This is a genomic window from Pantoea sp. X-Soil-YNGN-844, assembly GCF_059730595.1.
Genome location: NZ_AP036009.1, coordinates 57672 through 115342, shown reverse-complemented (window position 1 = coordinate 115342; position 57671 = coordinate 57672). Strand labels below are relative to the sequence as shown.

Here is a 57671-nt window from a genome sequence, read left to right as displayed (position 1 = left end):
GACAGCATTTGAACGGCCAACGACCGTCGGCCCTTTTGCGCAGATTATGCACGCCGCTATCGATCAGGGAATTGCACGCGCCGCATTTAACGACATGCTCGACTTTCTGCGCCAGCGTGCCCGGCCCTGGCCCGACAGCGGGGTAACGCGTGCCACTGATGACCCCTTAACGCTCGATCGCATCGGACGTCTGGCGGCGCGACTGAGCGCCGGTGACGCCCTGTTAGCCGAGGCAGGCGCAGTCATTGACGCCGCGCAACAACAGTCTGACGCCGCAACGGTGGCGCTGGCCTCGGTGGAGGTGGCCAGAGCGCGTGCCTGGACCACAGAAGTCTCACTGGAAGCGGCTAATTTGCTGTTTGAACTGGGCGGTTCACGCGCCAGCTTGCGTGAATATAACCTTGATCGCCACTGGCGTAACGCGCGCACCCATACCCTGCACGATCCGGTACGCTGGAAATATCCCGCGATAGGGAATTACCTGCTCAATGGCGTGCTGCCACCGCGCCGGGGCACGCTATGACTCAGAAACAGGTTCTGCTCAACGCGTTTAACATGAATTGTGTCGGCCATATTCATCACGGCATGTGAACGCACCCGGAAGACCGTTCAACCGAGTTCAATACGCTGGCCTACTGGACTGATCTGGCACGCCTGCTGGAACGCGGACTGTTCGATGGACTCTTTATTGCGGATATTCTGGGCGTCTATGACGTTTATCAGCAGGGTATTACGCTAACGGCACGCGAGTCGATTCAGTTACCGGTCAACGATCCGCTGATGCTGGTTTCGGCTATGGCGGGCGTCACGCAGCATCTTGGCTTCGCCGTGACCGCGAATCTCAGTTATGAAGCACCGTTTCCTTTTGCCCGCCGTCTTTCCACACTCGACCATCTGACTCAGGGACGGATAGGCTGGAACATCGTCACCGGCTACCTGGACAGCGCCGCCCGTGCCATGGGAAACAAACAGCTGCTGGCACACGATGAGCGCTATGCACAGGCAGATGAGTTTCTCGATGTCAGTTATCAGCTTTGGGAAGGAAGCTGGCAGGATGATGCGCTGGTTGTCGATCGCCCGAATCGTCTTTACGCAGACGCCACGAAAATTCATCCGGTCAGGCATCAGGGTGAATTTTATCAGGTTGAAGGCTATCACCTCAGCAGTCCGTCACCCCAGCGTACGCCGTTACTGTTTCAGGCCGGCACCTCTGCACGCGGGATTCAGTTTGCTGCGCGTCATGCCGAGTGCACTTTTGTTAATGCAGCGACACCCACAGCAATGCGAGAGCAGACACAGCGGCTGCGACAGGCCGCAGTTGAAGCAGGTCGACGTGCAGATGATTTGCGCATTTTTATGGGGGTCGGGGTCATCGTCGCCCCGACAGAGCGTGAAGCACAGGAGAAACACCGCAGTTATCTTGAATATGCCAGCCCGGAAGCGGGGATTGCCCATTTCTCCAGTTCCATTGGGCTCGATCTGGCCGCCTTTAAGCTCGACGAGCCCATTATCAGCGGGGAGACCCGGGCTATTGAATCGGTCAGTAAAGCCTACAGCGGCTGGACTCGTCGCCGCCTGCTGGAGCAGCATGCGATGGGCAGTCGCTATCCACTCATAATTGGTAATCCCGCGCAGGTCGCGGACGCGCTGCTGCACTGGATGGATGAAGGCGACATTGACGGCTTTAATCTGACCCGCATTCTGAACCCGCAGAGCTACCGCGACTTTATCGATTTAGTTGTACCTGAACTCCAGCAGCGCGGGCGCTATAAAACGGCTTATCAGCCCGGTTCACTACGCCACAAAATTTTCCAGCAGGATCGCCTGCCCGAACGTCACCCGGCGGCTCGCTGGCGTCATCCCAACTGACCTCATTGATCTATTTAACCTCAAGGAATCATCATGACACGCTCAAAAACACTACGCGCCGCCCTGGGCGGCCTGCTGCTGACTCTCAGCGCCGCTGCGACCGCAGCAACCTATTCCGGACCGCTCAAAGTGGGTACCACCGCCGCGTTTGCCCCGCCGCTGGAGACCGCCGTTGCCGAAGCAAAAAAGCAGGGCCTGGATGTTGAACTGGTCGAATTTACCGACTGGACTGCGCCGAATGTCAGCGTAGAAAATGGCGATATCGACGTCAATCTGTTCCAGCACAAGCCTTTTCTGGAGAATGCTAATCAGTCCGGCGGCTTCCACCTGGTCGCTTATGCGCCAGCCATCATCAATAACATTGGTCTTTATTCCAAAAAACACAGCGCGATTGATCAGGTTCCCGAAGGCGGCACCGTTGCTATCGCCAACGATCCAATTAATGGCGCACGCGGATTATTGCTGCTGCAGAAGGCGGGGCTGATTACGCTCAAACCGGGTGTGGGACTGAAAGCAACCATTAATGACATCGTCAGTAACCCTAAAAAGCTGAAAATTATCGAAGTGGAAGCGGTACAGCTCTCGCGCTCGCTTGAAGAAGTCGACCTGGCGCAGGGCTATCCACACTATCTGCGTCTGGCAAAAACGATTGATCCCAATAAGGCACTGCTGTTCGACGGGCTGGAGCACCCGGAATATGTCATTCAGTTCGTAATCCGTCAGGGTCATCAGGACGATCCGCGACTGGCGAAGTTTGTTGATATCTATCAGCACTCTCCGGTAGTCCGTGCCAGCCTCGACAGTTTCTATGGCAAACTCTATCAGCCAGGCTGGAGCCAGTAATCATGGTCAGTCTGAGCATCCCTGAGACGTCGGCATTGTCCGATGCCGCTACGCGCCATACCAGCGGTGCCTCACACGTCATCATTGAAGCATTAAGTAAACGCTATCCCGGCCAGTCTGTGGATGCACTGCGCAATATTAATCTCGGGATCCATCGCGGAGAAATATTCGGCATCATTGGCCGCAGCGGCGCGGGAAAATCTACGCTCATCCGCTGCCTTAATCGTCTGGAAGAACCGACTGCCGGACGCATCGTGATCGATGGCATCGATATCAGCGCGCTTAACGCGCGGCAGCTGGTCGAATGGCGGCGCAGCACCGGCATGATTTTCCAGCACTTCAATCTGCTGTCGGCCAAAACCGTACGGCAGAATATTGAGCTACCGCTAAAAGTGGCAGGCGTGCCTGCTGCCGTGCGGGCGCGCAAAGTGGATGAGCTGCTGGCGCTGGTCGGGCTGGAGGCGCGGCAACACGCCTGGCCCGCACAGCTTTCCGGTGGACAGAAACAGCGCGTCGGTATTGCACGTGCGCTGGTCCACGATCCGGAACTGCTGCTGTGCGATGAAGCGACATCAGCACTCGACCCCGAGACGACACGCTCAATTCTGGCGCTGCTTAAAAAGATCAATCAGCAACGCCATATTACCATTGTGCTGATCACCCATGAGATGGACGTCGTTCATGACCTCTGCCACAACGTTGCGGTAATCGATCAGGGTGAAATTATTGAGCGCGGCCCGGTCTGGCAGGTTTATAGCGACCCGCAGCAGGAGACGACGCGCCAGCTGCTGAACCCGAATCACCAGGCTCTGCCAGAGTCGGTCGGCACACGCCTGACTGTCCACCGGCAACATCATCAATCCCGTCTGTTGGTGCGGTTACGCTACACCGGGCAGGGTGCACAACCTGATATCGGTGCGCTGAGTGCAGAGATCGCGGGCGAAATCACCCTGATTTACAGCGCTATCGAGTGGGTTGACAGCAAACCCACCGGCCAGTTGTTGCTCCTGCTGGATGCCCGACACGAGGCGCAATCCGTGACAACTCAGCTGGCGCACATCGCCGATCGACTGGAGGTATTAGGTTATGTCACCGGCTATTGAACGTTTATGGGTCGCCTTTCTGGATACGCTGCTGATGGTAGGCGTCTCCTCTGCGCTCGCGCTCGCGCTGGGCTTACCAATGGCGGTAATTCTGGTGGTCAGCGGACGCGGCGCTCTTTTTCCCAGCCCGCTACTTAATCGGGTGCTGGGCTGGGCGGTTAACCTCTTTCGATCCATCCCATTTCTGATCCTGATGGTGGCGTTAATTCCCTTTACCCGCTGGATTGTGGGAACCACCTATGGCGTCTGGGCAGCCGTCGTACCGCTCACCCTGGCGGCTACCCCGTTTTTTGCCCGTATTGCGGAGGTCAGCCTGCGTGAAGTTGATAAAGGGCTGACCGAAGCGGCGCAGGCCATGGGATTTCATCGCTGGCATATTATCTGGCATGTGCTGCTGCCGGAAGCGCGGCCAGGCATCGTCAGCGGTTTTACCATCACGCTGGTGACGATGATTAACGCGTCAGCGATGGCCGGTGCCATCGGTGCAGGAGGATTGGGGGATCTGGCGTATCGTTATGGTTATCAGCGGTTTGATATGCAGGTGATGGTGACAGTGATTGTGGTGCTGGTCGCGCTGGTGACGTTGCTTCAGTTGTGCGGTGACCGGCTGTCGCGACGGCTGAACCACCGCTAAACGTATAAGGCCGGGATCACCCGGCCTTACTGTTTTATGACGCTTCGCCGTTACCGATCTGCCAGATAAACGTCGGATCGTTGCCGTTTACCTCCCAGTCACCCACATTGCGGATTTTGTAGATCACCGGGTTATGCGATGACACGGTCCGCGCGTTGCGCCAGTGCCGATCCAGCGCCTTGCTGACGCGGGTATCTGACGCGCCCAGCGCATTAAAGAACTCCGTGGCGGCTCGGGTCACTAACTCCACCGCGACCACCTGCGCCCGGGCGGATTCCACCTCTGCCTGAACGTTCGCCGCGTGAAGATCTGCTTCATTGGCACCGCTCAGTTGCAGTTCAAATGCCCGTTGCAGTGAGTGAGTCGCCCGATCAACGGCGGCTTCAGCGGCCCAGGTCCAGCTGCTGATCTGACCGACCACCTGCAGCACCTGCACATCCTGCTTAACCTGAGGCGCATTGCCGTGGCTGTAAATCCGTTTACGCTGCGCAACCCCCTGTGACGCATCGCGCACTACGGCCCGGCCTATACCCGCCAGCGTGGCTAATAACACATGCTGATAAAACGCCGTCTGATAGCGAAAGCGTTCACTGAAATCATAAACGTGTGGCTGCTCCACACGGGCATGATGAAAGCGTGTGGTGCCACTGCCGGTCAGCCGCTGCCCGAAACCATCCCAGTCGTCATCACGTTCCACCTCATTCTGATGCGTGTTCACCAGCGCAATGACGTCGCGGCCGTTGTCCGTGCGCTGCGCATAGACATCAATCCAGTCCGCATAGAGCGTGCCGGTGCTGTAAAACTTCTCACCGCTGATCCGCCATTCTCCCGCATCGGGTGAGACCTGGGTGTTGACCTCACCCAGCTTAACCGCCCCGATTTCACTCCAGCCACTGCCCACCAGCTCGCCATCCACAAAACAGCGGAACCAGCGCCGCCGATCCTCACTCTCCGGCTGGTTCAGACGATCTTCGATAAAGGCAAAGTGCGCGCGCAGTGCCTGCGGCAGATTCGAATCCGCTTCGGCCAGCGCGGTCAGCAGGGAAAAGAGCTGCGGCAGCGAGACGCCGAAGCCGCCTTCTTCTTTGGGGATACGCAGGGTGCCAAACCGCGCCTCTTTCAGCCAGCGGATCGGCTCATGCAGCAGAGTGCGGTTGATTTCACGCGCGGCGGCCCCTTCAGCAATGCGGTTAAAGAGTGGCCGGAACTGTTCGGTCAGCGCGGCAAATTCAGTACGGGTTAATTCAGACATGATCTTCTCCTGTTGCAGGTTGTTCATCAATGTCCTGTCGGGTCGGTTCAAACCGGATAATCAACAGGAAAATAATCGGAATAAGGGCGGCGAGAGAGACGATCCAGAACATGTTGGTGCCATAACGGGCCTGCAGAATGGGCAGGATAAATAGCGCCAGTGCACTGCCAATGCCAGAGAGCGAGCGACTGAAGCCAACACCGGTTGCGCGAATGTGGGTCGGATAAGAGAGCGCCGGATAGATCATCAACTGCGCGCCGGGACCGAACCCTTCGGCAAACAGCCAGAGTCCCAGCATCAGCACGGCAAACACCACGCCAGCAGTGGCCTGTGGATGACCGATCAACGCCAGCGAGATCAGCGCGATAAACTGCAGGGCAAAACCCGCAATCGCCACATGCCTGGAAGGGAATTTCCATGCCAGTCGCATCCCCAGCAGGCCGCCGGTAAAGGCGAACAGCGCGTTCAGCCCCAGTGAGGCGGAGATGGTTTCAAACACGCCCGCGCCCAGGAACTGCGCCAGGATTGAGGGCAGGAAGAAAGCAATGGCGGTGTACTCAAATGCGATACAGACATTCATCACTGCGCTGACGATCGTGCGTTCGAGGTAAGGCTTCTGAAACAGCACGCGGAAACTGACTTTCGGGGCCGCTTTCACGGTTTCGTTTTTTTCGGGCTGCTCTTCATGCGCAATAATGCCGTACGAGTCGCGCAGGATACGAACTGCACCGCTCAGGTCTCCCTGATTGGCGGCCCACAGCGGTGACTCATTCATGAACTTGCTGCGCACCGCAATAATGAGCAGAGCCGGTACCGTGCCAAACAGCAGCGAGGCGCGCCATAACCAGTCGATGTGTTCAGCTGGCAATAGGAAATAGAGCGCAAAAATAATAAAGAAGCAGGCAGATGACGCGGCATACCACATCGGGCACCAGGCCGCGAGGCGCGACGCTTTATTGCCTTTGCCGGAAAATTTAGAGAACTCCGCCAGGTAGGCCATGGCAACCGGCAGATCGATCCCGACCCCGACCCCCATCAGAAAACGCGCGCCAATCAATACCCAGACGTTGGGCGCCAGACCGGCAGCTATCGCAGAGACCACGAAGAACAGCATGTCCGCCATAAACACCGAGTAGCGGCCATATTTGTCGGTGAGCCAGCCACCGACCAGATTGCCGACGATGGTGCCGATCATAATTGAAGAGGTGACCAGTCCGGTCAGCACCGGGGTTAAGCCAAACTCTTTCACCACATCGTCAATACCATAGGAGAGCGTGGTGAGATCGTAGGCATCAAGAAATACACCGCCCAGCGCCAGGAACACAATCCAGCGGGCGTAGCTGTTTTTCTCGGTATTACTGTTGATTAGCCGGGCTACGTCACTTACCGAACGAACCGGCGTGGAGTGGGGCGGCGGGGCGGTCAGGGTGTTGTCAATCTCTAATGTACTCATCATATCCTCGTTATTATATTCAGCAGGTAACGAGGTTTTTATAGGCATTCCCGGCTCAGTAAACAACCAACAAATAACGATAACTATTTCAGTATATTCAATAAGTTAATAATTAAAAAACGGCCACGAAAGAAGCCGGATGAATAGCAGGATTCATCCGGTACAAATTAAAGCATTTCTCTTTTCCTGGCCTGAAATCGGCGCGTTGTTTCAGCCGTTAATAAATCTGTTAAGCGATGACTGAGACTATTAACCGGCAGACTTCATCCTGATATTTCAGCGCTATTTACCCGAGTTCCTGTGTCAGCGTGGCGGCGATAACCCGTACCCGGATGTGGCAACGCCAGCCGCGGTCCCTGTCCGAACAATTTTTCACGCAGCGTACCTGGCTGGTAGTCCTGCTTGTAAACGCCGCGCTTTTGCAGTTCCGGCACCAGCAGTTCCACCACGTCAGTGAAGGTTTCATGCGTCACGGCGTAGGCGAGGTTAAACCCGTCAACGTCGGTCTCTTCAACCCAGCTCTGCAGTTCATCCGCTACGGTTTCGGCGCTGCCCACCAGCAACGGGCCAAAACCGCCAATGCCCACCCAGTCAGCCAGACCCTGCACCGTCCACTGACGATTAGGATCGGCGGTGGAGAAGGTCTCAACCGCCGACTGAATCGCGTTGGTATGCAAATGCTTCAGGACCTGATCCGGCTGATACTGCCCGAAATCAATACCTGTCCAGCCCGAGATGAGCGCCAGCGCGCCTTCGTAACTGACATAGCTTTTGTACTCCTGCCATCTGGCCTGTGCCGCCAGGTCAGTTTCACCCACTATCACCGTCTGCAGATTGAAGACCAGTATGGAACGCGGGTCGCGTCCCGCCTCAGCGGCCCTGCGGCGAATATCCGCCACAGTTTTCTTCAGCAGTACTTTTGAGGGTGCTGCCACGAACACGCATTCAGCATGTTCCGCCGCAAAGGCTTTACCGCGGCTGGAGGCACCGGCCTGATATAGCACCGGCGTGCGCTGCGGTGATGGCTCGCAAAGGTGAATGCCCGGCACCTGGAAAAATGTCCCCTGATGGTTAATCGGATGGATCTTGTTCGGATCGCTGAAGATATGGCGTTCGCGGTCACGCAGGACTGCGCCATCTTCCCAGCTTCCCTCCAGCAGCTTATAGATGACCTGCAGATACTCATCGGCGTAGTCGTAGCGCGCATCATGGTCGGTCTGGGTCTGCTGGCCAATATTGCGCGCACCACTTTCCAGGTAGGAGGTGACAATATTCCAGCCAATACGGCCTTTGGTCAGATGATCCAGGGTCGAGATCCGCCGCGCAAACGGGTAGGGGTGTTCAAACGACAGCGAGGCGGTCAGGCCAAAGCCCAGGTGTTCCGTCACCATGGCCATCGGCGTAATTAACGCCAGCGGATCGTTTACCGGCACCTGTGTAGCCTGACGGATGGCGGCATGGTTATTACCGTTGAGCACGTCATAGACACCCAGCACGTCAGCAATAAACAGCCCGTCAAACTTACCGCGCTCCAGCAGGCGCGCTAAATCGGTCCAGTACGCCAGATCTTTATACTGCCATGAGCGGTCGCGGGGATGCGCCCACAAGCCGGGTGACTGATGACCAACACAGTTCATATCGAAAGCATTCAGGCGAATTTCACGTTGCGATGACATAGCGACTCCTGAGCGGATGCGGCAATCGCTTGCCGCCCACCTTTTAATGTGTGTTTTCGAAGGAAGATTCAGTAGGTGAGTGAGCCGGGACATCGCTCGCTGACAGGCAGCGATGGGGCATTCAACAGTTGCCGTGCAACAGACTCAGCATGTTCCGCCACCTGCGGTAATCCCATCAGCTCGCCAAAGCGACCCCGTGCGGCAGGCCCGGCGACATACAGTCCGGGATTCGCTTCATCGTTCACATTCAGCGTCTGAGACAGCGCATTAACCTTGATCCCCAGCGCCAGCGGGTCAGGCTGGATAACGCCATCGCCATGGAGCTGACGCAGCAGCGCATTGCTGTTAAGCAGCGCGTTGTGTGCAGGGCCGGTGGTGACAATGACTTTATCCACCTCCAGCTTGTGCGATTGCGCGCCACGCAGGCGCAGCGTCAGCCGGAGCGTTGCGCCATCTGATTCGGCGGCGATAAGGCGCGCCGCCAGCAGAGTCAGCTGACCGCTGGCCTGCTGCTGGCTGAGAACCTGGCTCACCTGTGGCGCAATCCGGTAGCGGTGAACATCCCACCAGGGGCGCAGATGATGCAGAAAGCGTTGCTGTTCGTGCAGCGAGAGGCTCTGCCAGATGCGCTGACCGTTACGACGAATATCATCCAGCACCAGCTGCCAGGGCAGATTCAGCGCCGCCGCCTGTTTAACTTCCTGACGCACCCGATGTAGCCAGCCGCGCGCGGTGGCGGATTGCGGCTGACCGTAATCCAGCGTGTAGTTCTCAAAACTGCCACTCAGGTTGGCACGCGGCAGCTGGCCACGACGAGAGAAAACGGTAATCTTTCCACGGTGCTGCTGGCGATGCAGCGACGCCACCACATCGGACATCGTCAGGCCAGAACCGATAATCGCGACCCGATCATCAGGGGCGACCTGCGCCAGTGCATCGCGCTGCCAGGGATTAGCAATCAACCCCGGATAGCCCTGAAGCGGCCTCAGCAGAGCAGGCAGATCCGGCGGGGGATGGCTGATCGCCAGCACTACCTGATCGGCATGAATCTGCTGCCCGGAGGCCGTGGTCACCACGCCATTCTTACAGGCAACCGCACTGTCACGCAGATGACTCAGTTTCACCGGTGAGTGCTGCTGCTGATGAACAAACTGCGCATTGACCCAGCGACCAAACTCACCGCGCTGCGGGTAGACGTTGCCGTCATGCCACAGCGCTTCCGGGTCGGCCCTGAAGCCGGCAGAGGCGCGATAGTCGCGATCGAAAACACCCTCTTCATCACCGGCAAGCTGCATTCTGCCGGCCGGCACATTAATGCGGTGGGCCGGATCGGTGGTGCCGTATGCCACACCTTGCGCAAGCTGTGCGCGAGGTTCAATCACCGTCACCTGCAACCCCGCCTGGCCAGCGCGGGCCAGATGGATCGCCAGCGCAGTGCCGGTGAACCCGCCGCCGATAATGACAATCTGCTGTTGTGACATAAGCGAGCCTTTTTCTGTTAACTGACTAGCTGGCGCTGGCCTGTTTAGCCGGGCGACGGTCGCCGCCGATGGTTTCACCAAACGGGCCTGTATTGACGCTGCGCTGTTTCTTTTCGGCGTTGGCGGCCAGCGGCAACAGCGGCATTACCAGCTCTGCAAAGCGGTGTGCCTCTTCAAGATGCGGATAGCCGGAGAAGATAAAGTTCTCAATGCCCAGTGCCTGATACTCCCGGATGCGATCGGCAACCTGCTGCGGATTGCCGACCAGCGCTGTTCCTGCACCGCCGCGCACCAGGCCGACGCCTGCCCAGAGATTGGGGCCAATACGCAGGCTCTCCCGCGACCCCTGATGCAGAGCACTCATCCGCGCCTGACCGGCGGAGTCCATGCGGGCAAAGATTTTCTGCGCGGCAGCGATAGTCTCTTCATCCAGATGAGAAATCAGTCGATCGGCGGCCGCCCAGGCTTCCTCTTCCGTTTCACGTACAATGACATGTAAGCGGATGCCATAAGAGAGCGTACGGCCATTCTCCTGCGCCCGCTGCCGAACCACCGCCAGCTTCTCCGCGACCTGTTCAACCGGCTCGCCCCACGTCAGATAGGTGTCGATCTGATTCGCCGCAACGTTGATAGCGGCCTCAGATGATCCACCGAAATAGAGTGGCGGACCATCTTCCTGCACCGGCGGGAAGAGGATCTCGGCGCCTTCCACACGAATATGTTCGCCTTCAAAGTCTACCTTCTCGCCTTTCAGCAGACGGGAGTAAACCTCAAGAAATTCTTTAGTCACCTGATAGCGCTCTTGATGACTCAGGAAGATGCCATCACCTTTGTTCTCTACCGGATCACCACCCGTGACCACGTTGATCAGCAACCGGCCGCCGGAGAGACGGTCCAGCGTCGCCGCCATCCGCGCCGCCAGGCTGGGCGGTTGCAGGCCGGGACGCACGGCCACTAAATAGCGCAGCTTTTTAGTGATCGGTGCCAGTGCCGAGGCGACCAGCCATGAATCCTCGCAGCTTTTACCGGTCGGGATTAACACACCGTAGTAGCCCAGATTATCTGCCGCCAGCGCAACCTGCTGTAAATAGGGTAAATCGACTGCTCTGCCGCCTTCGGTGGTACCCAGATAGCGCCCGTCGCCGTGAGTAGGCAGAAACCAGAAGAGGTTGAGGTTTTCCTGTGTCGCATGACTCATTAGCAGATTCCTTTATAACGATATTAAAATTTATCACATAGGGTTAATCCCTTTGGTTATATAGCCTCTAGCAGGATGCGTGCCAGTGCGATAAAATATTTTTATTAATAAAATTCAATAATTTATCGTTTTGATGGCAGGCGCTAATCTGCTGCATTCGCAACAGGCATAGTTGCATCCTGCTGCATTGGCAACAATCTGACTCGTTCCGCCTCTCGTTTCGGCGTCAGCGGCGCGGTATGGTCATGGTTTTCCCGTTCACCCGGTAAATGAGATGCAGATATCCAGCCCTGAGTTAATTGACCCCGCATCGCGCGCCTTTAAAAGCGTGCTGGATCAGCTCGCGCCCACCGATGCGACGGTACTGATCATCGGTGAAACCGGCACCGGCAAAGAGGTGATGGCGCGCTATCTGCATCACCACAGCGCCCGCAGCCGGCAGCCTTTTCTGGCGGTTAACTGCGGCGCACTTACCGAGAGCCTGGCGGAGTCGGAGCTGTTTGGTCATGAGAAGGGTGCCTTTACCGGCGCACAGGACAGGCATCGTGGCTGGTTTGAGGCGGCAGAGGGCGGCACGCTACTGCTGGATGAGATTGGTGAGCTAAGCCCGTCGCTGCAGGTGAAGCTGCTACGCGTGCTGCAGGAGCGTGAAATTACCCGCGTCGGATCGTCCAGGCCGGTAAAAGTGAATGTGCGAGTCATTGCCGCGACCAACCGGGATCTGGCGGTGGCTATCCGTGAACGGCGATTCCGGGAAGACCTCTACTACCGGCTGAATGTGGCCAGCGTCACACTGCCGCCGCTGCGCCAGCGCTGCGAAGATATTCCGGTACTGGCCAGTCACTTCCTGCAGCTCTATGCGCGCCGTCTTGGTCGTCCTCAGCTGCGCCTCAGTGATGAAGCCACAACGGTGTTGATGAACTACAGCTGGCCGGGCAACATCCGTGAACTGGAGAACACGCTGCACAACGCCGTGCTGCTCAGCAAAACCTCACTGGTCACGCCACAGCAGCTGCGGCTGAGCCCACTTGTGGGGAGCGATCTGCCGCAGGGAGAGGAGGCATTGGATCAGTTTTTACGCCAGCAGATGCAGCAGAGTGACTCGCCGCTCTATCCCCGGGTCATTGCTGCGCTGGTGAAAAATGCGCTGGAGCTCACGCAGGGTAATCAGTTACAGGCGGCCGCGCTGCTTGGGATTAGCCGACATACATTGCGCACACAGCTGGGACATCTGGGGGTGATTAAACCGCGCCGCGGTTCAGTGCGTCAGCGCGATGCTGCTCCCGGTCAGCAGCCTGAGCGGGAGCGGGAACTGCGTATTGGTTATCAGAAATTTGGCAACCTTGGCATTCTGAAAGCCCGCCAGTCGCTGGAGCAGCAGCTGGCCGGGCAGGGTGTCAGCGTCATGTGGAGTGAATTTCCTGCGGGTCCCCAGCTTCTGCATGCGCTGAGCAATAAGGAGATCGATTTCGGGACCACCGGTGAAGTTCCCCCCTTGTTTGCGCAGGCCAGCAACAGTCCCATGGTCTATGTCGCCTGGGAACCTGCCGCCCCGCAAAGCGTGGCGCTGCTGGTGCCTAACAGCAGCCCGGTTAAGCAGATTGGCGATCTCAGAGGCAAACGTATTGCCGTGAATCGCGGCTCCAACGTTCACTATCTGTTGTTGCAGATTCTGGATGAGGCGGGTTTAGCGCTGGATGATGTGCGCATTGTCTATGCCCCGCCTAAATATCCGCTGACGCCCAGCGACCTCAACGCGGTGGATGCCTGGATGATGTGGGATCCGTTACTCAGTGATGCTGAGAACAGCGGAGAGTTCAGGGTGATTGCGGATGGCACAGGCCGGGTCAATAACCATCAGTTTTACCTGGCTGAGCGCGGATTTGCGACGCACTCTGGCGATCTGTTACATGTTCTGCTTAGTGCGCTGGAGCAGACCGGCCGCTACATCGATGCGCATCGTGCTGAAGCTGCCGGGCTGCTCTCAACGGAACTCGGCATCTCTGCCACCTCACTGATGCACGCCTTAGCCCGACGCAGCCATCAGACCCAGAGAATGAACCTGGCCATCATCCGGGAACAGCAGACCATCGCGGACCGCTTCTATGCGCTGGGTTTATTCAGTCGCGCCATTCGCGTACGCGAGTCGGTCTGGCATCCATAGCGTTTTTTTAGCTAAGCATCGAACATTTCATCGCTAAGCGCTTCAACCTGCGTTTGTTATGTTGCGCAGACAACAACCAGACTCAGGAATGAGAGATGAAAAAAGTTTTACTCAGCACTTTGATTATTGCCGCCCAGGCGGGTTTCGCGTTCAACACCCAGGCAGCAGAGAAACCCGAGACAGTGAACATCGGTTTTCAGAAAGCCAATATCTTTGCGCTGCTGAAGTACCGCGGCACCTTGGATCAGGAGTTTAAGAAGCAGGGTATTGCGGTGCACTGGATTGAGTTCCCGGCCGGACCGCAGATGCTGGAGGGCTTAAACATCGGCAGTATCGATCTGGCCGCTACCGGCGACGCGCCACCGACATTTGCCCAGGCCGCACAGGCCGATCTGGTTTATCTGGGACACTCGCCTGCTAACCCTAAAACCGAAGCGATTGTGGTGCCCGCTGACTCCCCGATTAAAAGTGTGGCGGATCTTAAAGGCAAGCGTGTGGCGCTGAACAAAGGCTCTGACGTTAACTATCTGCTGGTCACCGCGCTGGAGCAGGCCGGGCTGACCTATAAAGACATTACGCCGGTCTATCTGCCCCCTGCTGATGCGCGCGCCGCTTTCCAGCGCGGCGCGGTGGATGCCTGGGTCATCTGGGATCCCTATTACGCCGAAGTGGAAACTAATGCCCACGCGCGGCTGCTTAAAAATGCCGAAGGGCTGGTGCCACACTACACCTTCTATCTTGCCAGTCGTAAGTTCGCAGAGACTTATCCACATATCGCCACTGAGGTGGTAGATGAGCTGGGTTCACTGAGTCAGTGGGCTAATCAAAATCAGGAAGAAGCAGCAAAAATCATGTCCACCTCAACCGGCCTTCCGCAGCCGATCTGGCAGCGCGCGCTGGCAAGGATGCCGTTTGGCGCAGAGCGGATGACGCCAGAAGTCTTCACCCAGCAGCAGGCGCTGGCAGATACCTTTAACCGGATTGGTCTGTTGCCGGTGAAAGTCGATATTCGCAGCGCAACCTGGTCGCAGGATAAGAAATAAAGGAAAGGCGGGCGGATGCAGTAGAAAAGACGGGAGCATCCGCTTAGTTTGTGCTCCGCAACTGATCGGGCTTATAGCGGCTATTCAGCACGCTTAAATCCACTTTTTTTGCTGCGCGATCAAGGTCATAGGCCGCCTGTATGCGTAGCCACATTTCAGGCGTACTGCCGATCACAGCAGATAATCTGATGGCCATTTCTGGGGTGACAGCAGTAGTTCCGGAAACCATTCTGGAAACAGTCGAAGGTGCAATTGCCAAAGCACGAGCCAGTTCCCTGATCCCGATACCGAGGTCTTCCATGATATCGGAAATAACTTCACCAGCGTGCGGGGGGTTATGCATTTTCATCAGTGATAATCCTCATAATTCAGAATCCAGGCATCCCCATCTTTAAACTCAAAAGTAATGCGCCAGTTCCCTGTAACCGTGATCGACCAGATACCTTGTCTGTCACCTTTAAGTGGATGCAGTCTGTAGCCGCTGAGGTTCATATCCTCAATATTTTCAGCAAGGTCGATAACTCTTAAGCGAGTACGTAACCGTTTTTCATGGGCTGCATTAATTTTTCTGGTTGAGCCGGTGGTGTAAAACTCTTCAAGCCCCTTGTGTAGCCAGGTTTTGATCATCCGTGTATCCCAGTGTTGCCTGATGTGGAACATCATAACATGTGTTGCATGCAATGCAACAGAAGGGTTAACAGACAGCATTTTGTTAAAGAGGATGAGTGATACAGATATGACACTGATTTAACAGACTTTACGGGTTGATACTCTCTCTTCAATACTCACATCTACGCATCCGTTCCTCACTGATATTCCGGCCTCAGCAGGCAACGACTGCGGAGCTGGATGGCATAGCCGTAAGAGTGGCCGCCTCACTGATGGATAAAAAACAGTTAAGCGAACTCAAAAAACTTTGCGCGCTTCAGCGCAGGTAAAAGCGTGTGGCAGGACGGCGGAGGCTGGCCTGGCCGGCAGGGAGAAAACCGGACTCTAGCGAAGCGGCGCCGATATTTCAAAGAGTTACACCATATTTATTTCACCGGGCGGCGCCATAAGCTGTTCTACACTTACACCTTCAGTCGCGCCATTTGACTGAAAAAGCAGCATCACGAAGAGGGTGGTGACAGCAATGCATCACGCAGTCACTACCCTCAAAACTGATCATGCATGAGAGGTGAACACTATGAAAGCAGTTGTCTATAACGGACCTTTTGACGTTTCAGTCAAAGACGTGCCGGATCCGAAGATCGTTCGTCCCACCGATGTCATTGTTCGTATCACCACCACCAATATCTGCGGTTCTGACTTACATATGTACGAAGGGCGAACCAGCTTCGAGCAGGGTCGCATCTTCGGCCATGAGAACCTGGGACAGGTTATTGAGGCTGGCAGCGCTGTGGAGCGCGTTAAAGTCGGTGATTATGTCTGTCTGCCCTTTAACGTTGGCTGCGGCTTCTGTGAAAATTGCGAGAAAGGGTTAACCGGTTACTGTCTGACAGCCAACCCGGGTACGGCAGGTGCCGCCTATGGCTTTGCGGAGATGGGCGAATGGGAGGGTGGACAGGCGGAGTTACTTCGTGTTCCTTTTGCTGACTTTAACTGCCTGATACTGCCGCCGGATGCGGTAGAAAAAGAGGAAGATTACGTTCTGCTTTCTGATATCTTCCCCACCGGCTGGCATGCCACTGAACTGGCAGGCTTGCGCCCTGGCGAGAGTGTTGCCATTTACGGCGCTGGCCCGGTCGGCTTAATGGCTGCGCACTCGGCCATGATTAAAGGCGCATCACAGGTCTTTGTGGTCGATACTCATCCGGACAGACTGGCGTTAGCCGAACAGCTTGGCGCAGTGGCGATCAATGGCGTGGGTGATGACGCGGTAAATAAAATCCTCGAACTTACCGATGGGCGCGGCACGGATTGCGGTTGTGAGTGCGTGGGTTATCAGTGCTGCAATAAACATGGCCATGAAGATAACTCCGCCACGCTGAACAGCCTTGTTGCATCCACCAAAGCCACGGGCGGCATTGGTACGGTAGGTGTTTTTGTTCCTCAGGATCCTGGTGGAGCAACTGAGCTGGCTAAAGAGGGAAAAGTGCCGTTCGATTTTGGTACGTTCTGGTTTAAAGGACAGTCGATGAAGACCGGCCAGTGTAATGTGAAAGCCTACAACCGCCAGCTCGCCAGGCTTATCCATCAGGGCAGAGCCAATCCGTCGCAGATCATCTCGCACCGTCTTGCACTGGCAGACGCTCCTGAAGGCTATAAGCATTTTGACGATCGTGATAATGGCTGGACAAAGGTTATCCTTAAACCCTGAATCGTGAGCCATAGTGCATAAGCCACATTCAGGTTGTAATAACAGGGATAACTAACACCGCCTGTCTGTGGTTTGGGGCTTTATATCGTATGACATAACCTTGCCGAAGCTACAGGGTGTCGCGCAAGTCATAATCAGCGGCTTTTTCTTAACTGAGTTCCTACACTTGCTGAACTCAAGCTTAAGGATAATGTTGTTCTGTGTGTGCCAACAAAACCCCGTGACAAATTCTAAACCTCTAAATTTCAAAACATGCATGATTATAGTAATAAGCTGCAAGCAATAGCATCATTGATGTGCAGGTGACTGCATCGCGCAACATAAGGTGCGCGTCCGTGCACTTAATTTAACATAATTAGTATTATGCGCTCTATTTTCAGGCTTGAATTACATCTGGCTTTGCTAATCTACCTTCAACCCTATCGCTGCCTCTACACCTTGAGCAATCTCACTCAATGTCCTACCTTCAATCAGCGCCCAAACGCCTCAAAATCACACTCGTCAGGTCTACCGGAGGCCCCAATGATCAACATTAGCAACCCCAAACCCTGTAGCGGCACCCTGTTTTTCGATGTCAATGAAACCCTTTTGTCCACCACCGAACTGAACCAGGCTGTCGCGCAGCGGCTTGGCAACAGGCCAGAGCGCGCCGAGGCCTGGTTTACCTCGCTGTTGCACCATTCACTGGTCGAGTCAGTGACCGGCAGCTGGCACAGCTTTGGTGATATTGCCGAAGCGGTACTGAAGATGACCGCTGCGCGTTACGGCGTCACTCTGCCAGCTGACGCGACGCCGCTGGCTGACATTATCGCCGCCATGCCCGCCCATCCGGACGTTGCCGCAGGACTGGCTGCCCTGAAGCAGCAGGGTTTTACGCTGGTTGCGCTGACCAACTCCTCTGCCGCGCTGGCAGAAAAACAGCTCAACTCAGCCGGGCTGGCACCGCTGTTCACCCGCATCCTTAGCGTGGAACAGGTTCAGATTTATAAGCCCGATCTCAGAGTCTATCAGTGGGCAATGAAAGAGATGGGCAAGCCCGCCGCAGAGTGCATGATGGTGGCCGCGCATGGCTGGGATGTTGGCGGAGCAAAACAGGCAGGCATGAAAACTGCCTTTGTCAGCCGTCAGGGACAGCTACCTTATCCGCTGGCACCTGCACCTGATTTGATCGTCAGCGATATCGAGGCGCTGGCCGCACAGCTTAAGCCGCTCTGCTGAGCATAGTGCGCAGTGATTGCCGGTGAGACTCAGGCAGTCAGTCTGCCTGGGTCTCAAATGCCGATCTGACCGCTTCCACGATGCGCCCGGACAGTGTCGCATCGTCCAGCAACGGGAACGTTTTTTTAAGCTTGCCGGAAATTTGCCAGCCATTTTCCTTTAGCGAACGAATAATGCGACTCGCATCCTGATCGGGCATTTCAATGACTTCCTTCAGGCGCTGCTGTGCACGCTGAAATATCACCAGTACGCGCGCTTCATCAGCCATCTCTTTTCGGACGGTGTGCTCTATAACTTTGCAGGTATAAAGCACATGCTCGGTTAAGTCGGGATAGCGCCAGGCGAACCGGGCATCCTCATAGTCGCTGAAACTGAAGTTGCTCAGCGTGCCATCTTCATAGGTCTTCAGTTCGCCAAACCGATAGCAGCCCGCATAGCGCCGCATCAGCCGTTTCGAGAACACGTCCAGCGTGCGATCGTAACCGACCCGAAAATCCATCGAACTGGTGATGGTGGCTGAGACCGGCAGGATAACTCCATCCGGTATCGCGCCGTCACGAATCAGCGTGTCATTGATTAAAAATCGATGGATGCGGCCATTGCCATCGCGCATGGGGTGGATATAGACGAAGCCAAACGCAATAACCGCGGCACGGGCCAGTGGCGCGGCATCCCGCGTCGCCAGGTCAAAGGCTTTCAGGCCCTGCATGAAGCGGGGAACATCATCATAGTGTGGCGCAATATAGTGGACGATATCTTCACGCATTGTCGACTGCCCGACAAACACGGGCGAGCGGCGCAGGCCTAGTCCCAGTGCGTCCTGGCCAAGAATGCCCTGCTGTATGGTATGCAGGCTGCTATCACTGAGCGGATCGTCAAGCTGTCCGCAATACTGCGCAATAACGTGAGCAAAACGCTGAATGCGGTCGCCCTGATCCGACTCTTTCTCAATCAGAAAACTTGCGCGCGACTCTTTAAATGTCAGCCAGCTGGCAGTGCGCATCAGGATGTCTGCGCCAAAGGCGTTATCCAGATCGTTTAAGGCATCATGGAGATCGAACGTAAGCGCCTGCTCAACGGCCGCGTTTCTGCGCACCAGCGGGCAGAAATCCACCGATCCTGGCAGGTTATCATTGATGCGCCAGCGTCTGACGCGCTTTACTGTCGTTCGGGTGAGACAGGCTTTGGATGAAATGGCCTCAATATAGCCTCCATTGGTGACATCCGGTACCTGCAGCGTGTTGCCGGTCAGCCATTCATAGAAAAATCCAGCCCGTCGCGCATACTGTCCGAACGGCTCCTGACGGCACCACGCCTCCAGAGGCTCCGGGCCGACAGCGGTAAACAGGCGGGCAAAAAATTCCAGGTGAATCTCTTCGTATTTAAGACCAAAGGCAAAGTGACCGGCAAAGTCATCTTCCGGCTGATAGCCAGGTGGATAATGATTTTCCACCTGCCCCTGACTCTCATGATGAGAGCGTACCGTTCCGATAGCTGACTTAACGCGTAATGGCTGCGCCAGTCTGATAGCATAACGTTCGCGCAGAGCGCTGAAGCCGACCAGCATAGTGAACCCTTTATCCTTTGCCCGAAAACGATAACAAAAAGGATTTTTAACACTAAAACGCTAATATGGCTATCGTGGCAGCATTAATTTCTATCCGAAAAGGGTAATAAACAGGATTTATGATGCGGAAACGCTAACTATGTTATTCAGGTCTTAACCACGATGCACAGTAGCCCGATAACAATAATCGCCACGCCCGCCAGACTATGCCAGCTGAACGCCTCATGAAATACCGGCACGCAGACCGCCACCAGCCAGACCAGCACGTAACTCAGGCTGAGCAGCGGATAGACCCGGTTCAGCGGAAAATAGTGCAGCGCCCGTATCCAGCAAAGCATCGAGACACCATACGCGCCCAGCCCGGCCAGCAGCAGCAAGGCGGGCAGTATGGCAACAGCTGGCAGCGACGTCAGGCTGCTGGCATCGGGCAGCCGCGGCATTGCCCAGCGCATCATCAGCTGTGCTGCTGAGACCAGCAGCACGCTGCATGCGACCCATCCGTATCCTTTCATAGCTGGCTCGCCATCAGCGCCACACCCGTCACCACCAGCAGCGTGCCGGCAATCTGGCGCAGCGTTAACCGCTCACGCCAGAGGATACGGCCGGCCAGCGCAACGAAAATGAAGTTCAGGCTCAGCATGGGATAGGCCTGACTCACCGGCACCCGCTGCAGTACCAGCAGCCAGAGGAGCATCGCAACGCCTAACAGCAGCACGCTCACCCCAATCCAGCTCAGGCGAATCCGGCGTGAAGTCGCGTGGGTCGCCTGTTTCTGGCACAGCTGCGCGCTGCAGCTGAGCAGACTCACCAGCACAATCAGCAGCAGCATTACTTCATCTGACCGTAGTAAAGGCAGACCAGCCTGCCCTGACGATAGACCGCATCGGGCACGGGCACATCCTCCCCGATATCGCTGTGCACCGAGTCGACCAGCAACAGCAGCGACACGCTTCCGGTACGGCGATGGTCGGCAAGCCAGTTGCCGAAGTCGGCCTGAGAGACAAAACGGGACTGCGCATCCGGGTAGCTCAGCCCATATTCCAGCTCGCCTTTGGTGTCGTAGAAGCCAATATCGCTGCGCTGAAGATGCCAGGCGACGGCAGAAGCCACGCCGGGATTGTCCGCCAGGATAAAGCGGCTGGAGGCCAGACGCGCGCTGATCGTGGCAACAAAGTGCTGCGGCTGTTTAGCGTCGCGGATTTTGTCCGGGATAGCAGCGCCAATAAGCAGTGCGACGCCCAGCGGGCAAAGCGCGGCCGCCAGCCAGCGGCGCTGTGAAGATCGGCAGCTGTATGCGCCCACCAGCCCCCAGATGAGAAACGCCAGTGCCCCCAGCGCCAGCTTCAGCATCTCGTGCGTGGCGAACAACGGATGATGCGTCACGCTCCAGGGCGCCAGCACCAGCAGCACCGTTGCCAGGGTAAGAATGCCGAAAATCAGGTTAAGCCAGCCATTAACGGTTAATGCGCGCCCTGCCCGCTGCGCGGCGTTCAGCCCATAGTGCGCCATCAGCAGCGACAGCGGCACAAAACAGGGCAGGATATAGGTCGGCAGCTTGCCCTTTGCCAGGCTGAAAAACAACAGCGGCATAACCGTCCAGCTCAGCAGATAGAGCGCACCGGGATGCTGCTGACGCTCGCGCCAGCCGGTCATTAGCGCGCCCGGTAACAGTGCCAGCCACGGCAGTGTGCCCAGCAGCAGAACCGGCAGGTAATACCAGAAAGGCGCCTTGTGCTGTGCATTCTCTTCCGCAAAGCGCTGGATATGCTCAATCCAGAAGAAGTAGTGCCAGAAATCGGGAGCCTGATGATAGATCGCCAGCGCCCAGGGCGCGCTGATCGCTGCGGCTGAAAGTACCGCCAGCGGCCCGAAGCAGAGCAGCTCCGGAAGTCTCTTGCGCCAGATCGCCCACGGCAGAATCGTCAGCACCGGAACCGCCAGTGCCAGAAAGCCTTTGGTCATAAATCCCATGCCGCAGGCGAGACCCAGCAGCAGATAACCGCCCACACGGCCAGTTCGTCCGGTAGCCTCTGTTGCCAGCCAGAAGCTGCACATCGCCGCCGCCAGCCAGAGCATCAGCATAGGATCGAGCACCGCATAGGTGCCCACGCCATAGACCAGCAGCGAACTGAGGAAAATCAGGGTGCCGACCGCGGCGGTGCGCGCCGAACCAAACAGCCGGCGGCCAAGCCAGAAGATCAGCGCAGCGGTGATCGCCGTGGAGAATATCGAACCCGCCCGCACGCCAAAATTGTTGTGGCCAAACAGCCACTGACCCAGCGAGTTAATCCAGTAACCCGCAATTGGTTTTTCAAAATAGCGCAGGCCAAAGAAGTGCGGTGTGATCCAGTTACCGGTCGCCAGCATCTCCCGGCTGATCTCCGCATAGCGGGTCTCATCCGGTTGCCAGAGATCGCGGAACACTGGCGGGATAAGGTAATAGAGAATAAAGAAGCTGAAAAAAAGCACCCACTTCGTGTTGTTACGTATCCGCACTAGTTCGCCTCTTCAGTCAGTTGCTGGCAACCCAGCCACCCTTCCCGTCCGGGGATTTCGCCTCTGACGACCCTGCCCACCGGTAACGTGCTGAGATCGTCGGGCAGCAACTCGCCTAACGGACAGAACTGAATGCCGTTACGTTCAGCAGCATCCAGCAGCCGGTCAAAGTCCGGGTAGCCGATGATCCCCTCGACTTCGGCATGTATGGTGTAAACCGCGCCCTCATCAGACGCGAGCATCTTCGCCAGAATGTAGTCGTTATACCCTTCTGCGCTGACCTCGCGGCCAACCACTTCATCCCATGTGGGCAGCGTCACCGGAATCTGTACCGTGCCGATCTGCCCATCAGGCAGCAGGGGCCGGAACGGGCCGCTACCGCGACAGTCGCTGTTGTAGTGAAAGCCGAAGTCCTGCTTGGCGGCGATCACCCGGCCATCGGCGCGCCAGCCTGCAACGGCCGAGCAGCTGACCGGGTGACCGAGGATTTCACTCAGCGTTTCGGTGCCGCGGGCTATCTGTTCTACCAGCTTGTCCTGCGGCCAGACGCCCGCCCAGGTCTGCCAGGCAAAGTGATCCCAGGCGTGCAGGCCGACCTCATGCTGGCGTGTGGCGTCCTGCATGATTTGCCGCAGGCCGCGTCCCATCTGCTTCCCCGGCCAGGCCGTGCCGGCGAGCAGGATGTCCCAGCCATAGAGCGATGTGGCGCGGGAACGCAGCATCTTCATAAGAAACGCCGGTTTCACCAGCCGCCAGAGATGGCGGCCCATGTTGTCCGGCCCCACGCTGAAGAAAAAGCTGCCCCGCACCGCATGACGCCGGAACAGCTCAAGCAGAGCCGGCACCCCCTGCTTCGTGCCGCGCCAGGTATCTACGTCAATCCGCAGACCGATCTTCTTCATCACTTATCAGCCTGTTGCTCGACGGTGCGCAGGAAGAAGTCGAGCGTGTTGTCGATAGTGACATCCATCGTGACGGTCGGTGTCCAGCCCAGCAAACGACGCGCATTGCGGATAGCGGGTTTGCGGTGCTCCACATCCTGATAGCCTTTGCCGTAGTAGCTGCTGCTCTCCACTTCCCGGAAACCGGCAAACGGCGGGAACTGGCTGCGCAGCGGATGGCGTTCGAAGCTTTCCAGCAGCTGCTCGGCCAGCTCTTTAATGCTGGCTTCGTTGTCCGGGTTACCGATATTGATGATCTGACCATCACAATTCTGCTGCCTGTTTTCGATAATGCGGAACAGCGCTTCCACGCCATCCTGAATATCGGTAAAGCAGCGCTTCTGTTTGCCGCCATCGATCAGCTTAATCGGCGAGCCTTCAACCAGATTGAGGATCAGCTGGGTAATTGCACGGGAACTGCCGATCCGTGCCGCATTGAGGTTATCCAGACGCGGTCCCATCCAGTTGAAGGGACGGAACAGGGTAAAACGCAGCCCCTCTTTTTCACCATATGCCCAGATCACGCGGTCCAGCAGCTGTTTCGATACGGAGTAGATCCAGCGCTGTTTGTTGATCGGCCCGACCACCAGATTAGAGGTATCCTCATCGAAGCTGGCATCGGTACACATGCCGTAGACCTCAGAGGTAGACGGGAAAATGATGCGCTTCTGATACTTCACGCAGTCGCGAATGATTTTCAGGTTCTCTTCGAAATCGAGTTCAAACACGCGCAGTGGGTTGCGGGTGTACTCAATCGGCGTCGCAATCGCCACCAGCGGCAGGATGACGTCACATTTTTTGATGTGATACTCAATCCATTCAGAGTGGATCGCGATATCCCCTTCGACAAAATGGAAGCGCGGATGCTCCAGGAAGCGGCTGATAGCGTCTGAACTGATATCCAGGCCGTAGACTTCGAAAAGTTCATCCTGTAGCAACCGCTCGGTGAGATGGTTACCGATAAAGCCGTTAACACCCAGGATCAGCACGCGGGTACGGCGCTGCAGCACCGACTGCGGCTTTGAATAGAGCAATGCGCCAGGCACCATGCCCAGGCTCTGCGCCAGCTGACTGCCGTTCATGTAAACGCCATGCTCAGACTGTCCGGTCTGGATTTCCAGTGCGCCTTCGCCGCAGGCGATCAGGAACGGCTGTTTAGAGATGACCGTACCCGGTTTCGCCTGCTGCTGCTGCGGATGAACCCGGCTCTTCCAGACGATAAACTTAACCGAACCGGCAAAGGCGAATGCGCCAGGCCAGGGATCGGTGACCGCTCTGACCAGATTGTGAATCGTCGCAGCAGGCTGATTCCAGTCAATGCGGCCATCTTCGGCCGTGCGACCGCCCACGCGGGTTGCCTGGCTCTCATCCTGTGGCCACTCACTGACTTCACCCTGACGCAGGCGAGGCAATACGTCGCTCAGCACCTGCTCTGCGGCCAGGGTCAGCTTGCGATGCAGCGTCAGCGCATTGTCCTGATCGTCAATGGTCACTTTCTGCTGCGCCAGAATATTACCGGCATCAGCGCGCTTCACCATGCGATGCAGCGTGACGCCCGTTTCGCGCTCGCCATTGACCAGCGCCCAGTTCAGCGGTGCCCGGCCGCGGTATTTAGGCAGCAGGGAGCCATGCAGGTTAAAGGCCCCCTTCTGAGCGCATTGCAGGATCTCATCGCTCAGCAGATGGCGATAGTAGAAGGAGAAGATCATCTCTGGTGCCATGGTACGGATGCGGTCAAGCCAGATCGGATGATTCGCCTCGTCCGGTGCATAAACCGGAATACCGTGCTCTGCCGCCAGGCGGGCTACCGAGCCGAAAAAGTTATTTTCGGTCGCCACGTCGTTGTGCGTGAAAATGGCGGTGATCTCATAGCCTGCATTCAGCAGGGCATTGATGCCGACACAGCCCATGTCGTGATAGGCGAAAACAACGGTCTTCATGATTGAGTATCCTGTACTGAAGGCTCTTCAGGAGCCTGAACAATGCGTTGAACGAAATAGCGCGGACGCGCGCGAACGTCGTTATAAATGCGCCCGATGTACTCCCCGAGCAGTCCCATACCCACAAACTGGGCGCCGATAAACATGAACAGCACGGCGAACAACACGAAGACGCCGTCACCCGCCCAGGCCGCACCAAAGAAGAGTCGCAGTACAATTAGCACCAGTGAGAAAGCAAAGCCGGAGAGCGCAATCAGGCTGCCGACCACGCTGAGCAGTCGCAGCGGCGTAGTGGTCAGGCAGGTCACCAGGTCGTACATCAGGTTGATCAGGCGCATAAAGCTGTATTTCGAATCGCCAAAAGCCCGTTCGGCGTGGAGCACCGGCAGCTCAATGGTGTTTCGGGCAAAGGTGTTGGCCAGAATCGGAATAAAGGTGCTGCGTTCGTGGCAGTTGAGCATCGCCTCGACGATGTGGCGGCGGTAGGCGCGCAGCATGCAGCCATAATCCCCCATTGCTTTGCCGGTGACCCGCTGAATCAGGTGGTTGAGCGTGCGCGAGGCCTTGCGACGGAACCAGGTGTCCTGGCGCTGCTGCCGGACGGTGCCCACCACGTCATACCCCTGACGTGCAGCCTCGACCAGCCGCGGAATCTCTTCCGGCGGGTTCTGCAGATCGGCATCAAGGGTAATAATCAGATCGCCACGGACCTGGCTGAACCCGGCCATGATGGCAGAGTGCTGACCGTAGTTGCGGTTGAGCAGCACGCCGGTTATCCGGCTGCCGGGAACGGTGGCGGCCTGTTCAATCAGTTCGGCAGAGCGGTCACTGCTGCCGTCATCCACCAGCAGAATTTCATATTCAAGGTTGATGGCGTCGCAGGCGGCGCTGGTGCGCTGCAGCAGCGCCGGCAAACTCTCCTGCTCGTTATAGACCGGGATCACCACGGAGAGCATATTGATCGATTTGATATCGCGCATCTCAGGCTCCGGCAATGTCATGTAAAGCCTGAATCACGCGTTCTACATCCTGATCCGTCATGGATGGAAACAGCGGAATTGAACACATCTGCTGGCTGTTACGGTCACTGGCAGGCAGACGCAGATCGGGATAGCGCTCGCGGTAATATTTGTGGGTATGCGCTGCACGGAAATGCAGGCCGCTGCCGATGTCTCGCGACTTCAGTGCCTGCATAAAGGCATCACGGGACAGCCCGCAGCGTTGTTCATCAATACGGATAATAAACAGGTGCCACGCATGCTGATGTGGCCACTCTGGCCGTGAAAGCGGCGTGAAGGGCAGCGAACGCAGCGCCTCAAGATAGCGTTCGGCAATCTCACGGCGGCGTGCAATAAAGCCCGGCAGTTTCTGTAACTGAACCAGCGCAATCGCTGCGCTGATATCGGGCAGATTGTATTTGAAGCCCGGCATCATCACTTCCGCCTGCGGCAGACGCCCCTGGGTCTGACGATCAAATGCATCCACAGCAAGGCCATGAAACTTCAGGCTGCGGATACGATCGGCGAGAGCGGCGTCATCGGTCACGACCAGGCCGCCTTCCGCGCAGGTGATGTTTTTGATGGCGTGAAACGAGAAGATTGCCGTGCCGCGATGCCCGACCGGCCTGTCGTGATAAGTCGTGCCCACCGCGTGAGCCGCATCTTCAATAATGGCAATGCCATGCTGCTCAGCCAGCTGATAGATCGGTGCGATATCGGCGGGCGCACCGGCGTAATGCACCGGAATAATGGCGCGGGTGCGTGGCGTAATGGCCTGAGCTATCCGTTCCGGCGTCACCATCAGGTTGTCCGGATCGACATCAATCATGACGGGCGTGGCACCCAACAGCGTAATCAGGTTCAGGGTTGAAACCCAGGTCATGGACGGCGTGATCACCTCATCGCCAGGCCCGATCCCCATCGCCATCAGCGTGACATGCATCCCGGCAGTAGCCGAGCTCACTGCAATGGCATGCTGGTTGCCGGTCAGCTGAACAAAGGCCTGCTCCAGTTCGGCGCATTTCGCCCCGGTTGTTATCCATCCGGAGTCGAATACCGCTTTAACAGCAGCCAGCTCCTCATCACCGAATGAAGGGCGGGAAAATGGCAAAAAATCCATGCTAAAACTCCTGCAAATCAAACCCATAAACTGTCGCGCGTTGTTAATCGGATACAACGCCGGAAAAGAACTGGAATAGCGATTTATCAATGTCTGGCAGGCGGATAAGCCATAACAGGTTTCCCGTTATGGAATTAAGGTTACCGGACTGCTAATACAAGCTAACGTATGAAAGTTAACTGAACATTAAATGAATAGGTTTAATTACAATAAAATCAACAGGGATTCAGTTAATGGATTCCTGAAAAGTTCACTATTATTTCAATAATATTTCCCCGGCACTCAACTCTTTTTGATTTATTGATATTTTGTTTATAAAACAGCTCGCCCGGCCTGTTGCCAGCTCAGATATAGCTTGACTGACAACAACCCCCGTTCAGAATAAAAACGCAACTTACTGATTAAAAATGCTAATTTCAGATGATGAATTGCCGCCTCAACGTCATCACCTGACTCCAGTCAGGATTTAAGTAAAATGACAGATTAATAAAGTCGTCTTAATGTATTCTTAATATTTCCTGTTATTAATGTTCCGCCTCCGGAATAATCATTACATTTTGGTGAATCTGATGTGACAGTCAGTTAATATCTTTCAGATTATTTGTGCCTCTGTGGTAAAAGCAGTGCTAATAAGATCGCGGTTTCAGGCATTAACGTTTGGTCTTTCTGAAAGAGAAAAAGTGATGATACGTGTCGCCTGTTTATGCACTCTGTTTGCCCTGATCAGCCCGGTGCTCTGTGCCGCGCCGGTAACCTATGCCATTACCCCCGATAAAACGTCGATTGGGCTTTCGTGGCGTGCCTTTGGACATGACTTTTCGCAGGCCAGACTGCAGGGCGTGACCGGCATGGTTACGCTTAATCCTGATGAAGATCGTGACGATCGTATTGAAGTGAATATTCCGGTGGGAACGCTGGTCGCCTCGAACAGCCTGTTAACCTGGCAACTAAAAAGTGATCTGTTTTTTGATGCAGAGCGCTATCCGCAGATTCATTTCGTCAGCAGTCGCGTGGCTGCGCTGGGTGACGGTAATTACCGGATTTTTGGCACGCTGACGGTTAAAGCTGTCAGCCGGCCGGTGGTGATGCTGGCCTCGCTGGACAGCGGGAAGACGCTCATTCCTGCCTCTCGCTTGCTGGCACTGCATGCTTCCACCGCCATCTCCCGCTCCGCCTTCGGTATGGATCGGCTGGTCGGGGTAGTTGACGATCGGGTAAATATTGCGCTTAAGATTGCAGCGCAGGTCAGAGAGCCGCGCTGACCGTCACCGCGCGTATGCCGCCGGATTAGGTAAGCGCTGCCTGCAATGTTTCAGCGGCAGACGCCAGCTGCGCTGAGGGGTTGCGGCCAATCAGCTCATATTGATAACCGTCGCGCGTCCACCAGGCCAGCTGCATGCCGTGACGCTGTTGGCGGGCAATTGGGTTCGTGTTGTGCGATGCGGGCGAGATACAGAGCGCCATCGGACCATAATCCGCGTGCAGCCAGGCGATCTGCGCAATTGACGTCTGTTCGTAGCGCAGGATACGCAACATTTTCAGTTCAGCACCCGCTATGCGCAGTTGATTAAGCCTGCCAGAGGCACTCCGCCAGCGCGGCGCTATACGGTAAACAGCTCAGCACCGGTTTCTATTCAATAAAAATAAACTTATTTTTTTGTCCGTCTACCATGCCGAATCAGATCAGCACGTTTTCCACCTGACAGAAGCGCCTTTCTGTCAGGGACATCACCGCGGCTTCCGCAATCGCCTGTGCCCTGAGGCCATCCTCCAGACCAGGCAGATCCCCAGCCTGCTCTCCGTTCAGCGTTCGGATAAATGCGTCCAGATGTGCATAATAGGTTGGCTGCACCCGGCTGAACCAGTCTGGCAGCAGGCCAGGCTGCTGAACCTGCGCGCCCTGGTAACAGCTGACGCCGCGCTGCGGCTGAGAGGCCGATTCCAGCATGCCGTCTGACCCCATCACACTGATGCGTTCGTCATAGCCATAGCCGGTGCGGCGGGCATTATCGAGCTGTGCCAGCGCCCCGCTCTGCAGCCGCAATAGCAGCGTGCTGGTATCCACATCGGCGAATTCGCTAATCGAAGGCAGTGCCAGCGCGGCCCCCATCGCCGCCACCTCCGTCACCTCCTCTTCGGTCAGCCAGCGCAGGAGGTCAAAAAAGTGGATAGCCTGATCGCGCATCTGGCCACCGGATGCCTGAAGATAGGCCAGCGGCGGCATGGCCGAAGAGCGGCAGACCATCTGAATCAGTTCCGCCGCGCCAATCCGCCCCTGGCGGAGTTGCTGCTTCAGCTGCTGATGGCTGACATCAAAACGGCGATTAAACCCCACCGTGACCGGCACGTTGTAAGGGAGGACATTAGCCACGGCCTTACGGGCACGCTCAAGAGAGAGATCGACCGGCTTTTCGCAGTAGATTGCTTTACCGCCGCGGGCAGCGGCTTCAAGCAAATCCGCATGGGTTGGCGTCGCACTGGCGATAAGCACCATGTCAATTTGCGGATCGTTTATCGCTTCAGTCACGGACGCGACCCGAGCAACATAGCGGGTCGCAAAGTCGGCAGCGCGCGACGGTTCCGCATCCGCCACCCACACCAGCTCTACTCCGGGATGGGCCTGAAGATTCGCGGCATGAACTTCACCAATAAAGCCACACCCCAGCAGGGCAACACGTTGCTTTTTATTCATTTATTTGAACTCCATCATAGTCCGGCAGAAAGCTGCACCGGCAGGATAACGCGGCGTTTTACACTTACGGCATGATGTTTTGAGGTGTTTACCTCAGAGGAGAGCGGCATGTCGCTGAAAGAGGTCGCCCGACGGGCAGGTGTGGGACTGGCAACCGTGGATCGGGTGCTTAATGAACGTGGCGGCGTCGCGCCGGAGACGGTTCACAGAGTACTGCAGGCAGCACGGGAAATAGGTCTGAAGCGTATCCTCCCTGAAGAGCATCGTCATCCGTGGCAGATAGAACTGCTGCTGAGCAGCAACGATTCGTTTTTCTTTATGCAACTGGCTCAGGATTTTACTGAGATCGCCTCCCATCTGGGCTATCGCCGGTTAACGCTGCATCGCACCTTTGTTCCGGAAGCACAGCCCGGGCGACTGGCCAGGCTTATCAGACAGGGAGCAGAGACACGGGATGGACTGATCGTTTTTGCACATGAGCATCCGGCGATTTATGAGGCGCTGGAACATTGCCAGGTGCGTGGTGTATCTGTGATCTCGCTGGTCACCGATTTGCCTGGTGCTGCCCGGCTCTGTCATGTCGGGATCAACCAGTTGCAGGCAGGACGCACCGCCGCTCAGCTTATGGGTAAAATGCTGCATCAGCCCGGTGAGGTATTGATGGTCAGTGGTCACAGGGATTACAGCGCGCATCGTCAGCGCATTGAAGGATTTTGCACGCTGATGACTGAACGCTATCCCCATCTTGAGCTGCGTGAAGTTCTGGCAGCTCAGGAAAATCGCTACATAATCAGTAAGTTGCTGGAGAAACAGCTGGTTCGGAGCGGAAATCTGTTGGGAATTTACAACACCGGGCTGGGGAATACCGAAATCGGACAGGCGCTGGCACGGCATCGCCAGCTGAATCAGTGCGTCTGGGTCACCCATGAACTTTACGCCACGACACGCAAGCTGATGGCGCAGCAGAGCGTTGCGCTGACGCTGGATCAGAATACCCGGCAGCATGCTCAGTTGGCGGTACAGCTGATGCTGAATTATCTGGAGCAGAAAGTGAAACCCGATGAGTATGCTAGTGGAAAAGTAGACTTCATGATTTATACAGCCGAGAACGCGTTATGAAGCAAACCATCACCTCATACTCTCCACCGGGGGCCGTATTTTCGTTATAGATGCCAGCCGTTGAATCTGTTTAGGCTATTGATAATGGCACAGCGGACAAACCACTTTTAACCTCATGCAGCCTCACTTTTACTCTGCACTTCTGTATCGCAATCGCCTCAGGACGTCAGATAACACCGACATACAGTTTTTAAAACTACTTACCTCCTAAATATTAAAATATAAATCTATATATACTCAATTTGTTATTTTAATATTCCACTCAATTTCAGAGTTGCTATCATCGCCTCGAATCCGACAGAGCATCACCGCATGCAGTGAGAAACTTTCCAGATTAACCATTCTGGGCCCGTGTCGTTGAACAGAAAAAGTAATTCAGGAGCTGGTATGCTAAGGCGCATCACTGATAAAGCACGTTTTGTATAAGGTTTGATAAATATCAAGCCTGCCTGGATTTTTATTGGTAGTTTCCCGTTACGCTTTCACTTTATGACAGTGCGATGCTAAATTCTCATCGGTTTGAGGCAGGAAAACGTCCAGCGCTTTGAATATAAGCAGACTGAGCAGTAGGCCATCCTGAATTTTATCTCCACCGGTAACGGTGTCTGACTGATTAATGAGAGCGTGGTTTGGAACAGTGTTTATCTCCAGTGCGCACCACCACAGAAAGAGTGCTGCACGCTGTTATTTTCGAAGTTGTTGCCAATGTATTGGTTTTCATCATTCTGATTATTTTTGCCTCGGCAGCACCTTCACAGTCGGCACTGTTGACCATAGTTTCATCGACGCTGGCGATGGGATGGAACTATCTGTTCAACCTGATGTTTGACAGCATTCAGCTGCGAACCGGATTTAAAAAAGACTGGCGAATAAGATGTCTCCATGCTGTTTTATTTGAGGCAGGTCTGTTATTCGTATTGATCCCTTTTGCAGCATGGTGGCTGGGCATTACGCTACTCGCAGCGCTGAAACTGGAATGTGGGTTGGTGCTGTTTTTTCTGGTTTATGCTTATCTGTTCAATCTGATATGGGATTACGGCAGGGCTGCACATAAAAAATAATAAAAAAAAACAATAAATTAAAAATACACTAAGGTAAAAACTGATTTTTTAACCTTCCGCTTAGCCAGGTCAGTGAAGCGTCAGAGGCGACACTGCGCATCTGAACGCATCCAGTGCGTAAGGACACACGTATATCTGTTGTCAGGTTCTTATTTATTTTCCTGGCAGCATCGATAGCACAGCGAGTCAGCTTTGATAAAGTTAAGACCGCGCATAAGCTCATTTTTACAGGTTAACTTCAGCAAAAAATTATGAACAAAATCTACTATCTGAATAAGTTAAGAAACTGCCCGTCAACCGATATCCTGGATATTGTGACAAGCTATATGCGGAAAAAACTTCCTTCTGACGATCTCTCTTCTTTTGAGGGCGCATACGATCATCGCAAAGCCGAACTAATAATGAATGAGACTTACAACGAAGTGCCTGCGGAAGTCTGGCGATTAGTTTGCTGACGCTGAAATAAGCAGAAGAAGTTAACATTAATACATTATCCGCTGAAAAATTACTGCACTGCTGATTATCCTTTTTCGTCTTACAGGTACGTCCGCAGACTGATACTTTCCAGCAGGGATAATGTATCGATAAGTCAGAGCATCACCCCTTTATGCAGTGATGCTCTGATATTATTCAGACACGGATATCAGAAGTGATATGACAGGCCGATCATACCACTGTAATCCGTTTTAAATTCACCACCAAAACTGCTCTCTACTTTCGCATTTAGTGAAAGGCCAGGCGCGACAATTCCTTCCAGCCCTACACTGCCACGATAACGGTTATCTGACCAGGCGCTGTATTGCCGGTTTGACTGACGATCGGAGAGCGTGGTCGTGGAACCATTTTTACCAGGTGAATACTGATAGGCCAGACTGGCACTGACGTTAATATTCGGCATTAATGCGGCCAGACCGCGTTTCTGCACCATGAACCCGCTGCTGGTGAAGTAAGGTGTGGATGAACTTAACGAAACTGACGCATCCTTCCTTTTCAGGGTATAGCCGGACATGACACCTGCGGTCACACCAACAAACGGTGAGATAAACAGCGTATCGTCAGCCAGCGCAAACTCATAGCCAGTGCGCAGGCTGCCTGCCAGCATATGGCTGTCCTTTTTCATGCCATTAATATTTAAAGCAGGATCCAGCGTTATCTCCTGATTCAGATACATATAACGACTGGCCGCATCAAAGAACCATCCTCCATCAGCCTGCCAGGAATAAAATGCACCGACAGTAGCCAGTCGATGTTTTTCATGACCCTCCCCTTTTACCTCACCCTGCGTATAACTAGCACTGATACCAGCTGTTTGCGTGTCGCTGCGGGTATCCCAGCCCACATTTAGTGTTTGCTGGTTGACGTCGAGTCCAAGAAAATGCCCTTTTTTCTGCTCTATTGTTGCCCATGATCCGCTGCTTTCTGGCGAGGCGCGCAGACTGTCAGTGCGGTTATGCAACTGGCTGACCGCTTCACTGAAAATGTACTGCCGCGAGGCGATTAAGGCACGCGTGCGCTGGATCAGTGGCAGGTTGTCGTAAACAGAGAACCAATCATCCGGATTGAACGCCGGTTTTTTGGCTTCCTCTTCTGCTTTCGCGGCTTCCTCTTTCTCTTTCGCTTTTTCTTCAGCTTCGGCCTTTGCTTCAGCCTCCGCTTTGGATTTAGCTTCTTCTTCAGCTTTCGCTTTCTCAGCAGCAGATTGTTCGGCAGTCGAGGTATCCTCTGTCGGAGCAGACGGTGCTGGGGTTGGCTCTGGATCAGGCGTTATGTCCGGAACAGGTGTTGGCTCTGGCTCGGGCGTCACGTCCGGAACAGGCGTCGGCTCTGGCTCAGGCGTTACGTCCGGAACAGGCGTCGGCTCTGGCTCGGGCGTCACGTCCGGAACAGGCGTCGGTACTGGCTCAGGCGTTACGTCCGGAACAGGCGTTGGCTCTGGCTCAGGCGTCACGTCCGGGACAGGCGTCGGTTCTGGCTCAGGCGTCACGTCCGGAACAGGCGTTGGCTCTGGATCAGGCGTCACGTCCGGAGCAGGTGTTGGCTCCGGGATGGGGTCAGGTTCAGCCGACTTATTACTCTCCAGCACCCATAAAACCCGATCGTTATCGTCTTTCACCTGATAATTGGGTGTGTAAACGCTGAATCCACTGTAACTGTCGGCGAATGAGAAATAACTGTGTGAGATGCCAGCAGGTGCATCCACCATCACCAGATCCTTGGTCAGCGCAACTTCCTCTTCACTTCCGATTAGCAGACTTACGTCCAGCAGGTTGTCGCCACCACTCACCGAATTTTTTACAATCAGTTTGTCGCTTTCCAGTGTGGAAGGTTTTACGCCTAACATCAGATTCAACCCGGTCGCATCCAGCGTATCGACATTCAGTGTTTTGGCGCTCCAGCTGCCTGAAGGCACCATTGAAAGTGTCGAACCACGTTTCGCCAGAAGTGAACTGACATTACTGTTGCCGGTCATCGTCCAGTTCGCATTGGCATCCAGCGTCATTAGGCTGCTGCCTGTTGATGTCACGGCCCCCTGATAGTTAACCTTACCAAGATAAAGTGAGGCATTGTTAGCCAGCTGTACATCGCCTTCCACTTCACTGGCGGGCAGCAGTGCCAGTGCATCAGCGCTTCGCACTGGCTGACTGCAGGAAACATCATCAGAATAGATGGCAGAAAAGCAACGCCAGCTTTTCTCGCCTGCCACCTCGCTATCGTTATAGCCAAAAGAGAGTGTTGACGAATCCGCAGCAACAATGTTGGCTTTAACACCAGCGTATTCCCCCACCTGGAAATGCGCTCCGGAGCCAACATTGATCTGATCGGCTTTGAACAGTGAAGTGTTCCAGTCGTCATCAACGACAACACCACCCGCATGTGGAACTGGCTGCCCAGAAAGGACCACAGTACCGCTGGCAACATCCAGATTACCGTTCAGATTCATACCACCGGTGAGTGCGGTAATAGCCGTGGCGTTGCGCGGCAAAATATTAACGTTCATGACGCCGTTCAGCGCATTCTCCAGCGTTTCACCCAGAAAACCGCGGAACACCTGAATGTTGAGTTGCGTCAGCCGATGATTAATGGCTTCATCCGCGTCGGTACCAAGATACGTCCAGGTCGCCGTCGAGGATTTATCGGTCGGAAAATACCAGTAAGATGATGTATTTAACTGAAAGTACTCAGTATCTTTAGTGTAAGGATTATTATATACATAGATTGTGCCTGGTGTTCCCTTAGGGTTACTACCCGTAAATTTATAAAAGGGAACGTCAGCGGCGGTGTAGCCCGTAATATTCAGCGTTGCCGCGGTATCACTGTGGTTGACCAGCTTAGCGCCACTGTCGGTATGATTAATTTTCCTGAAGCTGAGTGCATTGCCGTTCAAATCTAAACGACCACCACGATAACCAAAGAAGATCTGATCAGTAGCAACCTGGTTTGCATCATTCAGCACCACGGTTGGCCGGCCACTCACTAAAGTGACTGAAGAAAACGCCTGTTTATTGCCTGAAGCATCAGCCTGTTGATCGAGGATAACCGTACCCTCTCCCACATTCAGTGAACCCGGATTTTTGCCAGTTGCATTGATATGCAGTGTTCCCGCGCCGATTTTATGCATGGCATCGCTGGCCAATCCATTAACCTGCCACAGGACTTCTTTATCTGCGTCAACTTCGATGCCGCCGCCTGCCCAGGTCGCATTGACGCCGTCGGCAGACGCGACAGTGTAATCGCTGGAAAACTGAAGTTTGCCAGCACCCATGTTGATAGGTGTATTCAGGGTAATGAGTCCGCCAGCACCGTTGAAGCGGAGATCTTTGGTGGCATCGAGCTCTTCATTGGTGGCCTGAGAAGGGGAAAGGCTATTATATTTTTCAGCCAGTCCCAGCCACGACCATGAATTCGGCCCCTGAAAGAGTGATGTGCTATCCCAGAAAATAGTTGTGCGGGCATCAGTATCCACAACATCTGGCGAGACATTAGCCTCCTGAATTGAAGAAATAAATTCATCCGGAATATAGACCGCTACTGCGCGTTTCCGGTAAATCCCAGCGTCAGAGTCATAGCCTCCATGCACTGCAACCAACTCCCATTGCTGATTAATATCATCCCAGGCAAATACCGGGCTGCCACTGTCGCCCGAGTTAGCACCGATGGACAATGGAGTCGTATCTGCGTCATCAGGCCCCAGATTGTAATAACGTAAATAAGTGTTGTTAGACATGTCGCGAACGTTGGCTGTACTTATGGTGCCGCCTGACTTCCAGTCGTAAGCTCCGGTAAGTCTGATACGCTCAGTTCCATCATCGCTGACCTGCTCTTGAGTTCCCGTTCCAAGGCGGGTAAACCATGAATAACGTGTCTTATAATCGGCAAGAAAGTCTGACTTCGTTACGTAAGTATAAGGAGAGGCATCCGTGACTACTTTGTTCAGTCGTGGCAGGTGGAAATCCACCGTACTATGCTCATTACGATTAATCAGGTTATAGGTTGCGGCATATTGAGCACCGTTGCCAAATGATACGCTTTTATAACCACTATTATGCTTCACACTGGCGACATAAGAAGGAGATATAAGTGTTGCATATCCCATAGAGGATACACCGCCAAAGTCAGGCATGGCGAAATCAAGATACCCCGATAACGTACCATCTGTCTTATAAACCGGTATATTTGTCAAACCAACCGAATAACTCCCCAGGTTTTCTGCAAAATCGCGATATTCCTGCACATCAATATCGTGTCGCATTATGCCTGCATAAGATTTGGTGCAGATAAAGAAGGTGCAACATAACGCTACGCTTCCAAAGTGTTTCAATGGATTATCCTCATGAGGCTATTATTATTTAAGAAAAATACCTTAATTAATGAAATAGTATCATTATGACAATCGGTAATAGAATCTGAGTTTTATAAAGATATTGATTCAGATCAATCAAAGGAGGCAGGTTAGCGTAAAATATTTGATAACTCATTGTATTAAAAGGCCATAAAAACCCATTGCCAAAATGGATTAAAAATGTCTTATTTAATATAATTCTTAAAAGACATGCCGGGCGAGTGCCAAATGAGATCAAGATAGATATAAAAAAACACTTCATGATAAAAAATAATTTATTATTTCAGAGTCAGTATTTTTATCTATCGTGAGATTAATTTTTATCTTAAAAGCTTATTTTTCTTTGTTGGAATAATGTTCAAAATCATTAATGGGATTAACCAATCCTGTGTATGGTTTACATAAAAAACGCGGCTAACCCATTCCTGGAGTAAGCCCGAAATAAGAAAGGCAGCAGAAATCGGTAGCAGTCCAGAAAAAGGACTGCGACAAATGATCCGGGGTATTGCAAAGATTTAGCCAGCATTGAGCTCAGACAGAGCCTCAGGAGAATTATCATTTATTTCAATAGCTTTTGATAATCCTGCTGGCAGGGAAATTGGAAAGTGATTATTGCGGGTGATCGCGATGATACAACGCCCACTGCTCAATCCTTTCTCCTGAAGGTAACAGACAGTAGAGTGTGCTGGTGTTCGATAATTCATCCTTTACCTGCTGTCCGCCACGCTGAAGGCACCATTGACTTGCAGGATTCCGCATTACCAGGCGCTGTGGCTCGGCATGATGGGGCGTGCAGGCACTAATTTGTAGTGTGGCCAGTATCAGGGAGCCGACTGTTATTCTGTTTATGATTTTCATGTAACCCTCTCTCAGCATCATTTTCAGGTCAGTGAGACTTCGTTTTTCATGCTCACCATGCTATGGCACAAAGCGTAATAGCGATGAGCGCATTAATTAATTCGCTCTTCGTCATGCGTTTTTCATAGACCATCGTTTCAGATTCGTTTCTGGCCAGTTTGTGGAAAAACCGGGTGTTTATCTGAGCATCTAATAATGATAGCACCCACGCGCTAAACCCTCTCTTAACAACACCTATTACTGCCGGCATTCTCATTACTGACCTGCGAAACATAATAAACAAACCCCAAAAGAGAATGACTGTAATAATAATTAACAAGACTTCCCGAGTTATAGTTAACACATAAGCTTAATTTTCAATGAAAATTCTTTTTAGTACCTCGATTCTTTTAACCTGTCGTCAAAAGACGCATACTTTCACTCCCTTTACATAATTAACGCCTCACCTGCATAATCCTGACGCCCTTAGTAAACACGCTGTTATTAATGGATTTAATTAACAAAACGCTTAATTCGTATCGGGCCAAAGAAGCGTATGAAGTGCGAAATGGCATGCCTGTTTGACACCTTTCAGAGCCCCTTAGCCCTTTAATAAAACCTTAAGGAAGAGTTACAGATATGAATAATAATACTGACCTGAATAAACGCGTAAAAGCGATAGTGCTGGCCGGAGGAATGGGTATGTTGCCCCTTGTTAGTTCGGCGGCTATTGTCGGAAGCCTGAGAGGCGGAGATATTACGTTGGCAGATGGTACCACATTAATCGCCGATCAGTCATCTGGCGATGGTTATTATGGCATTCTTGTAACAGGTGCAACCGCTGCTGAAGTAACAGCCGGTTCGGGCAGCACAGTCACGGTGAAAGACCCAGAGCATTACGCTAAGGGAATTTTCATCCAGGCTGCGAACAGTCACTTTACTGCTGATAAATTAATTCTCAATGCTTCAGGCATATCCGCAGTGGCGATGGAGCTCAGTGGAAAACAGGTTACTGCCAATCTGGGATCCGGTAGCTCCGTCACATCGATTGGATCAGGTATTGCTTACGCAGAGGGAGTGGTTGTAAGCAATCAATCCTCGTTGCAGGCCGAAGCATCGAGTATCAGTACCCAGGGCACCAACGGTATTGCACTGCGCGTCAGCGGTTACGGCTCAAACGTTGATTTAGGCAGTGACAGTAGTATACAGACCAACGGAACCAACAGTCATGGTGTACAGGTGGATACACTGACCGGTGATGCGATTAATGGTGCCGCAACGCTTAAAGCGGAAGCGCTGACCATTAATACTCTGGGCGATGCCTCGCAGGGCATCAATATTCAGGATAATGGCTCGGTTGATCTGGGCAGCCACTCAACCATTATCACTACAGGTAAGACTTCTGCAGGCATCTGGAGCCTGGGTGAACTGACTGCCGATCATCTGACAATCAGCACATCTGGCACGACTTCTCCTGGCATTTCAGCCAGAGAAAATAGCCTGATAAATGTCGGCGCAGGCAGCGTAATCTCTTCAGCGCAGACTGGCGGCCTTGTTGCTATGGATAATAATGTCACCCTCAACTTTTCAGGTACTGAAGAGGAACGCAACACCATTCAGTCTGGCGGTTATGGCGCATCCGCCCAATCGACAGGTGCAGTGATCAACCTGGCTAACACAGATATAGTTCTTAGACAATCAGATATGGTCGGCAGAGGCCTTTGGTCTCTGGGGGGAGGCGTCATTAATGGCGAAGACATCAGCATCACCGGCCCTGATACAGGAATAGGTGTTGTTGCCTGGAATGGTGGCCAGACCAATCTGACAGGCGATCTCTCTATCGATATGGCCTCTCCGGACGGAGTAGCAATAGCAACACTTTACGCCGAAGGGTTTGCACCAGGCGTTGTGACTTCCCAGGGGAAAGCGGAAATTACCGGCAGCGTGGTGTCGCTGGCGGGCCTGATTGATCTTAATTTAGAGCAGGGTTCACTGTGGTCCGGTAGTGCTACCAGCGATAATGTGAATGGCGGTCATTTAAACGTCAGTCTCACCAACAGCACATGGAACGTTAGTCAAACATCTAATCTTGATAACCTGACATTAAATAACTCACTGGCAGATCTTTCTGCAGCAACAGACGATGCGACCTACTCCACTCTGACCATTGCTAACCTGAGCGGTAGCGGCAACTTTACCCTTCGTACCAATCTGGTCGGCGATGGTGAAGGGGTAAATAATATTGGCGACAAAATCGTGGTGACCGAAAGCAGCACAGGTGAGTACGGTCTGAATATTCTGAACCGCGGCAGTGCCATTACCACAGGTAATGAAGTGCTGACCGTTGTTGAGACTACGGATGGTATCGCGACGTTCAGGGGCAACACCGACGTTGAACTGGGTGGTTATGTCTATTCGGTCAACAAACAGGGTACTAACTGGGTTCTCTCATCGCCAAAAGCACCTGAAACGCCTGCTGCAGATGAGCAGCCCGCTATTCCAACGGATAACAACATTCAACCTGCTTCAGATGAGATCCCCTCAGCAGACCAACACCCCGTAGTCCCAACGGATAACATCATTCAACCTGCTTCAGATGAAGACATTAAAGAAAATGGAAATCCTACACAGCCAGCAGAACAAAATCACAATTCAACCATCACCAGCACAGCGAATGCAGGTGCCAACTTCCTTAACATCGGTTATCTGATGAATTATGCCGAAATGCAGACTCTGATGCAGCGTATGGGTGATGTGCGCCAGGGAAAGACGAGCGGCAATGTCTGGCTGCGCGGGATGGATGGGCGTTTCAGTGGTTTTGCCAATGGCAAGCTGAGCAACTTCAGCATGAATTATTCAGGCTATCAGTTTGGGATAGATAAACGCCTGTCCGATGATCTGCCGATTTATCTGGGTTTGTTCATGGGAGCAACAGAGGGCTCGCCTCATTATCGTGCTGGCGATGGCACGACCAAATCTGAACATTTTGGTATCTACGGCACATGGCTGAATGATGCTGGTTTCTATCTGGATGGTGTACTGAAATTCAACCGCCTGAAAAATCAATTCGATGTCAGCGATACACAGAATAATCGCGTATCCGGACAGGGTGTTTCATCAGGCCTGAGTGGATCACTCGAAGCCGGGAAGAAGTTCAGCTTCTCTGACGAACTTACTGGTTTTTACGTGGAACCACAGCTTCAGCTGACTGCAGGTCATCAGGATGGAACCTCAGTAAGGGCGTCGAATGGCCTCAACATTGATCTCTCAAGTTACAAATCGATGATGGGAAGAGCCAGCGTACTGGCAGGTTATGAAGTCAATCAGAGCAACTACAAACTCAATACTTATGTCAAAACAGGTGTTTTACGCGAGTTTGGCGGGGATGCTGCTTTTGCTCTGAATGGTTCAGATGAGCGCCTCTCATTTAAAGGTAATGGCTTGAATAACGGTATCGGTGTAAGTGCGCAAATCAGTAACCATACCCTTTTTATCGAAGGAGATATGGTAAATGGAAATCGCTTCAACCAGCGCCAGGTTAACGCCGGCTATCGTTTTAGTTTTTGATAAATAAACCGACAAATGATAGGTGTTAAAGGAGACGTAAATGAACAAAATATTATGGATGATACTGGCCCTCATCAGTTCAGGCTCGGTATATGCCCGGCAAGAGGTCACGGTGGCAGTGGCGAAAACCCTGCGCGACGATCGCCAGGTTACGCTCACGGGAACGATCACTGGCAGGGCCGATGATGATCACTACTGGTTAAAAGACCCGACTGGCCGCATCCGTGTCGATATAGACGATGATGATGACGATAATCGTTATCTGATTGGCAAAAAGGTACGGGTCAGCGGTGAAGTCGACCGGGATGATGGCTACAGCGAAATCAATGTAGAATGTGTTTATATCCTGAAATAAAAATCTGTAAAAAAAGCCAGCGGCAACGCTGGCTTTTTTACCTGTCTTAACTTATCGGAAGCTTCAGGTTCCTTACCCTTTGCAAGAGTAATTGGCACCAACGATATCCCCAGACAGCGATAACGCCTGAACGTCATTATTTCTCAAAACCATTGATTTCAAATGCTGTTTAGCCATCCGGCTGAGCATTCACGAGTTTGTCCGGAAGATTCTGCGTCCTTATGTGCGTTTCTTTGAGTGTCGGCGCAGACTGAGAAGGACAACGGCTATCCACGCCTGACTGAAACGCATCGGGGAGATGAAGTACGGATGCAGCAACGGCTTAGTTACTGTAAATATAAATAACCATCCCTGACATGAGTGCCGTTACCCTTTTAAAAGGGATGGCCATGGATTAATTTTTTCGCGGTTCTTTTCTCGCACAAACCCCTCAACCCTTAACGGCAAGAAAGCAGCCTGTAAAGGCCGTTATGCATCACAGAAAATCCGGACATCAGAATTGGCTCTGTAATTTGCAGAATCATGGACACATGAGATGCATGAGATGCATGAGATGCATGAGGCGTTATAAATTTGCAGACTCAATAACACCCTTATAAAGCTCAAGCAGCGTCAGATCATTGATGAAGGCGTTAAAGGCCATATCACCACTTAGCGAAAACTTCTTCATGACATTGTATTTATGTGCATAAATTGTTTTAGTGGAAAGATTCAGGCGTTTAGCTGTCTGCCCCACGCTATACCCTTTCTTCAGAAAACTTAGCACCTGCAACTGGACTACTGTAATACGCGCGAAATCGCAATGCGAGCAATCCGTGGGTACAAATCCTCTGGCGCTCCCCTGATTTTCCAGCCAGAACCCGATGATTTTTTCAGCAATATCACGGACAGAATCGTTTCGTGAAATAATAATCAAAGAACGATAGCAGAGAGGCAAATGCTCAGTAATGATGTCTTCAATATCGTCAACAAAGACCATTAAAATGCTACCGGGCTTCCGATCCCGGTAGGCAGGCTGACACATATAAAGGCGCCACTGAGCAACACTAACCAGTATAAAGTCCGCCTGACATAAATTTTTCGCGTCATAGGCGGGTAAGAACTCTACTGACGTCTCTGATAACAGTGCCCCCTCAATAATTTTGGAGATGCCCAGCCGAAAGAAGTAGTTCTCATCTGTACAAACGACTTTAAAATCCATTTTTCCCTTAAGCATCCCAAAAGTTGGATAAATGAAGACTCAGGTAAACTTGCCATTAACCAGGGTCAGTTCACCTTTCTCTTTTAATTCTTTCAAAACTCTGCAAATGGAGCTTTTTGAAAGATGAGAGCTGTTTTCAATCAGGTAAAGTGCCGAAAACCGCTTCTTTAGATGTGGTGGCAATTTTTCCCAGCGGCCAATCAAAGAGATGACTTCATCATGTGAGTTATTCTTGGGTAGCTGAATGTAGTTCATCAGGTCTGAGTACTGGCCAGACAGAATGGACATGGCATCGTTAAAGAGGTCTTTCTCAAATACCAGTCGCCAGAACACATCGTAATCGATGAAACTGACCTTCCCATAATCGATTCTTTCCAGATAGACAGGAGGTTCATCGAGTGCCGGTGTGACACCGACAACAAAGGGAGCAGACAGGATATTTAAGACCTTATTTTCGCTTTTTAATTTCAGTAAGAAGTCACCATCAAGAATGAACATTACCCGGCGTACATTATCTTTAGTGAGATGATAACGACGCTTACCGCGTGAAATCTCATCTGGATTAGCAACCTGGGTGTACCCGGCTAGCGCATCGATGATCCGCTCATGATTCTCAGTCACTCTATACATAATAATTAACTCAATCTAACTAACACGAAGTTAGTGATTAGTAGAAAAATTAGTAAAAATCCGTTTGTTATAGTCTCTTTTTTTCGCCTGGTGTATTTCTGACTTCTGGCCTTCCCTCAGATATAAGCCATAGAAGAGGTCGTTATTGGTTTCACTATAGTAAAACCATTGCGATAAAATTCAACACCACAAAGATGCAAAAAGAAAGAGCATTAAGCCAATAAATAGCATCACAACCAGATATTTCACCGCTTTATAGTCAATTAATCAGTAGTTCAAACTAAAAAGTAGAGACTTACTGATGGGGTTATAACTTTTTTCTTAAAAAAGGAATCAATCATAACCATATGAACATTAATGTTATAAAACCACGCTATTGAAACAAACAAATATGCAGTAGCCTCTTAAACATTTGCAATAATTTTCACACGATCATTCATAATGCAATCATTGTTAATTCCCTCCGTAAAAATAAAAAAGCAACACAGCACCTGATGACTTAAATTAAACCATAGCATTCCCATAACAGACATTTAAATCGATAAATAATCATCATATAGATTTTAAAACTGCTTTTTAGTTATTTTGCAGACCAATAAACTAGGTATGTAAGTAATCAGAAGTGCCTGGATTTTACCTCAGACTTCATATGAAGCTCACTTATTCTGAATCAAACTCCTCGATAAAACCCTATGAATGACTTGCTAAACCTTTACACCGCAGAATGCGCACCATTGTCACCGTCTGAAAATGACAGCAACACCACAATTCACGAGATTCGAAAAAATAGGAGAGAAAATAATTTATTGATAATGATAATAAGTTAATCTGCACCACCTAAATTATAACAGATGTAAATAAAATGTAATCCAGTCACAACTTCCACAGTCAGTAAGAACCGCACCAAATATCAATTATGGATATTTTGCTATTTTATTTTTTATGGCCTCCGAATCTAATAGCGCCGTTCGCTTGAAGCGGCATTTTAAGAAATTCATGACTGAGCATTTGAATACCTGATTAATATTGGAGATATAAATGAGAGAGTTAACATCTGTTGAAATGCAGAACGTTTCAGGCGCAGGTTTTTTTGATTTTATTGGTTCCGTTGTTGTAGGTAGCGTTACCGGTATCACTGCCTTCGGTCTGAAATGGGCTATGAGCGGCGGTAGTACGGGGGGCTTAGTAGGTGCAGGTATTATCTCTGCTGGCGTCGGCCTGATTGTTGGCGCAGTTGTTGGCCTGGTTGATGGCGCACTTTATGGTGCCATCAATGGCTGGGATTCAACTGTAGGTTGGTTCAATCAGATTGTTGAAAACCAGTTTGATGCCACTGCACCAGTAATTACTGCATAAGGAAATAGTATGCGCGAGTTAAATATCAGAGAAATTGAAGGTGTTAGCGGAGGCTCACTCACCTCTGTAATCCTCGATTTTTTCAAAGGATTAGGTGCCAGCTCAACGTCAACGGAGAAAACTGAGTGGGTTCGTCCGGAATCAATACCCGCAGCAAACCCTGTTAGCGGTAACGCTTTTGGTATGGGTATTGTCGGCGTTGCTGCAGCAGTAGTTTTCGGCCTGCTGATGTTTTGATTTACCGGGAAGAGAATAACTTTTCCGGGAAGGAATGAGCGATTGCCAGAATGTAAGCGCAGCCGTTCATAATGACATGCTGTTAATTAATTTATACAAAGGAAAGTATATGAAAAAGGTATCTATGGTTGCTATGGGTCTGCTGCTGGCTGCGGCTCAGGTAAACGCAGCAGAAGCTTCAGATGGCACAATTAACTTCACCGGCACAATTGCATCTCAGACCTGTACCGTAAGTGTTAACGGCGGAAGCAGTACTGCCACCGTTACCCTGCCGAAAGTAGCAGCCGGTGTATTAAATGCGGCAGGTGCCGTTGCGGGCAACACTCGCTTTACTCTGGCACTGAGCAACTGCTCCGCGACAACTGGCGATGTCTACGCTTACTTTGAACAGGGTGCGGGTGTTAACGCTAACGGTCGTCTGACCAATACCGGTACTGCAACAGGTGTTGATCTGCAACTGCTGGACAGCGCTAACAAAGCTATCAATGCGGGCAGCACCGAGCAGTCTTCCGCTCCTGCCACTGTGGCTCTGACAGCAGGGGCTGGCACCCTGTCATACTCAGCTCAGTACTATGCAACTGCTGCTGCAGAAGCGGGTACCGTTGCATCAACAGTAAACTATTCAATCAATTACCTGTAATTGATTATGGTGAGGGCAATGCCCTCACCACTCTTCCCCTTTCATCACTTCAGTTAATATCATGAAAAAAAAAAGGTTTAAATTTCTAATCTCCTGTTTGCTCACTTGCGCAATGACTTCGTCTGCCTTTGCCAGTGTGACTATCATTGGCACTCGGGTAATCTACCCAGCTTCTGAGAAAGAAGTTACCGTTCGTCTGGATAATCGGGGTGACCAGCCCGCGCTTGTTCAGGCATGGATTGATAGCGGAAACCCCAATGAAGCTGTAGACAAAATCAATGTTCCTTTCATCTTATTACCTCCGGTCTTCCGTATGGAGGCTAATAAAGGGCAAACGTTACGTATTGTTTTTACTGGCACAAGTCTTCCCACCGACAAAGAGTCTATTTTTTGGCTTAATGTCTTGGATATTCCACCTCGCGATAAAAGTCTGACTAATCAGAATCAGCTGCAAATGGCGATCCGAAACCGTATCAAAATTTTTTATCGTCCTGCTCAACTCGATCAATCGCAGGCTATTAAAGCTGCTTCAGGTCTTGTCTGGCGCCATGGCTCAAAATCTAACTCTCTGTCTGCCACTAATAAGTCCCCTTTTTACGTTAACGTCTCACAGATTAATGCAGAAGATAACGCAGGTCATAAATTAGTCAGTGAAAAAGGGGAAATGCTGGCACCAGGCGAAACAAAAGAGTTCCCGTTGAAAGGCATGAGCACAAGCCAAATAAAAACAACATTTAATTATCAGTATCTGGACGACTTTGGGGCAGCACGTAAGGTTGAAAGCAAAATAAACGAGTAGCTTTTAATAATTATCCAGGGGAAATTATGATGGCAAGGACGGTATTTTTTAATAAACCAACTGGCAAAACTTTTTATCACTCTTTTTTGGCGCTTTTTCTGACCGCAACAACTCAGTCAGCGATTGCTGAAACTGCTTATGATTTCGATGAATCATTTGTAAAAAACTTAGCTGGTGTAAAAGTAGATGTTTCCCGCTATTCAACAGGTAACCCCATTGATCCCGGCGTCTACACGCTGGATATCTTTTTAAATGGCCGTCAGATTAGTCGGGAGAATGTTCAGGTTGTGCGTGAGGGAGCAGGTACTAAGGCCTGCCTTTCTTATGATCTGGTAAAAAGCCTTTCCATTAAAGATACAGTATTCAGCTCTGAGCAAGCTGAAGAGTTACGTTCAGGTAAGCAATGTATAGCACTGGAAGATGTGATTAAGGAGAGCCATGCCGCGATCAACTCTGCTGATATGCAGATGGACATCTCAATTCCACAGATTTACCTGCTGCGATCAGCTCGAGGCTATGTCGCACCCGAATTCTGGGATAAAGGTGAAACGGCATTTACACTTAACTATGACACCAACTATTACCGCTCTGTTAACGACGGTCGTGAATATGACTCCTTTTATGGCAGGGCGCTGGCAGGCTTTAACCTTGGCGGTTGGATGTTTCGTCATGATGGCTCATTAAGCTGGCGACGCCAGCAAGGTGAGGAGTCTCATCATTATAATGCAATCAATACCTATGTTCAGCGTGACATTCCGCAACTGAAATCACGCTTACTGCTAGGTGAAGGGAACACCAGTGGCGAACTCTTCGATACGCTCTCATTCCGCGGTGCACAGATTTCGACTGTCGATCAAATGTGGCCTGACTCACAACGTGGTTACGCACCAGAAATTCGTGGCGTTGCGCGTACGAATGCTCAGGTAACTGTATCGCAAAACGGCAGTAAAATTTATGAGACAACCGTTTCGCCAGGACCCTTTAACATCTCCGACCTTTACCCTACCGGCTACGGTGGTGACTTAGATGTCACTGTAAAAGAAGCTGACGGCAGCGAAACGCGTTTTTCAGTGCCTTATGCAGCTATGACGAGACTGAAGCGCCCGGGTATGACGTTCTACTCTGTGACGGGAGGTGTGTCGCGTAAAGACAACATGGCTTATACGCCTTCTGTTTATCAGGGCACCATTCAGCATGGCTTTACCAATAGTCTGACCGGTTATACCGGTATCCTGGGATCAGATAACTATATCTCTGCGCTGTTAGGCGGTGCATTTGGGTTACCGATCGGCGCGATCTCTCTTGATATCACTGGTGCTCAGACAAAATATGGCGATGAGAAAAAGCAGGGTGTGAGCTATCGTGCGACCTACAGTAAAAAAGTTTCTCAAACTGACACCAACTTTACCCTCGCAGCGTACCGGTTTTCATCATCAGGCTATTACAGCTATGACAATGCACTGCAAATTAATAACTATTACAAAAAGAATAAAACTAACGGGACAAATTATCTCTCCCGGCCTAAACAACGCTTTTCACTGACTGCCAGCCAAAATTTTGGGGAGTCATATGGGAATATCTATCTTACTGGTTTCGTTCAAAATTACTGGAACAGCACCGGTACAAACACCCAATTTCAGTTAGGCTATAATAATAGAATTGGCCGCGTGTCCTATACATTGTCAGCAAACCGATTATTATATTCAACCGGTGGGCATGACACGCAACTCTCACTCGACTTCTCTATACCACTTGGTAGTGAAAGTAAGAATTATGTAACTGGAAGCGCCACACATAATAAAGATGGTGTGACTGCTCAAACTGCAGTCAACGGTGTTGTGGGTGAGAATGATCAATTTAGCTATAACGTAGGTGCTGCACGCGATATCGATAATAAAAAATCAGGCTCGATCGGTGGTCAATATCGTTCACCTTACAGCATGTTGACAGCGTCATATACTAAGGGAGAGGACTATTATTCCGCCTCAGCAGGTGCCAGCGGAACTGTGGTTGCCTTGCCTGATAGCATCAACTTTAGTGCTTATCAGTCAACAACGTATGCTGTAGTAAGTGCCGCTGATGCGGAAGGGGCTCGGGTGCTGGGTTATCCAAATATAGTGCTGGACGGAAGCGGCAGAGCAATAGTACCTAATCTTAACCCGTACAGGATAAATGAACTGGCGATTGATCCGAAAGGTATTCCGCTTGATGTTGAGCTGGAATCAACGCAACAGCGAGTTATCCCTGTTGAAGGTGCTGTGGTCAGACTGGACTATAAAACCAGTAAGGGAAAACCACTTTTAATACGGGCGAATCAGCCTAATGGTAATGCCTTGCCTTTTGGTGCGTCAGTTAATGATGAAAATGGCAATCTGGTAACTACTGTTTCACAAGGCGGTCAGATTTACGTAAGGCTGAATAAAGATGTCAGCCGACTGCATGTTTCATGGGGAAAAACAGCAAGTGATAGTTGTCTGGTTAACCTTGAGTCTGGTGCAGTTCAGTCCAGTGACAATCAGACACTGGCAAGGCTGACGACCACATGCAGCAATGATGAAATGCAACCGGTTCGTTATGCTTCTAACACCGACAATAAAGATAATCAGGGTTAATGAGGTGACATCATGTTTTTAATTTCAGGAAAAAAAATAATGCGCCTTATTGGCTCTGCTTCATTAGCATTAAGTCTGATGTTTATGGCTACTTTTAACGTTAATGCAGCGAGCTCATCAACCGATGTGACATTGACGTGTAAAATGACGACCAGCAGGACGCTGGTTGACATTAAGTCATTGGGCATCAATATTTCAGCTGCCGTACCTGTGGGCACGATAGTTTATAGCGGTACGGCAACGGCTAATTTTAAATGCGCACTCGATAATTTGCAGCAATTTGCAGATGGATTAGTCGGCGAAGTTTACTTTAAACGCAAGGCTATTGACGCGGATGCCCTTGGATACGGATTGACCTTATATACTGGCTATGGCGGGGAGATGAGCACTGAAGTCGCAAATATTCCAACAGGTATAATGATCAGCACATATGCTTTAACCAGCGGCGGAACGGTGGGCACTTATACAGATGTCTCTTTGAGCGTGCCTTATCAGATCGTCAAAACCTCTAACTCTATGACACCGTCAACTTATCTTAAAAGCTATGTAAACCCCTTTGATGTCGGCTCGTTAGTCACAGGGAAGGATGAGACATTTAACTTCACCAATATCAAAACAGGTATCACCGTAAAAGATCAGACCTGTTCAGTTGCCGGTGATACCAATCTGCCTGTGCCATTGGGCAGTTACACCACTAACACAAGTAGCGGTTTAGGAGCAGGAATAGGTCAGACCAGCGCTACGACAGCATTTAACATTCAGCTTAACTGTGAGGCCTTACTCTCAGGCACATTTGACGTAATGATGCAGTTCGATGGAGACGCACCTAGTGGCTTGTCTGATGTCGGTGTTGTAGCGCTCAACACCACCTCAACGGCCAGTGGTGTCGGCGTGCAAATCCTTAATGAGAATCAGCAGCCGATTGCGCTCGCTACACCGTTTAACATTGCGACTTACCCGCTCTCATCTGCCTTAATCACGGTGCCACTTTATGCACGTTATTATCAGACGGCGGCGAAAATAAATCCTGGCACGGCCAATGCGGTAGCAACGTATACGCTTAGTTACCAGTAATCAGCAGGGCTCTGCGGAGCCCTTCTTCACATTTTATCTACAGAAAAGGATTGTCTGTGAATAAACCCAGGGAAAAAAATAAGCTCAGGCTTGGTGTATCAGATGAAAGTCCATTTATTCTTTACTCCATTCAGAACATACTCGTAAAGGAGTTTTCAGAACTTGATATTATTGCTTATCCGGTTGAAGCCGATCATTTGCTGTCAATTATCAGAGAGGATATGCCAGATATATTAATAACGGACTTTTGCTTTAATTTTGAGCGAAATGATGTTAATGGTGCGAGAAAAATAGAACAGATACATAAGCAAAACCCTGACTTAAAAATTATTATCTTCACTGCACAAAACAGTCAGGCTATTTTGAAAAGTATATTACAAATGCCGGTTAATGCCATCGTGCACAAGCGAGATGACATTCGTGATTTGGTCAAAGCATTCAATTGGGTTTGCTCATCTAATTCAGGAATATACTACTCAGAACAGATGAAGAATTTAATGCTCTCTGCACCCGCAGATCCGGCACAAACACTTTTATCGCCTTCAGAAGTAGAGGTCATTCGATTATTTGCCATTGGATATAGCCTGATGGAGATAGCAAAAGCGCGTAAACGTAGCATAAGCACCGTTGCAACACAGAAATATAACGCCATGCGTAAGCTTCAGCTGCAATCAAATACAGATTTGATTAAGTATGTTTTTGCACAGGAACTCATTTAATCACCTGGTACAAAATTTTTATATACAGCGAAAACCATGAAATTCCATAACCTGAATATTGCAATACTGGCACTAACCTGTGTTCCATTTTGCACATTTGCAACTAACCTGCAGCAAGCTGCTCAGGCTGCATTGAGCTATGACTCAGCACTACAATCCAGTCAGATGACCAGTGCGGCAGATAAACAAAAATACTGGCAAGGCATGGCCGGAATGCTGCCAACATTAACCCTGGAGGGAAACTGGGATCGTCAGGAACAACCTGATAAGAAATATCAGAGTGGGGTAACCAACCACAGTTATGATCTCAGCGTCAGACAACCGCTGTTTGATATGAGTAAGTATGCCGGATGGCGTAAAGGTGTTGCTATTGCCAACACCGCTGAAGCGCAGGCAAAACAGGCTGAAGAAAAGTTACTTAACGCTATCAGCAATGCTTATTTTACGGTGCTTTATCAGCAGGAAGTTTTGCAGGCCGCAAAAGCCGCCAGCCATAACTTTAAGCAACAACAGCAAAAACTTCAGACCGGCTTAATCAATGGGCAAAATACCCGCACTGAACTGGACGAGGCCAAAGCTAACTACGCTCTGGCACAGGCTAAGGAAATAGAAGCTGGCAATCAGCTATTGCTGGCAGGCGAGGCGTTTCGCCGTTTATCAGGTATCAGCCCGGACACCGTAGAACCGGTGAATTTTCAGTGCCTGAAAGCATCGCCCTATTCTTCTCTGACCGATGCAATTAATGCCAGCCAGCAGCGTAATACTGATATTAAAATTGCGCTTTTTCAGAATGATCAGGCAGACGCAGATGTTCTTGCGGCTGACGGCGCGCACATGCCAGTAGTCTCGCTCTATGCGCGGTACGGCAAGAACTGGAGTCGTAATGACGACGACGACAATATTCTGTATGACGCAATCTTCGGGACGAACTCAAAGAGTAATAACCTCCAATATGGCGTAAACGTTTCTGTTCCGTTGTTTGCCGGTGGCAGTCAGGTTTCACAATCTTTTGAAGCAGCTTATCGTCGTCAGGCAGCAAAGTATTCCACGATGGAAGCACAGCGCAAAGCGGCAACCGATACCCGTTCTGCCTGGCTTAGCCTGACCAATGGCAAAGCTTTAATCAGTGCTCAAAAGAATGCCGTCGACTCAGCACGTGAAAAAGTGGTGTCGGTCCAGTATGGCCGTGAAATGGGCTTCCGCACCGTTAATGATGAACTGGATGCTCAGCAAAAATATTACACCGCACTCAAAGATCAGGCTGAAGCACGATTAAGTTATCTCAATGCCCTGATCAATCTGGCGCAAAGCACCGGATCGTTATCACTCGACATGCTGAATTTTTTTCAGTGCCGTTAATCCCTTAATCATGATGAATCTATAAATGGAACAATCACTCTTTCGTCAGGAGGCGCTTGATGCCGCTAACCGGGGTAACCTGGGCATCGTGGCACTTTATTGTCCGCCCTATCGCTGGCTTGTTATTTCGGTGGTGGTCTTTATTACTGCCGTTACAGCCCTGTTTTTCATTTTTGGCAGTTATACGAAATATGAATCTTCTACCGGAGAACTGCTGCCTGAGAATGGCATGTTAATCGTTCCTCCTCCTGTTAGCGCAACAGTGGTGGATATTCCGGTAAAAGAGGGACAACTGGTCAAAAAAGATGACGTCCTTATGGTGTTGTCATCAGAAGTCTCAACACAGATGGGACAAACGCGTCAGGTTATCGCTGAAAATCTGGTGGGTCAGCGGGAACGACTTCAGCAGGATCTTCAGACGCTTGCCAAATTACATGACGTCGAAATGAAAGGGCTATCCGATACCATCGCCAGTCTGAAACTCCAACAGGAACAGCTGAGACTTCAGCTGTCCCACCGTCGCAAACAGGTAGCGTTAGCGAAACTGCAACTGGATAAACTCAACGCTATGCACCTGGAGGGGTACGCCTCAAACCGTCAGCTGGAAGAGCAGGAATCCAATCTGCTCGACAGCCAGGCACGCTATCAGGAGTACCAGCGTCAGCTGCTCGATACGTCGCAAAAAATTGTTCAGGCGGAGCAGCAACTGCATGAAAAGCCGCTGGATGATGAGAAAAAACGCAACGATATCGAACGGCAACTGGCAGATAATCGTCAATCAATGGCAGAGAATGAAGCACGCCGATCCATTGAGCTTCGTGCACCAAAAAGCGGCTATGTCGGCATGATCATGGTTAAAAATGGTCAGATGCTGAATGCCGGCCAGTCGGCAGTGGCGATTTTGCCCAACAATACCGATCTTGTTGCCCGCATCATGGTGAACACGCAATCCATTGGCTTTATCCAGCCAGGTCAGCGTGTCGTGCTGCGCTACAAAGCCTTTCCTTATCAAAAATTTGGCCAGCAATATGGCAAAGTGATCGAGGTCTCGCGAACCGCCCTCTCTCCTCAGGAAGTCACCACCTTAACCGGTAAAAACAATGTTCAGGAACAGCAGTACCGGGTACTGGTCTCTCTGGATAAACAAACCATTACTGCTTATTCGCAGAATGAAAAACTGAAGCCAGGTATGGCGCTGGATGCCGACTTTATTGTCGACAAACGTCGTCTCTATGAATGGGTACTGGAGCCGATTTTCGCGCTGGGACACAAAATTTCTCTCTGATTTAGAAGGTCTGTTCTGTGTTGTTATTAGAGAAACTCAATTTTAAATGGTTTAACCGCTTACCAATGATTCGACAATCGCAGGCAGCGGAGTGCGGGCTGGCTTGTCTTGGCATGGTGGCTAACTATCACGGCCACGAGATCGACATGATCACATTGCGTCGCCAGTTCGCCACATCACTCAAAGGCGCCACACTGGCTGATGTCATCGCGATGGCACAACAGCTCAACATGACTTCCCGCGCACTGCGTGTGGAAATGGAAGAGCTGTCTAAACTGCGCATGCCCTGCATTCTGCACTGGGAACTGAACCATTTTGTGGTATTGAAGAAAGTTCGCGGCAATAAGATTACCGTTCACGATCCCGCGCGTGGGATCCGCGAACTGACATTTAAAGAAGCGTCGACTGCCTTTACCGGTGTCGCGCTGGAGCTGGTTCCCTCTTCCACCTTTGAAGTAAAAGAAGAGAAAGAAAGCATCTCAATGATGAAGCTGGTGGGCAGCGTGACCGGGGTAAAGTCTGCCTTTGCTCAGGTGCTCATCCTCTCAATTGCACTGGAGCTATTCGGCGTCCTCGGCCCCTTCTTTATGCAGTGGGTAATGGATATGGTGCTGGTGTCTGCTGACTATTCTTTGCTGTCGCTGCTCGGTGTGGGCTTTATCATGATCGCGCTGTTTCAGACTATCGTTACAGCGTTGCGCTCATGGGTAATGAGCTGGTTCTCAAGCCAGCTTAGTGTGCAGTGGACCATAAACGTCTGCCACCATATGTTAAAACTGCCGCTGGAATGGTTCGAATCACGCCACGTCGGAGACATTCTCTCTCGTTATGGTTCGCTTAATACCATTCAGAGTACGCTGACTTCCCGTTTTATCAGCACCGTACTGGACGGTGTCATGTCAATCGTCACGGTAGTGATGCTTTTCATCTATAACGCGCAACTGGCGTGGCTGGTCATTGGACTTTTTCTCGCCTATGCACTGCTACGTTTCATGGCTTACGATCCGGTTCGCCGCGCCAATGAAGAACAAATCATCAGCTCGGCCCGTACCCAGTCGTCTCTGCTTGAAACGCTGCGTGGGATCCAGGCGGTTAAAACCAATAATAAACAGGTGCCCCGCCTCTCGGCATACATGAATTTTCTGGTGGATACCACCAATAAAGGCATCGTGATACAGAAGCTCAATATCCTGTTCGGTTCGGCTCAGGGACTGCTAACCTCAGTGGGCCGTGTCGTTCTGGTCTGGCTTGCTGCGCTGCAGGTCCTGGATGGTAACTTCTCTGCCGGTATGCTGACCGCCTTTATCAGCTTTTCCGATCAATTCATGAGTCGTGGTTCAGGTTTGATCAATGCCATCATCGATTTCCGCATGCTGAGAATGCATGGTGAACGCCTGGCCGATATTGTTCTTTCTGAAACAGAAGCCAGTTCTGAGGGCAATCCAGGTCTGGTTAGTAAGGAAACCGACAAGGAGTCAGACGTACCGCAGGATATCAAGCTTATCAATATCCGTTTTCGCTATGCGCCGACTGAACCCTGGGTTGTCGATGGTGCGAACCTGGAGATTAAAGCGGGTGAGAGCCTTGCCATCGTGGGGCCATCCGGCCAGGGCAAAACTACGATGGCCAAAATTATTCTTGGCCTGCTGCACCCGGAAGAAGGCACCATCACCGTGGGTGGCATGGACATCACTCAAACCGGACTTGAACATCACCGTAATCGCATCGGCTGCGTAATGCAGGATGACATTCTTTTTTCAGGCTCAATCAGCGAGAACATCAGCTTCTTTGATAACGAACCCGATCACGCAAAAATTACCCGCGTGGCCCGTCTGGCTCAGATTCATGGCGATATCATGAAAATGCCGATGAATTATCAAAGCCTGGTAGGTGATATGGGCTCGTTTTTATCAGGTGGCCAGTTACAACGTATCCTGCTGGCGCGCGCACTCTATCGCGAACCTAAAATCCTGGTACTGGATGAGGCCACCAGTCATCTGGATATCTATAACGAAGCGCAGATCAACAACGCAATTAAGCAGATGAAGATCACCCGAATCATCATTGCACACCGTCCGGAAACAATCCGAAGTGCCGATAAAATCGTCCTGTTAAATAACGGTACACTCAGCGAAGTCACGGCAGAGCAGTTATTTGGCCAGACAACAACCCATAATGAAACGGAGATTACCCATGGATAAGACTATTTGCCGCTTCACTGAAGGCACAATTACCTTGCCGGAAGGCTACTGCGAGCGAACACTGAATACGCTGGCTGATACAAGATCTGTTCTGCCACCAATCACTATTTCCCGTGATAAGTTAGGCGATCATAACAACCCGGAAGAGTATATTCTTAGCCAGCTCTCTATCCTGCAAAAGCAGATGAAAGACTGGCAACAGGAGGCTCATCAGCCAGTGGTTTTGGGGGATAACCTGACTACTGGTATCATGATCAGCTATGACTTCCTGCGGCCGGATAATCTTCGTCTTTATCAGAAACAAGCCGTATTCACACTTAACATGGAAGATATATTGATTTTCTCTGTGTCGAAGGCGAGCCCCATAACCGCTCCCGATATTCAGCTTTTGTCAAATACCCTGAAAAGCTTCCGTACCTCGTAATCTGCAGTGTACAGATAAAACAAACCGGAAGAGCATGCGCTCTTCCGGTTTGCGTTTCAGCTATCAGTCGCTCCGTTCAGTAACGCTGACAGGTGAAGAGATAGGAGAGCGGCCCGCCAACCAGATAGGTCTTTTTATCGACCTGGGTAATATCCAGCTGAAGATAACCAGGATCGAGAGTGATCTCAGCGAGCAGCAGATTAAACACGGCATCCGGCGTCGTATCGTTCGTCGAAGTAATAATCGTTCTTATTTTGTAGCGGTAAGTGTCACTATCAATTTTATTACCGGCACTAAGCGCAATACGTCGATTAACCGTTGTTACCTCATCACCAAAAGTCATCTGCCCATTCAGTAACAGATATCCTGAATCAGAATTAATAAAACGTAGATCCTGGGAGACAGCAAACTCAATTTTTTTATTATCGTTGCGACTAAGATCGTAGCGGCTGAATGTTGAGCAGCGGAAAGGCAACTCGTTTGTTCGGGGTTTAAAATAGTTAATGCCTGCAAATATCCCCAGCAGCAGCATAGCCAGCGTTATCGTCAGCGTAAGAGTGGCTTTCCGTTTCAAAACATTCTCCAGTCAAGATAGTAGAAGTTGTCGCAGGAAACGATGTGACCACTGCTGTTCAGATTACAGGCGGAAAGAATGGTCCGGCCATAATCTTTAGTTGTGAATGCCGTATTTTTATCGAAATAGATGCGTCGACCCGGTACACAGGATTGATTATTCTCTTTAAGCATTTCAAGAATTTGCTTTTCCAGTGACTTTTGTTCGAACACATCTAATCCCGGAATAATAACCGCTTCGCAACCGCCTTCCAGTTTGATGTTGATCATAGAGGCGCTCTTATCAGCAGGCTGACGTGCAGTGAAGTACCATAAAGCACTTCCCAGCAGCATCAGCATAATCAGGGCGAACAGGACCGTTCTGAGATTCAGAGCGGATTTTTCAACAACATGCTCTGCGATAACAGGATTGGGTAGCATGGGCTGACTATCTGCGACAGACACCACATGCTCCGCTGACATTTCATCAGCCTGAACCTGCGTCGCAACAAAAGCCGGAGAGGATTCACGTTCTATTTTGATTTCGGTATTGAGCCGGATACCGATTTTCGGAATGGTGATGATCAGGTTTTCACAGCCATACGCTGCAAGCGCTCTGCGCAGAATGCTCAGATACTGATTCAGATTGCTGTTTGATCCGCGCAGGCCATATTTATCCCAGACTTCAGTCAACAGGGTATCGCGCGACAGTATTTCTCCCTGGGAATTAAGTAACTGCTCAAACAGCCGACCCGATGAAATACTCAGACTCAGCGTTTCCTGGGTAGGAAGATG

At 51.6% G+C, this 57671-nt stretch carries 47 protein-coding genes and 2 pseudogenes (2 of these 49 cut by a window edge); 26 read left to right on the top strand and 23 right to left on the bottom strand.

Annotated features, from left to right (window positions below):
- From AC6I8C_RS21755 to AC6I8C_RS21735, 5 genes and pseudogenes are all read left to right on the top strand, one after another.
- Positions 1–523: the 3' end of an SfnB family sulfur acquisition oxidoreductase gene (locus AC6I8C_RS21755; RefSeq protein ID WP_497823851.1), read on the top strand. The gene continues 668 nt to the left of window position 1, outside the view; the window shows 523 of its 1191 coding nt (coding positions 669–1191); the start codon falls outside the window, past its left edge; it ends in the stop codon at positions 521–523.
- Positions 520–1869 (top strand): annotated as a pseudogene (locus AC6I8C_RS21750) (LLM class flavin-dependent oxidoreductase). The gene AC6I8C_RS21755 and the pseudogene AC6I8C_RS21750 overlap by 4 nt, the downstream one beginning before the upstream one ends.
- A gap of 33 nt (positions 1870–1902) precedes the next feature.
- Positions 1903–2712, top strand: coding sequence for a MetQ/NlpA family ABC transporter substrate-binding protein (locus AC6I8C_RS21745; protein ID WP_497823850.1), 810 nt, complete (start codon positions 1903–1905; stop codon positions 2710–2712).
- Between the two features lie 2 nt (positions 2713–2714).
- Positions 2715–3815: a methionine ABC transporter ATP-binding protein gene (locus AC6I8C_RS21740; RefSeq protein WP_497823849.1), complete on the top strand. Its 1101-nt coding sequence runs from the start codon at positions 2715–2717 to the stop codon at positions 3813–3815.
- On the top strand, positions 3799–4449 hold the full coding sequence (locus tag AC6I8C_RS21735) for a methionine ABC transporter permease (RefSeq protein WP_497823848.1): 651 nt from the start codon (positions 3799–3801) through the stop codon (positions 4447–4449). The genes AC6I8C_RS21740 and AC6I8C_RS21735 overlap by 17 nt, the downstream gene beginning before the upstream one ends.
- A 34-nt stretch (positions 4450–4483) precedes the next feature.
- Here the strand turns inward: AC6I8C_RS21735 and AC6I8C_RS21730 are convergent, their stop codons facing one another.
- The 5 genes from AC6I8C_RS21730 to ssuD form a co-directional block, all read right to left on the bottom strand.
- Positions 4484–5701 carry an acyl-CoA dehydrogenase family protein gene (locus AC6I8C_RS21730; protein WP_497823847.1) on the bottom strand — a complete coding sequence of 406 codons (1218 nt, stop codon included), beginning with the start codon at positions 5699–5701 and terminating at the stop codon, positions 4484–4486.
- Positions 5694–7154 carry an MFS transporter gene (locus tag AC6I8C_RS21725; protein ID WP_497823883.1) on the bottom strand — a complete coding sequence of 487 codons (1461 nt, stop codon included), beginning with the start codon at positions 7152–7154 and terminating at the stop codon, positions 5694–5696. Before AC6I8C_RS21725 ends, AC6I8C_RS21730 begins: the two co-directional genes overlap by 8 nt.
- A 263-nt stretch (positions 7155–7417) precedes the next feature.
- Positions 7418–8830: an LLM class flavin-dependent oxidoreductase gene (locus AC6I8C_RS21720; RefSeq protein WP_497823846.1), complete on the bottom strand. Its 1413-nt coding sequence runs from the start codon at positions 8828–8830 to the stop codon at positions 7418–7420.
- Between the two features lie 68 nt (positions 8831–8898).
- Positions 8899–10311 carry an FAD/NAD(P)-binding protein gene (locus AC6I8C_RS21715; RefSeq protein ID WP_497823845.1) on the bottom strand — a complete coding sequence of 471 codons (1413 nt, stop codon included), beginning with the start codon at positions 10309–10311 and terminating at the stop codon, positions 8899–8901.
- 25 nt (positions 10312–10336) lie between these two features.
- A complete protein-coding gene (gene ssuD / locus AC6I8C_RS21710) occupies positions 10337–11509 on the bottom strand; it encodes an FMNH2-dependent alkanesulfonate monooxygenase (protein WP_497823844.1) in 1173 nt (390 codons plus the stop codon).
- Between the two features lie 274 nt (positions 11510–11783).
- Here ssuD and AC6I8C_RS21705 point away from each other — a divergent pair, with 274 nt between their 5' ends.
- Both AC6I8C_RS21705 and AC6I8C_RS21700 read left to right on the top strand, forming a co-directional pair.
- Positions 11784–13673: a sigma-54-dependent Fis family transcriptional regulator gene (locus tag AC6I8C_RS21705; RefSeq protein WP_497823843.1), complete on the top strand. Its 1890-nt coding sequence runs from the start codon at positions 11784–11786 to the stop codon at positions 13671–13673.
- Positions 13674–13768: 95 nt separating this feature from the next.
- Positions 13769–14716, top strand: coding sequence for a sulfonate ABC transporter substrate-binding protein (locus AC6I8C_RS21700; protein WP_497823842.1), 948 nt, complete (start codon positions 13769–13771; stop codon positions 14714–14716).
- Positions 14717–14759: 43 nt separating this feature from the next.
- Here AC6I8C_RS21700 and AC6I8C_RS21695 read toward each other — a convergent pair whose 3' ends face one another.
- Positions 14760–15065: a HigA family addiction module antitoxin gene (locus AC6I8C_RS21695; protein ID WP_061060936.1), complete on the bottom strand. Its 306-nt coding sequence runs from the start codon at positions 15063–15065 to the stop codon at positions 14760–14762.
- Entirely contained in the window at positions 15065–15343 is a 279-nt protein-coding gene (locus tag AC6I8C_RS21690) for a type II toxin-antitoxin system RelE/ParE family toxin (protein ID WP_061060937.1), read from the bottom strand. Before AC6I8C_RS21690 ends, AC6I8C_RS21695 begins: the two co-directional genes overlap by 1 nt.
- 559 nt (positions 15344–15902) lie before the next feature.
- Between AC6I8C_RS21690 and AC6I8C_RS21685 the strand changes: the two genes are divergently transcribed.
- Together AC6I8C_RS21685 and AC6I8C_RS21680 are read left to right on the top strand one after the other, a co-directional pair.
- Entirely contained in the window at positions 15903–17036 is a 1134-nt protein-coding gene (locus AC6I8C_RS21685) for a glutathione-independent formaldehyde dehydrogenase (RefSeq protein ID WP_497823841.1), read from the top strand.
- 522 nt (positions 17037–17558) lie between these two features.
- Positions 17559–18254, top strand: coding sequence for a haloacid dehalogenase type II (locus AC6I8C_RS21680; protein ID WP_497823840.1), 696 nt, complete (start codon positions 17559–17561; stop codon positions 18252–18254).
- A 37-nt stretch (positions 18255–18291) separates the two neighbouring features.
- On the opposite strand, the gene AC6I8C_RS21675 is transcribed toward AC6I8C_RS21680, so the two are convergent.
- From AC6I8C_RS21675 to arnB, 8 genes are all read right to left on the bottom strand, one after another.
- A complete protein-coding gene (locus AC6I8C_RS21675) occupies positions 18292–19821 on the bottom strand; it encodes a Fic family protein (protein ID WP_497823839.1) in 1530 nt (509 codons plus the stop codon).
- Positions 19822–19967: 146 nt separating this feature from the next.
- A complete protein-coding gene (arnF, locus tag AC6I8C_RS21670; RefSeq protein WP_497823838.1) occupies positions 19968–20333 on the bottom strand; it encodes a 4-amino-4-deoxy-L-arabinose-phosphoundecaprenol flippase subunit ArnF in 366 nt (121 codons plus the stop codon).
- The gene (gene arnE, locus AC6I8C_RS21665; protein WP_497823837.1) at positions 20330–20650 is read right to left on the bottom strand and encodes a 4-amino-4-deoxy-L-arabinose-phosphoundecaprenol flippase subunit ArnE; all 321 of its coding nucleotides are present in this window, start codon (positions 20648–20650) and stop codon (positions 20330–20332) included. The genes arnF and arnE overlap by 4 nt, the downstream gene beginning before the upstream one ends.
- Positions 20650–22317, bottom strand: coding sequence for a lipid IV(A) 4-amino-4-deoxy-L-arabinosyltransferase (gene arnT / locus AC6I8C_RS21660; RefSeq protein ID WP_497823836.1), 1668 nt, complete (start codon positions 22315–22317; stop codon positions 20650–20652). The genes arnE and arnT overlap by 1 nt, the downstream gene beginning before the upstream one ends.
- Positions 22317–23219 carry a 4-deoxy-4-formamido-L-arabinose-phosphoundecaprenol deformylase gene (arnD, locus tag AC6I8C_RS21655; RefSeq protein ID WP_497823835.1) on the bottom strand — a complete coding sequence of 301 codons (903 nt, stop codon included), beginning with the start codon at positions 23217–23219 and terminating at the stop codon, positions 22317–22319. The genes arnT and arnD overlap by 1 nt, the downstream gene beginning before the upstream one ends.
- Positions 23219–25198, bottom strand: a complete 1980-nt coding sequence (gene arnA / locus AC6I8C_RS21650; protein ID WP_497823834.1) for a bifunctional UDP-4-amino-4-deoxy-L-arabinose formyltransferase/UDP-glucuronic acid oxidase ArnA — start codon at positions 25196–25198, stop codon at positions 23219–23221. Before arnA ends, arnD begins: the two co-directional genes overlap by 1 nt.
- Positions 25195–26178, bottom strand: coding sequence for an undecaprenyl-phosphate 4-deoxy-4-formamido-L-arabinose transferase (gene arnC, locus AC6I8C_RS21645; protein WP_497823833.1), 984 nt, complete (start codon positions 26176–26178; stop codon positions 25195–25197). Before arnC ends, arnA begins: the two co-directional genes overlap by 4 nt.
- A gap of 1 nt (position 26179) precedes the next feature.
- The gene (gene arnB, locus AC6I8C_RS21640) at positions 26180–27316 is read right to left on the bottom strand and encodes a UDP-4-amino-4-deoxy-L-arabinose aminotransferase (protein ID WP_497823832.1); all 1137 of its coding nucleotides are present in this window, start codon (positions 27314–27316) and stop codon (positions 26180–26182) included.
- A 683-nt stretch (positions 27317–27999) separates the two neighbouring features.
- On the opposite strand from arnB, the gene AC6I8C_RS21635 reads away from it, so the two are divergent.
- Positions 28000–28578, top strand: a complete 579-nt coding sequence (locus tag AC6I8C_RS21635; RefSeq protein ID WP_497823882.1) for a YceI family protein — start codon at positions 28000–28002, stop codon at positions 28576–28578.
- Between the two features lie 25 nt (positions 28579–28603).
- Here AC6I8C_RS21635 and AC6I8C_RS21630 read toward each other — a convergent pair.
- Together AC6I8C_RS21630 and AC6I8C_RS21625 are read right to left on the bottom strand one after the other, a co-directional pair.
- Positions 28604–28882 (bottom strand): annotated as a pseudogene (locus AC6I8C_RS21630) (anti-sigma factor family protein); the annotation flags it as partial.
- Positions 28883–28994: 112 nt separating this feature from the next.
- Positions 28995–30008, bottom strand: a complete 1014-nt coding sequence (locus tag AC6I8C_RS21625; RefSeq protein ID WP_497823831.1) for a Gfo/Idh/MocA family protein — start codon at positions 30006–30008, stop codon at positions 28995–28997.
- A gap of 108 nt (positions 30009–30116) precedes the next feature.
- Between AC6I8C_RS21625 and AC6I8C_RS21620 the strand changes: the two genes are divergently transcribed.
- The 3 genes from AC6I8C_RS21620 to AC6I8C_RS21610 all read left to right on the top strand — a co-directional run bounded on the left by AC6I8C_RS21620 (position 30117) and on the right by AC6I8C_RS21610 (position 32643).
- Positions 30117–31127 carry a LacI family DNA-binding transcriptional regulator gene (locus tag AC6I8C_RS21620; protein WP_497823830.1) on the top strand — a complete coding sequence of 337 codons (1011 nt, stop codon included), beginning with the start codon at positions 30117–30119 and terminating at the stop codon, positions 31125–31127.
- 629 nt (positions 31128–31756) lie between these two features.
- The gene (locus AC6I8C_RS21615; protein WP_497823829.1) at positions 31757–32188 is read left to right on the top strand and encodes a PACE efflux transporter; all 432 of its coding nucleotides are present in this window, start codon (positions 31757–31759) and stop codon (positions 32186–32188) included.
- Positions 32189–32439: 251 nt separating this feature from the next.
- Complete coding sequence (locus tag AC6I8C_RS21610; protein ID WP_033785255.1) at positions 32440–32643, top strand: Hha/YmoA family nucleoid-associated regulatory protein; 204 nt, start codon at positions 32440–32442, stop codon at positions 32641–32643.
- Positions 32644–32831: 188 nt separating this feature from the next.
- Here the strand turns inward: AC6I8C_RS21610 and AC6I8C_RS21605 are convergent, their stop codons facing one another.
- Positions 32832–36938 (bottom strand): S6 family peptidase, encoded by a 4107-nt coding sequence (locus AC6I8C_RS21605; protein WP_497823828.1) that lies wholly within the window; start codon positions 36936–36938, stop codon positions 32832–32834.
- A gap of 699 nt (positions 36939–37637) precedes the next feature.
- A complete protein-coding gene (locus AC6I8C_RS21600; RefSeq protein ID WP_223811700.1) occupies positions 37638–37787 on the bottom strand; it encodes a DUF333 domain-containing protein in 150 nt (49 codons plus the stop codon).
- Positions 37788–38504: 717 nt separating this feature from the next.
- Here AC6I8C_RS21600 and AC6I8C_RS21595 point away from each other — a divergent pair.
- Positions 38505–41432: an autotransporter outer membrane beta-barrel domain-containing protein gene (locus tag AC6I8C_RS21595; protein ID WP_497823827.1), complete on the top strand. Its 2928-nt coding sequence runs from the start codon at positions 38505–38507 to the stop codon at positions 41430–41432.
- A gap of 40 nt (positions 41433–41472) precedes the next feature.
- Positions 41473–41787 (top strand): NirD/YgiW/YdeI family stress tolerance protein, encoded by a 315-nt coding sequence (locus AC6I8C_RS21590; RefSeq protein ID WP_497823826.1) that lies wholly within the window; start codon positions 41473–41475, stop codon positions 41785–41787.
- Positions 41788–42352: 565 nt separating this feature from the next.
- Here AC6I8C_RS21590 and AC6I8C_RS21585 read toward each other — a convergent pair.
- Both AC6I8C_RS21585 and AC6I8C_RS21580 read right to left on the bottom strand, forming a co-directional pair.
- On the bottom strand, positions 42353–42988 hold the full coding sequence (locus AC6I8C_RS21585; RefSeq protein ID WP_497823825.1) for a helix-turn-helix transcriptional regulator: 636 nt from the start codon (positions 42986–42988) through the stop codon (positions 42353–42355).
- A 39-nt stretch (positions 42989–43027) separates the two neighbouring features.
- On the bottom strand, positions 43028–43618 hold the full coding sequence (locus AC6I8C_RS21580) for a helix-turn-helix domain-containing protein (protein WP_013356578.1): 591 nt from the start codon (positions 43616–43618) through the stop codon (positions 43028–43030).
- A 1038-nt stretch (positions 43619–44656) separates the two neighbouring features.
- Here AC6I8C_RS21580 and AC6I8C_RS21575 point away from each other — a divergent pair.
- The 11 genes from AC6I8C_RS21575 (at position 44657) to AC6I8C_RS21525 (ending at position 56324) form a co-directional block, all read left to right on the top strand.
- Entirely contained in the window at positions 44657–44974 is a 318-nt protein-coding gene (locus AC6I8C_RS21575) for a hypothetical protein (protein ID WP_497823824.1), read from the top strand.
- 9 nt (positions 44975–44983) lie between these two features.
- The gene (locus tag AC6I8C_RS21570) at positions 44984–45211 is read left to right on the top strand and encodes a hypothetical protein (protein ID WP_497823823.1); all 228 of its coding nucleotides are present in this window, start codon (positions 44984–44986) and stop codon (positions 45209–45211) included.
- A 109-nt stretch (positions 45212–45320) separates the two neighbouring features.
- Positions 45321–45851: a fimbrial protein gene (locus AC6I8C_RS21565; RefSeq protein WP_497823881.1), complete on the top strand. Its 531-nt coding sequence runs from the start codon at positions 45321–45323 to the stop codon at positions 45849–45851.
- A 61-nt stretch (positions 45852–45912) separates the two neighbouring features.
- The gene (locus AC6I8C_RS21560) at positions 45913–46650 is read left to right on the top strand and encodes a fimbrial biogenesis chaperone (protein WP_497823822.1); all 738 of its coding nucleotides are present in this window, start codon (positions 45913–45915) and stop codon (positions 46648–46650) included.
- 26 nt (positions 46651–46676) lie between these two features.
- Complete coding sequence (locus tag AC6I8C_RS21555; protein ID WP_497823821.1) at positions 46677–49262, top strand: fimbria/pilus outer membrane usher protein; 2586 nt, start codon at positions 46677–46679, stop codon at positions 49260–49262.
- 12 nt (positions 49263–49274) lie between these two features.
- On the top strand, positions 49275–50336 hold the full coding sequence (locus tag AC6I8C_RS21550) for a fimbrial protein (RefSeq protein WP_497823820.1): 1062 nt from the start codon (positions 49275–49277) through the stop codon (positions 50334–50336).
- Positions 50337–50392: 56 nt separating this feature from the next.
- Complete coding sequence (locus AC6I8C_RS21545) at positions 50393–51055, top strand: response regulator (protein WP_497823819.1); 663 nt, start codon at positions 50393–50395, stop codon at positions 51053–51055.
- Between the two features lie 36 nt (positions 51056–51091).
- On the top strand, positions 51092–52414 hold the full coding sequence (locus AC6I8C_RS21540; RefSeq protein WP_497823818.1) for a TolC family outer membrane protein: 1323 nt from the start codon (positions 51092–51094) through the stop codon (positions 52412–52414).
- Positions 52415–52439: 25 nt separating this feature from the next.
- Entirely contained in the window at positions 52440–53699 is a 1260-nt protein-coding gene (locus tag AC6I8C_RS21535; RefSeq protein WP_497823817.1) for an HlyD family secretion protein, read from the top strand.
- Between the two features lie 65 nt (positions 53700–53764).
- Complete coding sequence (locus tag AC6I8C_RS21530; protein WP_497823816.1) at positions 53765–55900, top strand: peptidase domain-containing ABC transporter; 2136 nt, start codon at positions 53765–53767, stop codon at positions 55898–55900.
- Positions 55893–56324 (top strand): DcrB-related protein, encoded by a 432-nt coding sequence (locus AC6I8C_RS21525; protein ID WP_497823815.1) that lies wholly within the window; start codon positions 55893–55895, stop codon positions 56322–56324. The genes AC6I8C_RS21530 and AC6I8C_RS21525 overlap by 8 nt, the downstream gene beginning before the upstream one ends.
- 76 nt (positions 56325–56400) lie before the next feature.
- On the opposite strand, the gene AC6I8C_RS21520 is transcribed toward AC6I8C_RS21525, so the two are convergent.
- Positions 56401–56898: a FidL-like protein gene (locus AC6I8C_RS21520; protein ID WP_497823814.1), complete on the bottom strand. Its 498-nt coding sequence runs from the start codon at positions 56896–56898 to the stop codon at positions 56401–56403.
- Positions 56895–57671, bottom strand: the 3' portion of a protein-coding gene (locus AC6I8C_RS21515; RefSeq protein ID WP_497823813.1) for a winged helix-turn-helix domain-containing protein. 57 nt of this gene lie beyond the right edge of the window; the window shows 777 of its 834 coding nt (coding positions 58–834); its start codon lies off the right edge, out of view; its stop codon occupies positions 56895–56897. The genes AC6I8C_RS21520 and AC6I8C_RS21515 overlap by 4 nt, the downstream gene beginning before the upstream one ends.

Bases quoted from the DNA above. Each gene is read 5' to 3' on its own strand.
- AC6I8C_RS21745 (WP_497823850.1), top strand. From the start codon at position 1,903: ATGACACGCTCAAAAACACTACGCGCCGCCCTGGGCGGCCTGCTGCTG.
- AC6I8C_RS21740 (WP_497823849.1), top strand. From the start codon at position 2,715: ATGGTCAGTCTGAGCATCCCTGAGACGTCGGCATTGTCCGATGCCGCT.
- AC6I8C_RS21735 (WP_497823848.1), top strand. From the start codon at position 3,799: ATGTCACCGGCTATTGAACGTTTATGGGTCGCCTTTCTGGATACGCTG.
- AC6I8C_RS21730 (WP_497823847.1), bottom strand. From the start codon at position 5,701: ATGTCTGAATTAACCCGTACTGAATTTGCCGCGCTGACCGAACAGTTC.
- AC6I8C_RS21725 (WP_497823883.1), bottom strand. From the start codon at position 7,154: ATGAGTACATTAGAGATTGACAACACCCTGACCGCCCCGCCGCCCCAC.
- AC6I8C_RS21720 (WP_497823846.1), bottom strand. From the start codon at position 8,830: ATGTCATCGCAACGTGAAATTCGCCTGAATGCTTTCGATATGAACTGT.
- AC6I8C_RS21715 (WP_497823845.1), bottom strand. From the start codon at position 10,311: ATGTCACAACAGCAGATTGTCATTATCGGCGGCGGGTTCACCGGCACT.
- ssuD (WP_497823844.1), bottom strand. From the start codon at position 11,509: ATGAGTCATGCGACACAGGAAAACCTCAACCTCTTCTGGTTTCTGCCT.
- AC6I8C_RS21705 (WP_497823843.1), top strand. From the start codon at position 11,784: ATGCAGATATCCAGCCCTGAGTTAATTGACCCCGCATCGCGCGCCTTT.
- AC6I8C_RS21700 (WP_497823842.1), top strand. From the start codon at position 13,769: ATGAAAAAAGTTTTACTCAGCACTTTGATTATTGCCGCCCAGGCGGGT.
- AC6I8C_RS21695 (WP_061060936.1), bottom strand. From the start codon at position 15,065: ATGAAAATGCATAACCCCCCGCACGCTGGTGAAGTTATTTCCGATATC.
- AC6I8C_RS21690 (WP_061060937.1), bottom strand. From the start codon at position 15,343: ATGATCAAAACCTGGCTACACAAGGGGCTTGAAGAGTTTTACACCACC.
- AC6I8C_RS21685 (WP_497823841.1), top strand. From the start codon at position 15,903: ATGAAAGCAGTTGTCTATAACGGACCTTTTGACGTTTCAGTCAAAGAC.
- AC6I8C_RS21680 (WP_497823840.1), top strand. From the start codon at position 17,559: ATGATCAACATTAGCAACCCCAAACCCTGTAGCGGCACCCTGTTTTTC.
- AC6I8C_RS21675 (WP_497823839.1), bottom strand. From the start codon at position 19,821: ATGCTGGTCGGCTTCAGCGCTCTGCGCGAACGTTATGCTATCAGACTG.
- arnF (WP_497823838.1), bottom strand. From the start codon at position 20,333: ATGAAAGGATACGGATGGGTCGCATGCAGCGTGCTGCTGGTCTCAGCA.
- arnE (WP_497823837.1), bottom strand. From the start codon at position 20,650: ATGCTGCTGCTGATTGTGCTGGTGAGTCTGCTCAGCTGCAGCGCGCAG.
- arnD (WP_497823835.1), bottom strand. From the start codon at position 23,219: ATGAAGAAGATCGGTCTGCGGATTGACGTAGATACCTGGCGCGGCACG.
- arnA (WP_497823834.1), bottom strand. From the start codon at position 25,198: ATGAAGACCGTTGTTTTCGCCTATCACGACATGGGCTGTGTCGGCATC.
- arnC (WP_497823833.1), bottom strand. From the start codon at position 26,178: ATGCGCGATATCAAATCGATCAATATGCTCTCCGTGGTGATCCCGGTC.
- arnB (WP_497823832.1), bottom strand. From the start codon at position 27,316: ATGGATTTTTTGCCATTTTCCCGCCCTTCATTCGGTGATGAGGAGCTG.
- AC6I8C_RS21635 (WP_497823882.1), top strand. From the start codon at position 28,000: ATGATACGTGTCGCCTGTTTATGCACTCTGTTTGCCCTGATCAGCCCG.
- AC6I8C_RS21625 (WP_497823831.1), bottom strand. From the start codon at position 30,008: ATGAATAAAAAGCAACGTGTTGCCCTGCTGGGGTGTGGCTTTATTGGT.
- AC6I8C_RS21620 (WP_497823830.1), top strand. From the start codon at position 30,117: ATGTCGCTGAAAGAGGTCGCCCGACGGGCAGGTGTGGGACTGGCAACC.
- AC6I8C_RS21610 (WP_033785255.1), top strand. From the start codon at position 32,440: ATGAACAAAATCTACTATCTGAATAAGTTAAGAAACTGCCCGTCAACC.
- AC6I8C_RS21605 (WP_497823828.1), bottom strand. From the start codon at position 36,938: ATGCGACACGATATTGATGTGCAGGAATATCGCGATTTTGCAGAAAAC.
- AC6I8C_RS21600 (WP_223811700.1), bottom strand. From the start codon at position 37,787: ATGCGGAATCCTGCAAGTCAATGGTGCCTTCAGCGTGGCGGACAGCAG.
- AC6I8C_RS21595 (WP_497823827.1), top strand. From the start codon at position 38,505: ATGAATAATAATACTGACCTGAATAAACGCGTAAAAGCGATAGTGCTG.
- AC6I8C_RS21590 (WP_497823826.1), top strand. From the start codon at position 41,473: ATGAACAAAATATTATGGATGATACTGGCCCTCATCAGTTCAGGCTCG.
- AC6I8C_RS21585 (WP_497823825.1), bottom strand. From the start codon at position 42,988: ATGGATTTTAAAGTCGTTTGTACAGATGAGAACTACTTCTTTCGGCTG.
- AC6I8C_RS21580 (WP_013356578.1), bottom strand. From the start codon at position 43,618: ATGTATAGAGTGACTGAGAATCATGAGCGGATCATCGATGCGCTAGCC.
- AC6I8C_RS21575 (WP_497823824.1), top strand. From the start codon at position 44,657: ATGAGAGAGTTAACATCTGTTGAAATGCAGAACGTTTCAGGCGCAGGT.
- AC6I8C_RS21570 (WP_497823823.1), top strand. From the start codon at position 44,984: ATGCGCGAGTTAAATATCAGAGAAATTGAAGGTGTTAGCGGAGGCTCA.
- AC6I8C_RS21565 (WP_497823881.1), top strand. From the start codon at position 45,321: ATGAAAAAGGTATCTATGGTTGCTATGGGTCTGCTGCTGGCTGCGGCT.
- AC6I8C_RS21560 (WP_497823822.1), top strand. From the start codon at position 45,913: ATGAAAAAAAAAAGGTTTAAATTTCTAATCTCCTGTTTGCTCACTTGC.
- AC6I8C_RS21555 (WP_497823821.1), top strand. From the start codon at position 46,677: ATGATGGCAAGGACGGTATTTTTTAATAAACCAACTGGCAAAACTTTT.
- AC6I8C_RS21550 (WP_497823820.1), top strand. From the start codon at position 49,275: ATGTTTTTAATTTCAGGAAAAAAAATAATGCGCCTTATTGGCTCTGCT.
- AC6I8C_RS21540 (WP_497823818.1), top strand. From the start codon at position 51,092: ATGAAATTCCATAACCTGAATATTGCAATACTGGCACTAACCTGTGTT.
- AC6I8C_RS21535 (WP_497823817.1), top strand. From the start codon at position 52,440: ATGGAACAATCACTCTTTCGTCAGGAGGCGCTTGATGCCGCTAACCGG.
- AC6I8C_RS21530 (WP_497823816.1), top strand. From the start codon at position 53,765: ATGATTCGACAATCGCAGGCAGCGGAGTGCGGGCTGGCTTGTCTTGGC.
- AC6I8C_RS21525 (WP_497823815.1), top strand. From the start codon at position 55,893: ATGGATAAGACTATTTGCCGCTTCACTGAAGGCACAATTACCTTGCCG.